The organism is Pseudomonas sp. BS-2016, assembly GCF_001806145.1.
Lineage (GTDB): Bacteria > Pseudomonadota > Gammaproteobacteria > Pseudomonadales > Pseudomonadaceae > Aquipseudomonas > Aquipseudomonas lundensis.
The window spans coordinates 1-55,773 of record NZ_MLCT01000014.1; the positions used below are offsets into that span (position 1 = coordinate 1).

The 55,773-nt window shown below is 59.0% G+C and carries 58 protein-coding genes (1 of these 58 only partly in view); 32 read left to right on the forward strand and 26 right to left on the reverse strand.

Features of this window, described 5'->3' with window-relative positions:
- The 5 genes from BKD70_RS05195 to BKD70_RS05215 form a co-directional block, all read right to left on the reverse strand.
- On the reverse strand, window positions 1-393 hold a 393-nt coding region (locus tag BKD70_RS05195), incomplete at its 3' end, for an SDR family oxidoreductase (RefSeq protein WP_047299345.1).
- Entirely contained in the window at window positions 386-1,831 is a 1,446-nt protein-coding gene (gene phrB, locus BKD70_RS05200; RefSeq protein ID WP_047273332.1) for a deoxyribodipyrimidine photo-lyase, read from the reverse strand. The genes BKD70_RS05195 and phrB, both read right to left, overlap by 8 nt.
- A gap of 28 nt (window positions 1,832-1,859) precedes the next feature.
- A complete protein-coding gene (locus BKD70_RS05205) occupies window positions 1,860-2,795 on the reverse strand; it encodes a MerR family transcriptional regulator (protein ID WP_047273333.1) in 936 nt (311 codons plus the stop codon).
- Between the two features lie 2 nt (window positions 2,796-2,797).
- Window positions 2,798-3,766 carry a DUF523 and DUF1722 domain-containing protein gene (locus BKD70_RS05210; RefSeq protein ID WP_047273334.1) on the reverse strand — a complete coding sequence of 323 codons (969 nt, stop codon included), beginning with the start codon at window positions 3,764-3,766 and terminating at the stop codon, window positions 2,798-2,800.
- Window positions 3,767-3,972: 206 nt separating this feature from the next.
- Entirely contained in the window at window positions 3,973-4,959 is a 987-nt protein-coding gene (locus tag BKD70_RS05215; RefSeq protein WP_047273335.1) for an NAD(P)/FAD-dependent oxidoreductase, read from the reverse strand.
- Between the two features lie 194 nt (window positions 4,960-5,153).
- Between BKD70_RS05215 and BKD70_RS05220 the strand changes: the two genes are divergently transcribed.
- Together BKD70_RS05220 and hemH are read left to right on the forward strand one after the other, a co-directional pair.
- Window positions 5,154-6,056: a TIGR01777 family oxidoreductase gene (locus tag BKD70_RS05220; protein WP_047273336.1), complete on the forward strand. Its 903-nt coding sequence runs from the start codon at window positions 5,154-5,156 to the stop codon at window positions 6,054-6,056.
- A 13-nt stretch (window positions 6,057-6,069) separates the two neighbouring features.
- Complete coding sequence (gene hemH, locus BKD70_RS05225) at window positions 6,070-7,095, forward strand: ferrochelatase (protein WP_047273337.1); 1,026 nt, start codon at window positions 6,070-6,072, stop codon at window positions 7,093-7,095.
- 51 nt (window positions 7,096-7,146) lie between these two features.
- Here hemH and BKD70_RS05230 read toward each other — a convergent pair whose 3' ends face one another.
- Both BKD70_RS05230 and upp read right to left on the reverse strand, forming a co-directional pair.
- Window positions 7,147-8,421, reverse strand: coding sequence for a uracil-xanthine permease family protein (locus tag BKD70_RS05230; protein ID WP_047273338.1), 1,275 nt, complete (start codon window positions 8,419-8,421; stop codon window positions 7,147-7,149).
- Between the two features lies 1 nt (window position 8,422).
- Window positions 8,423-9,061 (reverse strand): uracil phosphoribosyltransferase, encoded by a 639-nt coding sequence (upp, locus tag BKD70_RS05235; protein WP_047273339.1) that lies wholly within the window; start codon window positions 9,059-9,061, stop codon window positions 8,423-8,425.
- A gap of 163 nt (window positions 9,062-9,224) precedes the next feature.
- Between upp and BKD70_RS05240 the strand changes: the two genes are divergently transcribed.
- The 3 genes from BKD70_RS05240 to BKD70_RS05250 all read left to right on the forward strand — a co-directional run bounded on the left by BKD70_RS05240 (window position 9,225) and on the right by BKD70_RS05250 (window position 11,306).
- Complete coding sequence (locus BKD70_RS05240) at window positions 9,225-9,782, forward strand: hypoxanthine-guanine phosphoribosyltransferase (protein WP_047273340.1); 558 nt, start codon at window positions 9,225-9,227, stop codon at window positions 9,780-9,782.
- Between the two features lie 17 nt (window positions 9,783-9,799).
- On the forward strand, window positions 9,800-10,273 hold the full coding sequence (locus BKD70_RS05245) for a WbuC family cupin fold metalloprotein (RefSeq protein WP_047273341.1): 474 nt from the start codon (window positions 9,800-9,802) through the stop codon (window positions 10,271-10,273).
- Between the two features lie 91 nt (window positions 10,274-10,364).
- Complete coding sequence (locus BKD70_RS05250) at window positions 10,365-11,306, forward strand: AEC family transporter (RefSeq protein WP_047273342.1); 942 nt, start codon at window positions 10,365-10,367, stop codon at window positions 11,304-11,306.
- Here the strand turns inward: BKD70_RS05250 and BKD70_RS05255 are convergent.
- From BKD70_RS05255 to gatC, 6 genes are all read right to left on the reverse strand, one after another.
- Window positions 11,303-11,647: a carboxymuconolactone decarboxylase family protein gene (locus BKD70_RS05255; protein WP_047280034.1), complete on the reverse strand. Its 345-nt coding sequence runs from the start codon at window positions 11,645-11,647 to the stop codon at window positions 11,303-11,305. The genes BKD70_RS05250 and BKD70_RS05255 overlap by 4 nt on opposite strands.
- 38 nt (window positions 11,648-11,685) lie before the next feature.
- Window positions 11,686-12,726 (reverse strand): calcium/sodium antiporter, encoded by a 1,041-nt coding sequence (locus BKD70_RS05260; RefSeq protein ID WP_047273458.1) that lies wholly within the window; start codon window positions 12,724-12,726, stop codon window positions 11,686-11,688.
- A gap of 48 nt (window positions 12,727-12,774) precedes the next feature.
- The gene (locus BKD70_RS05265; protein WP_047273344.1) at window positions 12,775-13,146 is read right to left on the reverse strand and encodes a septal ring lytic transglycosylase RlpA family protein; all 372 of its coding nucleotides are present in this window, start codon (window positions 13,144-13,146) and stop codon (window positions 12,775-12,777) included.
- Window positions 13,147-13,307: 161 nt separating this feature from the next.
- Window positions 13,308-14,753 (reverse strand): Asp-tRNA(Asn)/Glu-tRNA(Gln) amidotransferase subunit GatB, encoded by a 1,446-nt coding sequence (gatB, locus tag BKD70_RS05270; protein WP_047273345.1) that lies wholly within the window; start codon window positions 14,751-14,753, stop codon window positions 13,308-13,310.
- A gap of 10 nt (window positions 14,754-14,763) precedes the next feature.
- Complete coding sequence (gene gatA, locus BKD70_RS05275) at window positions 14,764-16,215, reverse strand: Asp-tRNA(Asn)/Glu-tRNA(Gln) amidotransferase subunit GatA (RefSeq protein ID WP_047273346.1); 1,452 nt, start codon at window positions 16,213-16,215, stop codon at window positions 14,764-14,766.
- Window positions 16,216-16,229: 14 nt separating this feature from the next.
- Complete coding sequence (gene gatC / locus BKD70_RS05280; RefSeq protein ID WP_047273347.1) at window positions 16,230-16,517, reverse strand: Asp-tRNA(Asn)/Glu-tRNA(Gln) amidotransferase subunit GatC; 288 nt, start codon at window positions 16,515-16,517, stop codon at window positions 16,230-16,232.
- Between the two features lie 210 nt (window positions 16,518-16,727).
- Here gatC and mreB point away from each other — a divergent pair, with 210 nt between their 5' ends.
- The 8 genes from mreB (at window position 16,728) to tldD (ending at window position 27,908) form a co-directional block, all read left to right on the forward strand.
- On the forward strand, window positions 16,728-17,765 hold the full coding sequence (gene mreB / locus BKD70_RS05285) for a rod shape-determining protein MreB (RefSeq protein WP_002555108.1): 1,038 nt from the start codon (window positions 16,728-16,730) through the stop codon (window positions 17,763-17,765).
- A gap of 143 nt (window positions 17,766-17,908) precedes the next feature.
- Window positions 17,909-18,988, forward strand: a complete 1,080-nt coding sequence (gene mreC, locus BKD70_RS05290) for a rod shape-determining protein MreC (protein ID WP_080960167.1) — start codon at window positions 17,909-17,911, stop codon at window positions 18,986-18,988.
- The gene (mreD, locus tag BKD70_RS05295) at window positions 18,988-19,476 is read left to right on the forward strand and encodes a rod shape-determining protein MreD (protein WP_047273349.1); all 489 of its coding nucleotides are present in this window, start codon (window positions 18,988-18,990) and stop codon (window positions 19,474-19,476) included. Before mreC ends, mreD begins: the two co-directional genes overlap by 1 nt.
- A gap of 52 nt (window positions 19,477-19,528) precedes the next feature.
- Window positions 19,529-20,134: a nucleoside triphosphate pyrophosphatase gene (locus tag BKD70_RS05300; RefSeq protein ID WP_047273350.1), complete on the forward strand. Its 606-nt coding sequence runs from the start codon at window positions 19,529-19,531 to the stop codon at window positions 20,132-20,134.
- Window positions 20,135-20,190: 56 nt separating this feature from the next.
- On the forward strand, window positions 20,191-21,648 hold the full coding sequence (rng, locus tag BKD70_RS05305; protein ID WP_047273351.1) for a ribonuclease G: 1,458 nt from the start codon (window positions 20,191-20,193) through the stop codon (window positions 21,646-21,648).
- A gap of 76 nt (window positions 21,649-21,724) precedes the next feature.
- On the forward strand, window positions 21,725-25,537 hold the full coding sequence (locus BKD70_RS05310; protein ID WP_047273352.1) for a YhdP family protein: 3,813 nt from the start codon (window positions 21,725-21,727) through the stop codon (window positions 25,535-25,537).
- A 20-nt stretch (window positions 25,538-25,557) separates the two neighbouring features.
- A complete protein-coding gene (locus BKD70_RS05315; RefSeq protein WP_047273353.1) occupies window positions 25,558-26,406 on the forward strand; it encodes a carbon-nitrogen hydrolase family protein in 849 nt (282 codons plus the stop codon).
- A gap of 59 nt (window positions 26,407-26,465) precedes the next feature.
- The gene (gene tldD, locus BKD70_RS05320) at window positions 26,466-27,908 is read left to right on the forward strand and encodes a metalloprotease TldD (protein WP_047273354.1); all 1,443 of its coding nucleotides are present in this window, start codon (window positions 26,466-26,468) and stop codon (window positions 27,906-27,908) included.
- Window positions 27,909-27,952: 44 nt separating this feature from the next.
- Here the strand turns inward: tldD and yjgA are convergent, their stop codons facing one another.
- Window positions 27,953-28,474, reverse strand: coding sequence for a ribosome biogenesis factor YjgA (yjgA, locus tag BKD70_RS05325; RefSeq protein ID WP_047273355.1), 522 nt, complete (start codon window positions 28,472-28,474; stop codon window positions 27,953-27,955).
- Window positions 28,475-28,581: 107 nt separating this feature from the next.
- On the opposite strand from yjgA, the gene pmbA reads away from it, so the two are divergent.
- From pmbA to BKD70_RS05355, 6 genes are all read left to right on the forward strand, one after another.
- Window positions 28,582-29,928 (forward strand): metalloprotease PmbA, encoded by a 1,347-nt coding sequence (gene pmbA / locus BKD70_RS05330; RefSeq protein ID WP_047273356.1) that lies wholly within the window; start codon window positions 28,582-28,584, stop codon window positions 29,926-29,928.
- 1,015 nt (window positions 29,929-30,943) lie between these two features.
- Window positions 30,944-31,339, forward strand: a complete 396-nt coding sequence (locus BKD70_RS05335; protein ID WP_047273459.1) for a hypothetical protein — start codon at window positions 30,944-30,946, stop codon at window positions 31,337-31,339.
- Entirely contained in the window at window positions 31,332-32,708 is a 1,377-nt protein-coding gene (locus BKD70_RS05340; RefSeq protein WP_047273357.1) for a lyase family protein, read from the forward strand. Before BKD70_RS05335 ends, BKD70_RS05340 begins: the two co-directional genes overlap by 8 nt.
- Window positions 32,709-32,735: 27 nt before the next feature.
- Complete coding sequence (locus BKD70_RS05345; protein ID WP_047273358.1) at window positions 32,736-33,185, forward strand: hypothetical protein; 450 nt, start codon at window positions 32,736-32,738, stop codon at window positions 33,183-33,185.
- A gap of 1 nt (window position 33,186) precedes the next feature.
- Window positions 33,187-33,798, forward strand: a complete 612-nt coding sequence (locus BKD70_RS05350; protein ID WP_047273359.1) for a superoxide dismutase — start codon at window positions 33,187-33,189, stop codon at window positions 33,796-33,798.
- Between the two features lie 26 nt (window positions 33,799-33,824).
- Window positions 33,825-34,718, forward strand: a complete 894-nt coding sequence (locus BKD70_RS05355; RefSeq protein WP_047273360.1) for a ZIP family metal transporter — start codon at window positions 33,825-33,827, stop codon at window positions 34,716-34,718.
- Between the two features lie 116 nt (window positions 34,719-34,834).
- Here BKD70_RS05355 and BKD70_RS05360 read toward each other — a convergent pair whose 3' ends face one another.
- The 10 genes from BKD70_RS05360 to BKD70_RS05405 all read right to left on the reverse strand — a co-directional run bounded on the left by BKD70_RS05360 (window position 34,835) and on the right by BKD70_RS05405 (window position 41,864).
- A complete protein-coding gene (locus tag BKD70_RS05360) occupies window positions 34,835-35,107 on the reverse strand; it encodes an HPr family phosphocarrier protein (RefSeq protein ID WP_047273361.1) in 273 nt (90 codons plus the stop codon).
- Between the two features lie 16 nt (window positions 35,108-35,123).
- A complete protein-coding gene (gene rapZ / locus BKD70_RS05365; protein ID WP_047273362.1) occupies window positions 35,124-35,981 on the reverse strand; it encodes an RNase adapter RapZ in 858 nt (285 codons plus the stop codon).
- Window positions 35,982-35,983: 2 nt separating this feature from the next.
- Window positions 35,984-36,448: a PTS IIA-like nitrogen regulatory protein PtsN gene (ptsN, locus tag BKD70_RS05370; RefSeq protein WP_047273363.1), complete on the reverse strand. Its 465-nt coding sequence runs from the start codon at window positions 36,446-36,448 to the stop codon at window positions 35,984-35,986.
- Window positions 36,449-36,460: 12 nt separating this feature from the next.
- Entirely contained in the window at window positions 36,461-36,775 is a 315-nt protein-coding gene (gene hpf, locus BKD70_RS05375; protein WP_047273364.1) for a ribosome hibernation-promoting factor, HPF/YfiA family, read from the reverse strand.
- A gap of 75 nt (window positions 36,776-36,850) precedes the next feature.
- A complete protein-coding gene (locus tag BKD70_RS05380; RefSeq protein ID WP_047273365.1) occupies window positions 36,851-38,347 on the reverse strand; it encodes an RNA polymerase factor sigma-54 in 1,497 nt (498 codons plus the stop codon).
- A 183-nt stretch (window positions 38,348-38,530) separates the two neighbouring features.
- Window positions 38,531-39,256 (reverse strand): LPS export ABC transporter ATP-binding protein, encoded by a 726-nt coding sequence (gene lptB, locus BKD70_RS05385; protein WP_047273366.1) that lies wholly within the window; start codon window positions 39,254-39,256, stop codon window positions 38,531-38,533.
- Entirely contained in the window at window positions 39,256-39,798 is a 543-nt protein-coding gene (lptA, locus tag BKD70_RS05390) for a lipopolysaccharide transport periplasmic protein LptA (protein WP_047273367.1), read from the reverse strand. Before lptA ends, lptB begins: the two co-directional genes overlap by 1 nt.
- Window positions 39,785-40,357, reverse strand: a complete 573-nt coding sequence (lptC, locus tag BKD70_RS05395) for an LPS export ABC transporter periplasmic protein LptC (RefSeq protein WP_047273368.1) — start codon at window positions 40,355-40,357, stop codon at window positions 39,785-39,787. Before lptC ends, lptA begins: the two co-directional genes overlap by 14 nt.
- A gap of 8 nt (window positions 40,358-40,365) precedes the next feature.
- A complete protein-coding gene (locus tag BKD70_RS05400; protein ID WP_047273369.1) occupies window positions 40,366-40,890 on the reverse strand; it encodes an HAD family hydrolase in 525 nt (174 codons plus the stop codon).
- Window positions 40,890-41,864 carry a KpsF/GutQ family sugar-phosphate isomerase gene (locus BKD70_RS05405; RefSeq protein ID WP_047273370.1) on the reverse strand — a complete coding sequence of 325 codons (975 nt, stop codon included), beginning with the start codon at window positions 41,862-41,864 and terminating at the stop codon, window positions 40,890-40,892. Before BKD70_RS05405 ends, BKD70_RS05400 begins: the two co-directional genes overlap by 1 nt.
- A gap of 292 nt (window positions 41,865-42,156) precedes the next feature.
- Between BKD70_RS05405 and BKD70_RS05410 the strand changes: the two genes are divergently transcribed.
- From BKD70_RS05410 to hisC, 10 genes are all read left to right on the forward strand, one after another.
- Entirely contained in the window at window positions 42,157-42,966 is an 810-nt protein-coding gene (locus BKD70_RS05410) for an ATP-binding cassette domain-containing protein (protein ID WP_047273371.1), read from the forward strand.
- Complete coding sequence (gene mlaE / locus BKD70_RS05415) at window positions 42,966-43,763, forward strand: lipid asymmetry maintenance ABC transporter permease subunit MlaE (RefSeq protein WP_047273372.1); 798 nt, start codon at window positions 42,966-42,968, stop codon at window positions 43,761-43,763. Before BKD70_RS05410 ends, mlaE begins: the two co-directional genes overlap by 1 nt.
- The gene (mlaD, locus tag BKD70_RS05420; protein ID WP_047273373.1) at window positions 43,763-44,230 is read left to right on the forward strand and encodes an outer membrane lipid asymmetry maintenance protein MlaD; all 468 of its coding nucleotides are present in this window, start codon (window positions 43,763-43,765) and stop codon (window positions 44,228-44,230) included. The genes mlaE and mlaD overlap by 1 nt, the downstream gene beginning before the upstream one ends.
- An 11-nt stretch (window positions 44,231-44,241) precedes the next feature.
- Window positions 44,242-44,913, forward strand: a complete 672-nt coding sequence (locus tag BKD70_RS05425; protein WP_047273374.1) for a phospholipid-binding protein MlaC — start codon at window positions 44,242-44,244, stop codon at window positions 44,911-44,913.
- Window positions 44,910-45,215, forward strand: coding sequence for a lipid asymmetry maintenance protein MlaB (locus BKD70_RS05430; RefSeq protein ID WP_047273375.1), 306 nt, complete (start codon window positions 44,910-44,912; stop codon window positions 45,213-45,215). The genes BKD70_RS05425 and BKD70_RS05430 overlap by 4 nt, the downstream gene beginning before the upstream one ends.
- Window positions 45,216-45,329: 114 nt before the next feature.
- Window positions 45,330-45,569, forward strand: coding sequence for a BolA family protein (locus tag BKD70_RS05435; protein WP_003439919.1), 240 nt, complete (start codon window positions 45,330-45,332; stop codon window positions 45,567-45,569).
- 31 nt (window positions 45,570-45,600) lie between these two features.
- Entirely contained in the window at window positions 45,601-46,866 is a 1,266-nt protein-coding gene (murA, locus tag BKD70_RS05440) for a UDP-N-acetylglucosamine 1-carboxyvinyltransferase (RefSeq protein ID WP_047273376.1), read from the forward strand.
- A gap of 181 nt (window positions 46,867-47,047) precedes the next feature.
- Window positions 47,048-47,683: an ATP phosphoribosyltransferase gene (gene hisG, locus BKD70_RS05445; RefSeq protein WP_047273377.1), complete on the forward strand. Its 636-nt coding sequence runs from the start codon at window positions 47,048-47,050 to the stop codon at window positions 47,681-47,683.
- A gap of 148 nt (window positions 47,684-47,831) precedes the next feature.
- Window positions 47,832-49,157: a histidinol dehydrogenase gene (hisD, locus tag BKD70_RS05450; protein ID WP_047273378.1), complete on the forward strand. Its 1,326-nt coding sequence runs from the start codon at window positions 47,832-47,834 to the stop codon at window positions 49,155-49,157.
- Window positions 49,158-49,159: 2 nt separating this feature from the next.
- Entirely contained in the window at window positions 49,160-50,212 is a 1,053-nt protein-coding gene (hisC, locus tag BKD70_RS05455) for a histidinol-phosphate transaminase (RefSeq protein WP_047273379.1), read from the forward strand.
- Between the two features lie 64 nt (window positions 50,213-50,276).
- On the opposite strand, the gene algW is transcribed toward hisC, so the two are convergent.
- The gene (gene algW / locus BKD70_RS05460; protein ID WP_047273380.1) at window positions 50,277-51,431 is read right to left on the reverse strand and encodes a Do family serine endopeptidase AlgW; all 1,155 of its coding nucleotides are present in this window, start codon (window positions 51,429-51,431) and stop codon (window positions 50,277-50,279) included.
- A 101-nt stretch (window positions 51,432-51,532) separates the two neighbouring features.
- Here algW and BKD70_RS05465 point away from each other — a divergent pair, with 101 nt between their 5' ends.
- From BKD70_RS05465 to cysN, 3 genes are all read left to right on the forward strand, one after another.
- A complete protein-coding gene (locus BKD70_RS05465) occupies window positions 51,533-52,291 on the forward strand; it encodes a Nif3-like dinuclear metal center hexameric protein (RefSeq protein WP_047273381.1) in 759 nt (252 codons plus the stop codon).
- 200 nt (window positions 52,292-52,491) lie between these two features.
- A complete protein-coding gene (gene cysD, locus BKD70_RS05470) occupies window positions 52,492-53,409 on the forward strand; it encodes a sulfate adenylyltransferase subunit CysD (protein ID WP_047273382.1) in 918 nt (305 codons plus the stop codon).
- Window positions 53,410-53,418: 9 nt separating this feature from the next.
- Window positions 53,419-55,317, forward strand: a complete 1,899-nt coding sequence (gene cysN / locus BKD70_RS05475; protein ID WP_047273383.1) for a sulfate adenylyltransferase subunit CysN — start codon at window positions 53,419-53,421, stop codon at window positions 55,315-55,317.
- 63 nt (window positions 55,318-55,380) lie between these two features.
- Here the strand turns inward: cysN and BKD70_RS05480 are convergent, their stop codons facing one another.
- On the reverse strand, window positions 55,381-55,773 hold the final stretch of the coding sequence (locus tag BKD70_RS05480) for an acyltransferase (protein WP_047273384.1). Its footprint extends 513 nt past the window's final position; only the last 393 of its 906 coding nucleotides appear in the window; the start codon falls outside the window, past its right edge; it ends in the stop codon at window positions 55,381-55,383.

The following is a 55,773-nucleotide window of genomic DNA, read 5'->3' on the forward strand; positions in this document are numbered from 1 at the left end:
GGGGGGGGGGGAGCCGGCGCGCAGCAAGGGCAGCGCCGTCTCGATGCAATAACTGGTGGCCAATAAGTTGGTGCGTACGACGCGCTCGATCAGGGCGGCATCAAAGTGGTCGACGTCGATGTATTCACAGGTGCCCGCATTGAGAATTACGGTGTCCAGCGCTCCCCAGGTCTGGGCAATGTGCATGCCGATCTCACGCACCTGAGCGCAGTCGGTCAAATCGCCGGGGACAACCAGAACTTGTCCGGGATAGCGCTCAGACAGGGCTGTAAGCGGTTGCGGGTTTCGTGCGCTGACGGCGAGCCTAGCGCCTGTTTCAAGCAGCACCTGAGCCAGATGCGCACCGATACCGCTGCTGGCTCCTGTGAGCCAGATTCTGCGCCCGTCAGTCATGACTCATCTCCAACATGTGCCTGGTAGGAAGATTTTTGAAGGCGCTGAGCGCGCGGTCGCGGCTTTGGCTCAAGTTCACGATAGGAGCAGGGTAGTTGACTGCGCCGAACAGGCCGCCCACTGAGGCCGGGTTATGCACCTGTTTTTTATTCAAATCAGCCAATTCGGGGAGCCAGTGTTTGATGAAGGTGCCTTCGGGATCGAAGCGCTCAGACTGACTCAACGGGTTGAAAATTCTGAAGTACGGGACGGAATCGGTACCGGTGGAAGAACTCCATTGCCAGCCACCGTTGTTGGCAGCCAGATCGCCGTCAATCAAGTGCTGCATGAAAAAGCGTTCGCCTTCACGCCAGTCAATCAGCAGGTTTTTGGTCAGAAACATTGCCACCACCATGCGCAGACGGTTGTGCATCCAGCCGGTTTCCAGCAGTTGGCGTATGGCGGCATCAATAATCGGGAAGCCGGTGCGGCCCTGTTTCCAGGCCGCCAACTCCTGAGGGGCCTCTCGCCACGGCAGAAATTCGGTCTCGGGGCGGAAGGCGCGATGCCGTGAGACGCGGGGGTAACCGACCAGAATGTGTTTATAAAACTCGCGCCACAGCAACTCGGTGATCCAGGTGGACGCGCCGGGGCTACCGCTTTCGAACTCGCCGTTGTTGCTCATGAGTGCTGCGTGCAGGCATTGACGCGGGGAAATTACGCCCGCTGCCAGGTAGGCGGAAAGCTGGCTGGTCCCCGGCTTGGCCGGCAGGTCGCGCTCATCCTTGTAATAGTGGATGTGTTCATCAGCGAAGCGCGCCAGGCGTGTTTGGGCTTCTTGCTCTCCGGCGGGCCACAGCGCACGGAGCGCGTCATCGGGCGTGGCAAACCCGTCGACTGCAGCAGGCACCGGGTCGCTTTGGATATTCAAGGGCGCTTGAACCGCAGGGGCGGCGAGTGTCTGCGGCAGGGCCATGTGCAAACGGTTGTAACAGACTCGGCGGAATTGGCTGAACACCTGAAAGTACGAGCCCGACTGGGTGAGGACGCTGCCCGGTTGAAACAGCAGTTGGTCGAGGTAGCTGTGGAAGGCGATGCCGTGGGCTTCGAGGGTTTGAGCCACCGCCGTATCGCGGCGGGTTTCATTGATGCCGTATTCCTGATTGGTGTGCAACGCTTGAATGCCTTGCTCTTGGCACAGCGTGAGGAGCACTGAAGGGACGTCTTCCCACGTGGCGGCGGTGCGAATCAAAAGAGGAATATTGAGCTGGCGCAAACGCTCGCTCAAGGTATGCACGTTGCGCAACCAGAAGTCGACTTTGCAGGCCGCGTCATCGTGCATCAGCCATTGTTGCGGGCTGATCACATAGACCGCCAGTGTGGGGCCACGCTCTGCGGCGGCGCTCAGGGCGGTGTTGTCCATGTGACGCAGGTCGCTTCGTAGCCAAAAAAGTTGCATGTCAGTTCCTTGAGCCCATTGCAGAGCGTTACAAAAGCCCGAGTTGGTTGAGACGTAGATGCGCTTCGACGGGGTCGTTGGCCAGGCACAGCCCTGCGATCTCGGTTGTGCTAACGGACAACACGTCGTAATGAATGCGTACCGCCGGACCGGCAATCAACGTCGGGCACTCGATGCCGTTGAGTAATTTGTTCAATGCCTGGGTGTTAATGGTCTTGCTGGAGTACAGCACCACCGCACGCGGCTCCAGCCGCTCAACCGCCAGGCCCAGCTCGCCCACCGGCAAAGGCGCATCGAACATTTCAACCGGGCAATGACTGCTGCTGATCAGCAAGGCGGTGAGCCACAGCTGGGGTTCGAAGGGCAGGTCCGAGTGGTTAACCAGCAGCACCGGCTCGCCTTTGAGCGAACGGTTGTTGTGATAAATGCGCGCGCCCAGCTTGCTGCGCAGCCAGGTGTGAAAGAACACCCGCTCCAGTTGGGCGCCGAACTGCCCTTGCCAGCGCTGTTCCAGTTCATCGAGCAGCGGCATCAACAGTCGCTCGCACAAGGGGCGTGTGGGGTAGAGCGACATGACTTGGTTGAAGCAATCATCGAGGCGGCGCTCGGCCAATTCACTGATGGCTTCAATCAGGGTATGACGCCAAACCTGCCAGTCGCTGCCGGGTGCTTCGTCAGACGGACCGGGAGCATCAAGCAATGGCTTGATTTGGCTGACAGCCACGCCGCGGTTGAGCCACAGCACAATCTGCTGGATCCGCTGAATATGCTCTGTGGAAAACAGCCGATGCCCCTTGGCGGTGCGATGGGGGACGATCAATCCGTAGCGACGCTCCCAGGCGCGCAAGGTCACTGCGTTGACCCCCGTAATACGCGAAACATCACGTATGGGCAGCCAACCTTGTGCCAGTGCCTGGCTGTAGTCCGTATCAGGTGTGTTGGACATAATCAGGTCGTCGTTCATGGTCAGATGGCATTGCGCAGGCTGAGGTTTTCCGGGTGCGGCTGCAGGTACACCTGACGCGAGATGTAGGGGTCCGGGTGCTGACGGAAGTGGTGCTTGAGCAGGGTCAGCGGCACCACTAACGGCACGATGCCCTGCAAGTATTGGCCAATGATCTGCTGGATCTCTTGCTTGTCGGCACTGCTGATGGATTGTTTGAGGTAGCCGCTCAGGTGTTGCAGCACATTGGTGTGCGTGCGGCGGGTGGCACATCGTTTGAGGGCTTTCATCAGCTCGCTGAAGTACTGCGGTGCAATAGCGCGCGGGTCTTGTTTGCCAAGGCTGCCCAGTAAATTGCCCAGGGTTTTGTACTGGACCGGATGGTTTGCCATCAGTTGATATTTATACCGGGCATGGAACTCAGTCAGGCTGCGCCGTGTGATGCCTTGTTTGAGCAGCGCTTGCCAGTCCCGGTAGGCGTAGACCCGGGTCATGAAGTTCTCGCGCAATACCGGGTCATTTAAACGACCGTCTTCTTCCACCGGCAGGTTGGGGTGCGCGTCACAGAAGGCGCGGGCGTATATGCCGCGGCCACTGAGTTCGGCCGGGCGGCCACCGTCCTGATAGACCTTGACCCGCTCCAGCCCGCAGGACGGGGACTTCTGCATAAAAATGTAGCCACAGATGTCGGTGTGTTCGGCCGCCATGTCCACCCCGTAGTCATGCAGGGGGCCGGTGACGTCCAGCGCGCTGTCGACACTGCCGACGGCCAGGGGCTGTTGCGGGTTGCCAATCAGACGGATGGGTTGACGGGGAATGCCAAGACCGATGGCGACCTCGGGGCACAGCGGCACAAATTCGAAATGTTCACTCAGGGCCTGGCTGCATAGGCGCGACTCTTTATGGCCGCCGTTAAAGCGAACTTCAGCTCCCAGCAGGCAGGCGCTGATGGCGATTTTCGGTTTGTCATGAGCTGAGACGGCGCTGGCCATGTGATGAACCTCCAAGAATTACTTGTACATCTTTTGTTTGATGTACAACTTAAGGTCATCATAGGCTTGATCTTGTACAAGTCAAATAGCTTGTACAGGTATTGGGTGTTTATGGGGGTATCGCATCCCGAGTAGGCTGCCCACGCCAAGGCCGTGTAGGCAGACGCCGCACGAGGCGGCGTCCGGGGAGCGTGTCCTGCGGGGCGTTATTCCAAATGCTCAAGCAACTTGCGGGCGGCGTCCTGGCCGCTGAGCCAGGCACCTTCGACCCGGCCAGACAAACACCAGTCGCCGCAGGCATATAAGCCCAGGTCTGAGTCTGCCAAAGCGCCCCATTCATGGGCCGTGGCGGGTCGTGCATAGAGCCAGCGGTGGGCCAGCGTAAAAATCGGGGCCGGTGTGGGGAAGTGCATCAGCTCGGCAAAGGCGCCGTGCAGTTGCTCAATGACCGCTTCTTTGGGCAGGTCGAGGTTTTGTCGGCTCCAGGCGCTGGTGGCATGCAGCACCCAGGTGTCGGGCTGGTTGTCACGGCCCGGTTTGCTGCTGTTGCGTGCCAGCCAGTCCAGCGGGCTGTCTTGTACAAAACAGCCATCCATTTTGGTCGCCAGAGGGGTTTCAAAGGCCAGCGCCAAGGCCCACGTGGGGTCCATCTTCACGCTGGCCACCATGCTGGCCAATTTAGGGGCCACGGCCAGTAACGCCGTGGCCTGTGGCGCGGGAGTCGCGATGATCACATGGCTGAAGGGGCCATGATCCTGACCGTCTGCGTCTTGCAGGTGCCAGTGTGCCTCACCCTTGATCAGGTCGGTGATCCGGCAGGAAAAGGTCACGTGGGATTTGCCCAGCAGGCCGCGGGTGATCGCACTCATGCGCGGGCTGCCTACCCAGCGCGTTTGCTCGTCGGGGGAGGGAGTCAGCTGGCCATGTTTGTGGTTGTATAGATGCGGTTCCCATTCACTGGCCCAGCCTTTGGCTTGCCAGCGTTGCACTTCTTCGACGAAACGTCGATCGCGGGCAGTGAAGTACTGCGCGCCCATGTCCAGGTTGCCTGCTTCACTGCGTTTGCTGGACATACGGCCACCGCTGCCCCTGCTTTTATCGAACAGGTGCACCGTATGACCTGCTGTTTGAAGGGCGTGCGCTGCTGAAAGACCGGCAATGCCGGTGCCGATGATTGCGATGGGTACAGTCATAGTGGCCTCGATTCCTGTTTGCACAGACTACGCCGACGGTAATACCTGTACAAATCTATTTATTGGTATAAGTTTTAGCGTGCTCGCTGGGTCCATCTGGCCTATTCTTATACACAGCCGACGGCGCGACGAATTGGGGCTTTCTCTAAAAATAGACCAGTGCTTGCGATAAAACTTCCTGCGAGGTTGAACAGATGCACATATTGCTGACAGGCGGTACAGGCTTGATAGGGCGCCAGCTTTGTCGTCACTGGTTGGCCCAAGGTCATCGTTTGACGGTGTGGAGCAGACGCCCCGCGCAGGTGAGTGAACTCTGTGGAACAGGCGTCAGGGGCATCGCCACGCTCGAAGAGCTGGGGCAGGACCCCGTGGATGCCGTGATCAATTTGGCGGGGGCACCGATTGCGGATCGGCCCTGGACGCGCAAGCGCAAGATGTTGCTTTGGAGCAGTCGGATCACCCTGACCGAAACCCTGCTGGCATGGCTCGAAAGCCGCGAGCAGAAGCCTTCAGTGCTGGTCTCGGGGTCGGCAGTGGGGTGGTATGGGGATGGCGGTGAGCGCGAGTTGACCGAAGACGCCGCGCCGGTCAGTGAAGATTTTGCCAGTCACCTGTGCATCGCCTGGGAAGAGACCGCGCTGCGTGCGCAGGCATTGGGGATACGTGTGGTGTTGGTGCGCACCGGGCTGGTGTTGTCAGCCGAGGGCGGCTTTTTGTCACGCCTGTTGCTGCCCTTCAAGCTGGCGCTCGGCGGGCCGATAGGCAATGGTCGGCAATGGATGCCCTGGATTCATATCCAGGACCAAATCGCCCTGATTGATTTTCTTGTGCATGAGAATGCGGCAACCGGTCCTTATAATGCCTGCGCCCCGCACCCGGTGCGTAACGCCGAGTTCGCCAAAACCCTTGGCCGCGTGCTGCATCGCCCGGCCGTGATGCCCATGCCCGCGTTTGTATTGCGCGTATTGCTGGGCGAAATGTCGCAGTTGTTATTGGGCGGGCAGCGGGCGACCCCCGCACGCTTGCTCGAAGCCGGTTTCACTTTTCAGTTCACCGATTTGCGAGCGGCACTCGATGATGTGTCCGCCCGCCTCTGAAATAGGATGTTGCATGACCGACCACGCGCTGTTGCTGGTAAACCTGGGTTCACCGGCGTCTACGTCGGTAGCGGATGTTCGCAGCTACTTGAACCAGTTTTTGATGGACCCGTACGTGATCGACTTGCCATGGCCGGTTCGACGCTTGCTGGTGTCGCTGATCCTGATCAAACGCCCCGAGCAGTCGGCGCATGCCTACGCGTCAATCTGGTGGGATGAAGGTTCACCGTTGGTGGTGCTCAGCCGTCGTTTGCAGCAGGCCATGACCCGCGAGTGGAAGCAGGGGCCGGTGGAATTGGCGATGCGCTATGGCGAGCCGTCCATTGAAACCGTGCTGACCCGGCTGGCCGCTCAGGGCATCAAGAAGGTCACCCTTGCGCCGCTCTACCCGCAATTTGCGGACAGCACCGTGACCACGGTGATTGAAGAAGCCAAGCGGGTGGTCAAGGCTAAAAAGCTGCCGATTCAGTTCTCAATCCTGCAGCCGTTTTATGACCAGCCCGAGTATCTGGAAGCGATGGTGGCCAGTGCCAAACCGCATCTGGCGCAGGAATACGACCACCTGCTGCTGAGCTTCCACGGTTTGCCCGAGCGGCACCTGCACAAGCTCGACCCGACCGGTAATCACTGTTTCAAAAATGAAGACTGCTGCCAAAACGCGTCCCCTGCGGTGATGGCTACCTGCTATCGCGCGCAATGCCTGCGTACCGCTGAGTTGTTTGCGCAGCGAATGGGCTTGCCGGATGGTAAGTGGTCGGTGGCTTTTCAGTCCCGTTTGGGGCGCGCGAAGTGGATCGAACCCTATACCGAAGCGCGACTGGATGCGCTGGCCAAAGAGGGCGTGAAGAAAATTCTGGTGATGTGCCCAGCCTTTGTCGCCGACTGCATCGAGACGCTGGAAGAGATTGGCGATCGCGGTCGCGAGCAGTTTATCGAGGCGGGGGGCGAGGAGTTGGTGCTGGTGCCGTGCCTCAACGACAACCCTGAATGGGCGGCTGCGTTGAATACGTTATGCGAAAGGGCGCCGCTGGCGCTGTGAAATAAAAAACCCTCTCCCGAGGGGAGAGGGTTGCAGGTGACGCAGGCCGGTTTAGATAATCGGCTCGTCACCTTTTTTCTTTTTCCAACTGTCGTTACCCGGCAGGAGCAGGTTCAGCGCTATCGCCACAATGGCGCACAGCGCGATGCCCTTGAGACCGAAGTCTTCAGGGCCCATCCCGGTGCCGATAAGCACACCGCCAATACCGAACACCAACGTGACCGAAACAATCACCAGGTTGCGTGCCTCGCTCAGGTCGACCTGATGACGGATCAGGGTGTTCATCCCCACCGCCGCGATCGAGCCGAACAGCAGGCACAAAATCCCGCCCATGACCGGCACTGGAATGCTTTGCAGCAGTGCGCCGAACTTGCCGATAAATGCCAGGCTGATGGCAAAGATGGCCGCCCAGGTCATGATTTTCGGGTTGTAGTTCTTGGTCAGCATCACGGCGCCTGTCACTTCGGCGTAGGTGGTGTTGGGTGGGCCGCCCAGCAGACCAGCAGCCGTGGTGGCAATACCGTCACCGAACAGGGTGCGGTGCAGGCCGGGCTTTTTCAGGTAGTCGCGACCGGTCACGCTGCCCACGGCAATCACGCCGCCAATGTGCTCAATGGCCGGGGCCAATGCCACCGGGACGATAAACAGAATCGCCTGCCAGTTGAACTCCGGCGCCGTGAACTGCGGCAAGGCAAACCAGGGGGCTGCGGCAATTTTGGCCGTGTCGACCACGCCAAAATAGAAGGCCAGGGCAAACCCCACCAACACACCGGCAATGATCGGAACCAGACGGAAAATCCCTTTACCGAACACCGCCACGATCAGGGTGGTCAGCAAGGCTGGCATCGAGATCATCATGGCGGTCTGGTAGTGGATCAGCTCGGTGCCGTCTTCAGCGCGGCCCATGGCCATGTGCGCGGCAATCGGTGCCATCGCCAGACCGATGGAGATAATCACCGGGCCAATGACCACGGGCGGGAGCAGGCGATCAATGAAACCGGTGCCCTTGAGCTTTACCGCGAAACCGAGAAAGGTGTACACGAAACCGGCTGCCATCACGCCGCCCATGGTCGCCGCCAGGCCGAATTGACCCTTGGCGAGAATGATCGGGGTAATGAAAGCGAAACTCGAAGCCAGAAAGACCGGCACCTGGCGCCGGGTCACGATCTGGAACAGCAGAGTCCCGAGACCCGCCGTGAACAGCGCAACGTTAGGGTCCAGGCCTGTAATCAAAGGCATCAACACCAACGCGCCAAAGGCCACGAAGAGCATCTGCGCGCCAGAGAGGATCTGGCGCCAGAGCGGGTCGTTGAACTCGTCCTGCATGTTATGCGTCCTTTTGCTTGGTGCCGAAGATCTTGTCGCCGGCATCGCCCAAGCCCGGAATGATGTAGCCGTGTTCGTCCAGACGGTTATCGATGGACGCTGTGTAGATGGTGACGTCCGGGTGAGCGGCTTCTACCGCAGCGATCCCTTCGGGGGCGGCAACCAGCACCATGGCGCGGATCTCTTTGCAGCCGGCTTTTTTCAGCAGGTCAATGGTTGCAACCATCGAAGAACCGGTGGCCAGCATCGGGTCGATGATCATCGCCAGACGCTCGTCGATTTCCGGTACGAGTTTTTCCAGATAAGTGTGGGCCTGCAGGGTTTCTTCGTTACGGGCAACGCCGACGGCGCTGACTTTGGCGCCCGGGATCAGGCTCAGCACACCTTCGAGCATGCCGATGCCGGCGCGCAGGATAGGCACGACAGTAATTTTCTTACCGGCGATTTTCTCAACGTGAACAGGGCCGCTCCAGCCTTCAATCTCGTAGGTTTCGAGCGTCAGGTCGCTGGTGGCTTCATAGGTCAGCAACGCGCCGACTTCCTGAGCGAGCTCGCGGAAGTTCTTCGTGCTAATGTCGGCACGGCGCATAAGGCCGAGCTTGTGACGGATCAGCGGATGGCGGATCTCACGGATAGGCATAGGGAAAAGCTCCGGGGCAGGCAAAAAAACCGGCCTAGATTAATCTAATCCGGGGTGATGTCCTATAGACATAACAGCACGTTAGTCCATAAATGCTTGATCTGAGCCATGCGGATGCGTACCTTTGCCCGCTTTTCTTGAGCAACCCCCCCTGGAGAGCGTCATGTCTGCTGATCTCGAGCATATCCGTCAAGTCATGCGAGAGGCTGACTGCCTGTACACCGAAGCTGAAGTCGAGGCTGCCATTGCCCGTGTTGGCGCGCAAATCACGGCCGACATGGCCGAGATGAATCCAGTGGTTTTTTGTGTGATGAACGGCGGGCTGATTTTTGCCGGCAAGCTGCTCACGCATTTGAAATTTCCGCTTGAGTCGTCTTACCTGCACGCCACGCGCTACCGTAATCAGACCAGCGGCGGCGATCTGTTCTGGAAGGCCAAGCCGGAAGTGTCGTTCATGGACCGCCATGTGCTGATCATCGACGACATTCTGGATGAAGGTCACACCCTGAGCGCCATTGTGGATTTCTGCAATCACGCTGGCGCACGTCAGGTGCACACGGCGGTGTTGATCGACAAAGAGCACGACCGCAAGGCAAGTGCTGGCCTCAAGGCCACTTACGAAGGCCTGCCGTGCATCGACCGCTACGTATTCGGTTATGGCATGGACTACAAAGGCTACTGGCGTAACGCCGCCGGCATTTATGCCGTTAAAGGTTTGTAAACAAGGACGTTGAAACCATGACTACCCCCAGCTTTCTCGATCAGACACTGTTTAACGAACTGGCCGAGAAGGCTGCCGGTAACCCTCGTGGTCGCCAGCACCACAACCTGCATCAGATGCAGGAACCTTGTCATCGCATGGTGGTGGGCCTGCAACCCGCCACGTACATCCCGCCCCACTGTCACCTGAGCAGCGACAAGGCTGAAACCCTGTTGGTGCTCAGGGGCAAGCTGGGGGTGCTGATTTTTGACCGCAACGGTCAGTTGCTCGAAACGCGCGTGTTGATGGCCGGGGGCGAAAGCCTCGGCGTAGACCTGCCGCCGGGAGTATTTCATGGCCTTGTGGTGCTTGAGCCTGACAGCGTGATGTTCGAGTGCAAAGCCGGACCCTACCGGCCTGTCGGGGATGGCGAACTGGCACCTTGGGCGCCTCGCGAAGGTGAGCCTGAAGTGGCCCAGTACCAGGCCTGGATGCGCGCGCAGTTCGATTAATCCGGGCAATAATGGCTTTTCAATATTAGGTGTTGCTCCTGTCCCTGGCATAAGATTCGCGGTCTGACGATTGCAATCGGAATTGCTTGGCATGCTGGCTATCTTCCTTCAGACCCTGACCATCACTGCGCCCGTGTTTGCCATGCTGTTTGTGGGGGTAGTGCTCAAGCGTGTCGGCTGGATCAATGACAGCTTCATCCATACCGCGTCGGCTCTGGTGTTTAACGTCACCATGCCGGCGTTGTTGTTTCTGGGCATTGTGCACGCGGACCTTAATGCCGCCTTGCAGCCTAAAGTCTTGGGCTACTTCACGGTGGCGACCCTGGTGAGCTTCGCGTTGGCCTGGGGCTGGTCGATCTGGCGGTGCCCACGCGAAGACCGTGGCATCTACACGCAGGGCGCCTTTCGCGGCAATAACGCGGTGATCGGGCTGGCGCTGGCCGCCAGTATGTACGGCGCCTACGGCATCTCGTTGGGGGCTGTGCTCGCGGCGCTGGTGATCCTGCTGTACAACACGTTGTCGACCATCGTGCTGGCCGTGTACAGCCCGGTGATCAAATCCGACCCGTGGAGCATCTGCAAAAGCGTGTTTCGCAACCCGCTGATTATCAGTGTGCTGGCAGCCGTGCCGTTTGCTGCATTCAAGATAGTGTTGCCCGGCTGGTTGCAGGCATCCGGGGAATATCTGGCGGCGATGACCTTGCCGTTGGCGCTGATCTGTATCGGCGGCACGTTGTCACTCGCGGCCCTGCGCAAAAGTGGCGATCTGGCCTTCAGCGCCAGCTTGCTGAAGATGATTGGCCTGCCGCTCATCACCACGTGGGGCGCATGGTTGTACGGTTTTCGCGGGCCGGAGCTGGGCACGCTGTTTCTGTATTTCGCCAGCCCGACTGCCGCGGCCAGTTTTGTCATGGCGCGCGCCGCCAATGGCAATCATGAACTCGCGGCTGCCATCATCGTGATCACCACGGTGATGGCGGCGGTCACGACCAATATCGGGATTTTTGTCTTGCAGTGGGGCGGCTGGATTTAAACGTCGTAGCTGTCGATGACTTCCTGCGCTGCCCGAAATGCATCAATGGCCGCCGGAACCCCCGCGTACACCGCGCAATGCAGCAGGGCTTCGCGGATCTCCTCTACGCTGCAGCCGTTGTTCAGCGCGCCGCGCACGTGGCCTTTGAGTTCCTGAGGGCACTTGAGCGCGGTCAGGGTGGCCAGGGTGATCAGGCTGCGGGTCTTGAGGGGCAAGCCCTCTCGGTTCCACACACCGCCCCATGCGTGCTCGTTGACGAAGTCTTGCAACGGCTGCGTGAAGTCAGTGGCGTTGCCCAGGGCGCGGTCCACAAATTCATCGCCCATCACCTGGCGGCGCATTTCAAGTCCGGTCTTTTTATTATTCAAGGGAAGACTCCTCAGTGTTGTCGACGCCATGCGCGCAGGGTACTGAACAGCACATACACCAGCAGCGCCGGCAGGATAAAAAACAGCATCAGGTGTTCGAGTTTTCCGGCCAGCGGCATGCCGGTGGTGAAGGACACGACATGCAGCCCGTAGACGAGATACAACCCCAGAAGCAACACGCCTTCTGCCCGCGTAACGCGGTAGCCGCTGTAGAAAATGGGCAGGCACAAGGCCGCGACCCCGAGCATGACGGGCAAGTCAAAGGCCAGGGCGTTCGGTGAAACGGACAGCGGCGCGGGGGACACCAGTGCGGTGATGCCCAGCACGCCCAGCAGGTTGAAGACGTTGCTGCCGATCACGTTGCCCACGGCAATTTCACGTTGCCCGCGAAAGGCGGCAATCAGCGAGGTGGCCAGCTCCGGCAGCGACGTGCACACGGCAACGATGGTCAGGCCGATGATGCGCTCCGACAGCCCGAGCTGCGTCGCGACATCAACCGCCGCGCCTAGCAATAGCCGACCGGCAAGCCCGAGCAGGAGCAGGGCGCAGAGCATCATCAGCACATTGCGCAGCCAGGAATGCTGGGGTTGGTCGTGACTGACATGATGATGGCTGCCATGGCGCGACTGGCGCAGCAACAGGCCCAGGTAGCCTGTCAGGCCGCACAGCAAGATTACGCCGTCCAGCCGGTCGAGTTCCGTGTTGAGGGCCAGGGCGAGCACCAGTGCGCTGGCAATCACCATCAGCGGGATGTCCAGGCGTACCAGCTGGCGAGAGACGCGCAACGGGATAATCAGTGCGGAAAGCCCCAGGGTGACCAGCACGTTGAAGATGTTGCTGCCGATCACGCTGCCGACGGCAATGTCCGGGGTGTCATTGAAGGCGGCTTGCAGGCTGACGGTCATTTGCGGGGCGCTGCTGCCCAGTGCGACCACGGTCAGGCCGATCAGCAACGGGCGGACTTTGAGCGTGGCTGCCATGCTGACGGCGCAGCGCACCAGCAGTTCTGCACCGGCGACCAGCAGGCCGAGACCGCAGAGCAATTGCAGCAGGTTCCATGTCGATAACGCGTTCAAGCCCAAATCGCAGCCACTCCCTGATTAATCGCTCAAGCCCTGGATTCGGACATTGGCGGTGCCGCTGCGCAGCATACCCAACTGCCGGGCGGCCTGGCGCGAAAGATCAATCAATCGGCCACGGGTGTGAGGGCCGCGATCATTGATGCGCACCACAACCGATTTGTTATTGCTCAGATTGGTGACCAGAACGCGACTGCCGAACGCCAGTTGGCGATGGGCGGCGCTGAGGGCGTGCTGATCGAAAGGTTCGCCGCTGGCAGTACGTTTGCCATGGTGGCGGGCGCCGTAATAAGAGGCAACGCCGGTTTTGTCATAGCCGCGCGGGTCTATGTCGTGACTGGCACAACCCGCGAGCAGGCTCAGCAGGGCGCAGGCGCCGAGTAGCTGCTTCATGGGGGAGAATCCTCGTAAGCGTGTTAACCGGTGTAGCCGCTGACGAGGTGCCAGGCTGCGACAAGGCCGGGTGAGGCCTTCCCGATAAAGGGGGCTGCTTCGCAACCCCTCGCAGCCTGAGGCCTCGTCCGTGACCACAGGTATCGTGTGTAGCCGGTGCGTCAGCCTTCGAGCTTGCTCTTGAGCAGTTCGTTGACTTGTTGCGGGTTGGCTTTGCCTTTGGAGGCTTTCATGGCCTGGCCGACAAAGAAGCCGAACATTTTGCCGCGCTTGGCTTCGTCTGCGGCACGGTATTGCTCAACTTGCTCGGCGTTGGCTGCCAGCACTTCATCCAGCACTTTTTCAATCGCGCCGCTGTCGGTCACTTGCTTGAGGCCGCGTTTTTCGATGACCTCGTCTGCGCTGCCTTCGCCGTTGGCCATGGCTTCAAGCACCACTTTGGCGATCTTGCCGGAGATGGTGTTGTCCTTGATGCGCTGCAACATGCCGCCCAGTTGTTCGGCCGTAACCGGCGACTGGTCGATGTCCAGGCCTTGTTTGTTGAGCAGGCTGCCCAGCTCGACCATGACCCAGTTGGCGGCCAGTTTGGCGTCACCGCTGATGCTCACCACTTTTTCGAAGTAGTCCGCTTGCTCACGGCTGGAAGCCAAGACGCTGGCGTCATAGGCCGACAGGCCGAACTGCGACTGGAAACGCTCGCGCTTTTGCGGCGGCAGTTCCGGCAGGGTGGCGCGTACGTCTTCGATGAACGAGTCTTCGATGACGACCGGCAGCAAGTCCGGGTCCGGGAAGTAACGGTAGTCGTTGGCTTCCTCTTTGCTGCGCATGGCGCGGGTCTCGTCTTTGTTCGGGTCGTACAGGCGGGTTTGCTGAACCACCTTGCCGCCGTCTTCGATCAGTTCGATCTGGCGTTGTACTTCGCTGTTGATCGCCTTTTCGATAAAGCGGAACGAGTTGACGTTCTTGATCTCGCAGCGGGTGCCGAACTCGGCCTGACCCACCGGGCGAATCGACACGTTGCAGTCGCAACGCAACGAGCCTTCGGCCATGTTGCCATCGCAGATGCCCAGGTAGCGCACCAGGGCGTGCATGGCCTTGACGTAAGCGACTGCTTCTTTGGCGCTGCGCATGTCCGGCTCGGAAACGATTTCCAGCAGCGGGGTGCCAGCGCGGTTCAGGTCGATACCGGTCGAGCCGCTGAAGTCTTCGTGCAGGCTCTTGCCGGCATCTTCTTCAAGGTGCGCACGGGTAATGCCCACCCGTTTGACCGTGCCGTCTTCCAGTGTGATGTCCAAATGACCCTTGCCGACGATCGGCAATTCCATCTGGCTGATCTGGTAGCCCTTGGGCAGGTCCGGGTAGAAATAGTTTTTACGGGCGAAGACGTTGTGCTGACCGATCTCAGCGTCCACCGCCAGGCCAAACATCACGGCCATGCGCACGGCTTCTTCGTTGAGCACCGGCAATACGCCCGGCATGCCCAGGTCAACCAGGCTGGCCTGGGTGTTCGGCTCCGAGCCAAAAGTGGTGGCGCTACCGGAGAAAATCTTCGATTGGGTGGCGAGCTGGGAGTGAATTTCCAGCCCGATCACAACTTCCCATTGCATATGTTTCTCCTCAGAAGCCGGCAGGTGAGCGCGTGTGCCAGTCAGTGTTCAACTGGTACTGGTGAGCGACGTTGAGCAGGCGACCTTCCTGGAAATAAGGTGCCAGCAACTGCACGCCCACTGGCAAACCGTCGACAAAACCGGCTGGCATCGACAGGCCCGGCAGGCCCGCGAGGTTGGCGGTGATGGTGTAGACGTCTTCCAGGTAGGCCGAGACCGGGTCGCTGTTTTTAGCGCCGATTTTCCAGGCCGGGTTAGGCGTGGTTGGGCCGAGGATGATGTCGACTTCATTAAAGGCAGCCATGAAGTCGTTTTTGATCAGGCGGCGGATTTTTTGCGCTTGCAGGTAGTACGCATCGTAGTAACCGGCCGACAGCGCATAGGCGCCCACCAGAATCCGGCGCTGCACTTCAGGGCCGAAGCCTTCTGCGCGCGAGCGCTTGTACAGGTCGGTGAGGTCTTTCGGGTCTTCGCAGCGATGGCCGAAGCGCACGCCATCAAAACGCGACAGGTTGGAAGACGCTTCTGCCGGCGCGATCACGTAGTACGCAGGGATCGCGTGCTGCATGTTGGGCAGGCTGATGGGCTTGATCACGGCGCCGAGTTTTTCGAGTTCTTTGATGCTGGTGTGCACCAGCTCCGCGATGCGCGGGTCGAGGCCCTCGCTGAAGAACTCTTTCGGTACGCCAATGCGCAGGCCTTGCAGCGAAGTGTTCAGGTTGGCGCTGAAGTCCGGCACGGGCTCATCGATGCTGGTGGAATCTTGCGGGTCGAAACCGGCCATGCCTTGCAGCAGGATGGCGCAGTCTTCAGCCGTGCGCGCCAACGGGCCGCCTTGGTCGAGGCTGGAGGCGTAGGCAATCATGCCCCAGCGCGAGACGCGACCGTAGGTCGGTTTCAGGCCGGTGAGGTTGGTCAACGCGGCGGGCTGACGGATCGAACCGCCAGTGTCGGTGCCGGTAGCGGCTGGCAACAGGCGGGCGGCTACTGCGGCGGCCGACCCTCCGGACGAACCGCCGGGCACGTGCTCGAGGTTCCACGGGTTTTTGACGGCGCCGTAGTAGCTCGATTCGTTGGCCGAGCCCATCGCGAACTCGTCCATGTTGGTCTTGCCCAGGCTCACCGCGCCGGCAGCGGCCAGCTTGGACACTACCGTGGCGTCGTACGGGGCCTTGAAGTTGTCGAGCATCTTCGAGCCGCAGCTGGTGCGCACGCCGAGGGTGCAGAACAAGTCCTTGTGACCGATTGGCGCACCCAGCAGGGCGCCGGTTTCACCGTTGGCGCGACGTGCGTCGGCGGCCTTGGCCTGCTCCAGGGCGAGGTCTTCGGTGAGGGTAATGAAGCTGTTGAGCTGCGGGTCCAGTTGGGCGATTCGCGCCAGCAGGGTTTTGGTCAGCTCTTCAGACGAAAACTTTTTATCGGCGAGTCCGCGGGCGATCTCGGCCAGAGTCATTTGATGCATGCAGGCTCTTCCTTTTACTCGATGACCTTGGGAACCAGATAGAGGCCGTTTTCGACCGCTGGCGCGATGGACTGGTAAGCCTCGCGATGATTGGTTTCAGTCACGACGTCTGCACGCAGGCGCTGGCTGGCTTCCAGGGGGTGGGCCAGCGGCTCGATACCGGTGGTGTCGACAGCCTGCATCTGGTCAATCAGCCCCAAAATGCTGTTAAGGGCTTCGGTGGTGCGTGGCAGATCGGCATCATTCAGACCCAGGCGGGCCAAATGAGCGATTTTTTCCACGTCGGAGCGTTCAAGCGCCATGGGATTCTCCAGTGGAAAACAAGACGGATGCTATCCGTGTGTTAGATTGTCGGAACACTACCGCATTTCTACGGTCATATGGCCGCGATTGTGGGGGCTGGTGCTCGGAAAAGCGGCCAATTTAACATATTGGCGCCTTGCCCAAAATCCCTGTCGTTGTTAGAGTTTGCCGCACTTTTTTACCCACGCGTTGCCTAGGGTCCCTTTCCCATGTTCAAGAAACTGCGTGGCATGTTTTCCAGCGATCTTTCCATCGACCTGGGCACTGCCAACACCCTTATTTACGTGCGCGAGCGCGGTATTGTCCTGAATGAGCCATCGGTTGTGGCTATTCGGACACACGGTAACCAGAAAAGTGTCGTTGCCGTCGGCACCGAGGCCAAGCGCATGCTGGGCCGTACACCGGGCAACATTGCAGCCATTCGTCCGATGAAGGACGGCGTGATCGCTGACTTCAGCGTGTGCGAAAAAATGCTGCAGTACTTTATCAACAAGGTTCACGAGAACAGCTTCCTGCAGCCAAGCCCTCGGGTTCTGATTTGCGTGCCGTGCAAATCGACTCAGGTTGAGCGTCGCGCCATTCGTGAGTCGGCACTGGGTGCCGGCGCCCGTGAAGTCTTCCTGATTGAAGAACCGATGGCCGCTGCCATCGGCGCCGGCTTGCCGGTTGAGGAAGCCCGCGGCTCGATGGTGGTCGATATCGGTGGCGGTACCACTGAAATCGCGCTGATCTCCCTGAACGGTGTGGTTTACGCCGAATCCGTACGGGTTGGCGGCGACCGTTTCGACGAAGCGATCATCACCTATGTGCGCCGTAACTACGGCAGCCTGATCGGTGAATCGACCGCCGAGCGCATCAAGCAGGAAATCGGCACGGCCTATCCGGGCGGTGAAGTGCGTGAAGTAGACGTGCGCGGCCGTAACCTGGCTGAAGGCGTTCCACGTGCCTTCACACTGAACTCCAATGAAGTGCTTGAAGCCCTGCAAGAGTCGCTGGCGACCATCGTTCAGGCGGTTAAAAGCGCGCTGGAACAATCCCCGCCAGAGCTGGCGTCGGACATCGCTGAGCGTGGTCTGGTGCTGACCGGTGGTGGCGCATTGTTGCGTGACCTCGACAAGTTGCTGGCCCAGGAAACCGGTTTGCCGGTCATCGTTGCCGAAGACCCGCTGACCTGCGTTGCGCGTGGTGGTGGCCGTGCGCTGGAAATGATGGATAAGCACACCATGGATCTGCTCTCCAGCGAATAATATCGGTGGTTGCAGTTCGAGGGTTATCACCAAAAGGTAGCACTTTGCTGTGCTGCCTTTTGGCGTTTATCTTTTGTCAATCTTCATCCAGGCCGCTTGAAGCCGTATGAATACATTGAATCCTTGCCCCGGAGGAGCGGCTTATTAAACCGCTCTTTTCCAAAGGCCCCTCTTTGGGCGTGCGCCTGTTGGTGCTGGTCGTGCTATCGGTCGCGCTGATGGTGGTCGATGCCCGTTTCACGTTGCTCAAGCCGGTGCGCAGTCAAATGTCGCTGGTGCTGATGCAGACCTACTGGATTACCGATCTGCCGCAACGTCTGTTCCAGGGCGTCGCCAGTCAGTTTGGTAGCCGGACGGAGCTGGTCGCCGAGAACGAGAAGCTCAAGACTGAAAACCTTCTGCTGCAAGGGCGCATGCAAAAACTCGCCGCCCTGACCGAGCAAAACGTTCGCCTGCGCGAGTTGCTTAACTCCTCTGCGCTGGTCAACGAAAAGGTTGAAGTGGCCGAGCTGATCGGCATGGACCCCAATCCGTTTACTCATCGCATCATCATCAACAAGGGTGAGCGCGACGGCGTGGTGCTCGGTCAACCGGTGCTCGATGCCCGCGGGCTGATGGGGCAAGTGGTCGAGTTGATGCCCTACACCTCGCGGGTTTTGCTGCTGACCGACACCACCCACAGCATTCCGGTACAGGTCAACCGCAACGGGCTACGTGCAATTGCCAGTGGCACGGGCAACCCCGAACGCCTGGAATTGCGCCATGTGGCCGACACGGCGGATATCAAAGAGGGCGACCTGCTGGTCAGCTCGGGTCTGGGGCAACGCTTCCCGGCGGGCTATCCGGTCGCAACGGTCAAGGAAGTGATTCACGACTCGGGCCAGCCATTCGCTATTGTGCGGGCCGTGCCGACAGCCGCTCTGAACCGCAGCCGTTACTTGCTGTTGGTCTTCAGCGACAGCCGCACCCCTGAAGAGCGCGCCAACGACGCGGCTCAAGCCCAGGAAGCCGAAAACAACGGCGAGCCGCAGCCCATTATTCCGGCGACTGTGCCCAAGCCCGTGCCTGCATCCGTGCCCGCCGTGGCCCCGGCGCCCGCTGTCACCACGCCAGCAACGCCTGCGCCCGCCGCCGGAGCGGTCAAAAAACCTGCGCCCGTTGCAACACCCGCCGCAGCCAAGCCGCCAGCCGCTGCGCCGGCCACCACCCGGGAGAGGCAATAATGGCGGGTATTCGTTCACGTAATGGCTGGATCATCTGGCTGACGTTTGCCATTGGCGTCTTGCTCAGCGTTTCGCCAATGCCGCAGTTCATGGAAGTGTTCCGTCCGCTGTGGCTGGCGTTGTTGCTGGCTTTCTGGGCGCTGTACATGCCGCACAAGGTGGGCATGGTCACCGCGTGGTGCCTGGGCCTGGTTGAAGATGTGGTTTACGGCACGCTGCTGGGGCAGAACGCCTTGATCCTGACCCTGATCACCTTCCTCGTGCTGTCCCTGCAACAGCGCCTGCGCATGTTCCCGATGTGGCAGCAAAGCCTGGTGTTGCTGGTCATCTTTGGCCTGGCCCAGTTGGCGCAATTGTGGCTCAGCGCCTTGACCGGGAACCGTCAGCCAACCCTGGCGCTGGTGCTGCCTGCACTGGTCAGCGCCTTGTTGTGGCCTTGGGTCAGCTACGGGCTGCGCGGGCTGGTTCGACGTTTCAAAATCAATTGATGGAAGCGTGAGCCATTTCCTGGTTTGCGCATACTGACAGGGAGATGTCTCGATGACTTCGCTTTATCTGGCCTCAGGCTCACCCCGCCGACGCGAGTTACTGACTCAAATCGGCGTGCCCTTCAGCACCGTCAGTGCTGCCATCGACGAAACCCCTTTGGTCAATGAGGCCGCCACGGCGTATGTCGAGCGGCTGGCGCGCGAAAAAGCGCGTGCAGGTTATAAGCACGTCACGGCGTCGCCTCCGGGCGATGATTTTTGCGTGTTGGGCGCTGACACTGCCGTGGTGCTGGACGGACAGATTCTTGGCAAACCCGTCGACGAAGCCGATGCCTTGGCTATGCTCATGGCGTTATCTGGCCGCGAGCATGAAGTCTTGACCGCCATTGCCCTGATTGATGCAACCCGCTGCGAAACCCGTGTGGTGCGCAGCGCGGTGCGTTTCAGAAACATCAGCACACAAGAAGCTGCGCGTTACTGGGCCAGCGGCGAACCGCTGGATAAAGCCGGTGGCTACGCGATTCAGGGGCTGGGCGCGGTATTTGTGTCCGGGCTTGAGGGCAGCTATTCCGCTGTCGTGGGCTTGCCCGTGTGCGAAACCGCAGAACTGCTGGGACATTTCGGCATACCCTGTTGGCAAACCCTTTCCGTGCGCTAACTATTGCACCCATGAAACGTGGCACTACTGTGATGACGCCTGAACGAGACCCAGCCATGAGTGAAGAGATCCTGATCAACATCACGCCGATGGAATCGCGCGTGGCGGTGGTAGAAAACGGTGTTTTGCAAGAGGTGCATGTCGAGCGCACCCAGCGCCGAGGCATTGTCGGCAACATTTATAAAGGCAAGGTCGTTCGTGTATTGCCCGGCATGCAAGCGGCATTCGTGGACATCGGCCTGGACCGTGCGGCATTCATCCATGCCTCCGAAATCTCCCTGCGTGAAGGTCAGGCGGTCGAAAGCATCAGCTCGCTGGTTCATGAAGGCCAAAGCCTGGTGGTGCAGGTCACCAAAGACCCGATCGGCTCCAAAGGCGCACGGTTGACGACCCAATTGTCGATTCCTTCGCGTTATCTGGTGTACATGCCGCGCACGGCCCATGTCGGCATTTCCCTGAAGATCGAAGACGAAGCCGAACGGGACCGCCTCAAACAGGTGGTCAGTGATTGCGTGGCGCAGGAAGGTATCAAGGAAGCGGGCGGATTCATCCTGCGGACAGCGGCCGAAGGCGCTGGCGCGGATGAAATCCTGATGGACATTCGCTACTTGCGTCGCCTGTGGGACCAAATCGGTGCCCAGATCAAAACCGTCGGCGCTCCGACGGTCATTTATGAAGACCTGGGCCTGGCCCTGCGTACCCTGCGCGACCTGGTCAGCCCGAAGATTGAAAAAATCCGCATCGACTCCCGCGAAACCTTCCAGAAAACCACGCAGTTCGTGGCTGAGCTGATGCCAGAAATTGCGGACCGTCTGGAGCATTACCCCGGCGAACGGCCGATCTTTGATTTGTACGGCGTTGAAAGCGAAATCCAGAAAGCCCTCGACCGCAAAGTGCCACTCAAGTCGGGCGGCTATCTGGTGGTGGACCCGGCTGAAGCCATGACCACCATTGACGTCAACACCGGCGCGTTCGTGGGGCATCGCAATCTTGAAGAAACCATCTTCAAGACCAACCTCGAAGCGGCAACGGCCATTGCGCGTCAACTGCGTCTGCGCAACCTGGGCGGGATCATCATCATCGACTTCATCGACATGGAAGACGAAGAGCACCAGCGGCAGGTGCTGCGCACGCTCGAAAAGCAACTCGAACGCGATCACGCCAAAACCAACATCATCGGCATTACCGAGTTGGGGTTGGTGCAAATGACCCGCAAGCGGACCCGTGAGAGCCTCGAACAGGTGCTCTGTGAACCCTGCGTGTGCTGCCAAGGGCGGGGCAAGTTGAAAACCCCGGAAACCATCTGCTACGAAATATTCCGTGAAATCCTGCGCGAAGCCCGTGCGTATCAAGCCGAGGGGTATCGCGTGCTGGCCAGTCAGCGCGTGGTTGACCGGTTGCTGGATGAAGAATCGGGCAATGTGGCGGAGCTGGAAGGGTTTATCGGGCGTACGATCCGCTTTCAAGTGGAAACCATGTACTCCCAGGAACAATACGACGTGGTGCTGCTCTGAAGTTGCACGGGATGTCCGGATTTAAAAAGGGGGCTGCATTCAGCCCCTTCGATCATTACTGAAGGGGCCACCTGACATGGAGCGTCTGACACGCTTTTTTGCCGCGCTGACCCGCTGGGGATTAAGTCTTTGTGCGTTATTGCTGGTGCTGACGGCGCTCTACGTCAGCCTCGGGCGAGAACTCACGCCCCTGATTGCCGAATACCGCGCCGACGTGCAAACCAAGGCCCGCGATGCCTTGGGCATGCCATTGACCATCGGCAGCCTCGAAGGGCGCTGGCGCGGCATGGCGCCGGTGCTGCTGGCACATGACGTGATGGTGGGCGAAGGTCGCAGCGCCTTGCGCCTGGATGAAGTGCAAGTGGTGCCTGATGTCTGGGGCAGCGTGCTGGCCCGCGAAGTACGTATCGCCCACGTGCAGCTCAATGGCTTGCAACTGAGTGCGCGCCAGGACAAGGACGGGCACTGGACCCTCGAAGGTTTGCCAGTCCAGGACGACAAGCCTCTGGACCCCGAGCAGTTACTCAATCAGCTGCAAAAGGTTGCGCGTCTCTCCGTGCTCGACAGCCAGTTGACTCTGGAACCGTATAAAGAAGCGCCGATGACCCTGACGTATGTCGGCCTGACCCTCGACGTGGGGTCTTCCGATCAACGCCTGGATGCGCGGTTGACCTTACCCGATGGCCAGCCGGTTGCGCTGAGTGTCAAAAGCCAGATTCGCGCCAGCCAGTGGCGTGACGGCGCGGCGCAAGCGTATGTCAGCCTGCCGCAAAGTAATTGGGCCAAATGGCTGCCGTCCAGCATGACCCAAGGCTGGACCCTCAAGACACTCAAGGCCGGTGGTGAGTTCTGGTTCAATTGGGGCAACGGTACGGTGCAAAGCGCCACCGCCCGACTTAACGCCCCCACGTTCACCGGTGCCTACGCAGACCGCAAGCCAGCCACTATCGACAACCTGGCCTTGCATGCCTGGCTGGAACGCGGCGAGCAGGGTTACAACCTGGTGCTGGATTCCCTGGCCATGAGCCTGGGCGATACGCGCTGGGAAACCCGCGCGCAAGTGCAGCAGTTCAAGGGCACAGACACAGCGCAGGAGCGCTGGCACCTGCAAGCCGATCATGTGAACCTGAGCCCGATCACCCCCTTGCTGGACGCGCTGGCGCCGTGGCCGGAGGGCGTGGCCAAAGTGGTCGATCAACTCAAGGCGACTGGCACGCTGCGCAATGTGCTGGCTGATTTTCGCCCTCACGTGAGCGGCGATCAAAAGCTCAGTTTCGCGGCCAATCTGCAGCAAGTCGGTTTCAACGCTACCCACGGTGCACCTGCGGCGCGCAATGTCAGCGGCCTGATCAGCGGCGACCTGGGCAAGGGCGAGCTGCGGCTGGACAGCAAGGATTTCATGCTGCACCTGGACCCGATCTTCGCCAAACCCTGGCAGTACCAGCAGGCCAACGCCTTGCTGACCTGGACCCTGAGCAAAGACACCTTCACCCTCATCGCGCCCTACATCAAGGTGCTGGGCGAAGAGGGCAAGATCGCTGCCGACTTCCTGATCCGCATTCATCTGGACCATTCGCAGGAAGACTACATGGACCTGCGCGTCGGGCTGACCGACGGCGACGGCCGTTTCACCCCTAAATACCTGCCTGAAGTCTTGAGCCCGGCCCTGACTGAATGGCTCAGCACCGCCATCATCAAGGGTGATGTGGAGGAGGGCTTCTTCCAGTACCAGGGCTCGTTAAGCCATGATGCAGTCGCGGCCGCGCGCACCCTCAGCCTGTTTTTCAAGGTGCATGGCGCCGAGTTGGCCTTCCAGCCGGGCTGGCCCCATGTACGGAATGTATCGGGTGACGTCTTCATCGAGGACAGCGGCGTGCGGATCATGGCCAGCAAAGGCCAGTTGCTCGACACCGAGGTGCGTGATGTCGCAGTCAATATTCCCCACGTTCCCAGCGGCAAGGTCAGCCACTTGCTGTTGCAAGGGGACTTTGCAGGCGGTTTGGGCGACGGCCTGAAAATCCTTCAAGAAGCCCCCATCGGCACCGCTGACACCTTTGCCGGTTGGCAGGGTGATGGCCCGCTCACCGGGCGGGTCGACTTGGATATACCGCTTGAGCACAGCGTCGAACCGAACATCGTGGTGGATTTCAAAACCGACAAGGCGCGGCTCAAAATCAGCGAACCGGAGCTTGAACTGACGCAGCTCAAGGGTGATTTCCGCTTTGACAGTGCCAAAGGCCTGAGCGGCAAAGGCATCACCGCCCGCGCATTCGACCGGCCGGTCAACGCGCAGATTTTTGCCGACGGCAAACCGGGCCGCATCAGCACTCGCGTGGTTGCCAATGGCCAAATCGCCGTAAAAACCCTGACCAACTGGCTGAAGTTCAACCAGCCGATTCCGGTTTCCGGCAACCTGCCCTATCAATTGCAACTGACGCTCGACGGCGCGGACAGCCAGTTGCGTGTCAATTCCAGCCTCAAAGGCGCGGCGATTGATTTGCCCGCACCGTTTGGCCTGGCAACCAATGAAAGCCGTGACAGCGTATTTCGCATGACCCTGCAGGGGGCCGAGAAGCGGTACTGGTTTGACTACGGCAACCTGGCGAGCCTGACGTTCGCCGCGCCGGACGGCAAGCTTGAGGCAGGCCGCGGCGAGTTGTACCTCGGCGCCGGAGCGGCCTCGTTGCCGACCAGCAAGGGCTTGCGTGTTCGCGGCGTACTCTCGGAACTGGACGTGGCGCCGTGGCAGGCAGTGGTGGAGCGTTATGCGGGCAAGGATGTGGGGGGCAGCGCACAGCAATTGCTCAGCAGTGCGGATTTCAAAATTGGCAAACTGATTGCCATGGGCACCCAGCTCGACCAGGTCCGCTTGCAGATGAACCGCTACCCGGCGTCGTGGGGGATGAAAATCGACAGCAAACAGGCAGTCGGCTCGGTCACGCTGCCTGATGCGAAACATGCCCCGATTGCCATCACCATGCAGATCGTTCGGCTGCCGGCGACCGACCCTAAAGCTGTGGCTGATGAGAATGCCCCTGACCCTTTGGCATCGGTTGACCCGCGTAAAATTCCGGCGATGGACATCATCATTCGCCAGCTCTACCAAGGCCCAGACCTGATCGGCGCCTGGTCGCTCAATGTGCGGCCCACCAATCGTGGCGTGTTGCTCAACAACCTCAACCTGGGGCTCAAAGGCCTGCTGCTTGAAGGTTCGGGCGGCTGGGAGGGTTTTGCTGGCGCCAGCAACAGTTGGTACAAGGGCCGCCTGGGCGGGCGGAATCTGGCGGACGTGCTGAAAAACTGGGGCTTCGCACCGAGCGTCACCAGTGACAACTTCCGACTGGACGTTGATGGCAACTGGCCAGGTTCACCGGCGTGGATTGGCCTCAAGCGCTTCAGCGGCACACTGGACGCGTCCTTGAACAAAGGCCAGTTTGTGGAGGTCGATGGCAGCGCGCAGGTGCTGCGCATTTTTGGGCTGCTGAACTTCAACTCCATCGGTCGACGCTTGCGCCTGGACTTCTCCGACCTGTTCGGCAAAGGATTGAGTTACGACCGCGTCAAAGGTCTGCTGCAAGCCAATCGCGGGGTGTACCGCGCGAACAAGCCCATCACCATGACCGGCCCTTCAAGCAACCTTGAGCTGAGCGGCACGCTGAACATGGTGACCGACCAAGTGGATGCGAATTTGCTGGTGACCTTGCCCGTGACCAATAACTTGCCGATCGCGGCTTTGCTGGTGGGCGCCCCGGCCGTCGGCGGTGCGTTGTTCCTGATCAACAAGTTGATCGGTGATCAGGTGTCGCGCTTTGCGAGTGTGCAATACAGCATCAAAGGGCCATGGCAGGATCCGAAGATCACCTTCGACAAGCCATTCGAGAAGAAGTAAGCGCGACCGAGGAGCAGGGCATGTCGTTAGCAGTGATTCAAATGGTCAGTCAAAGCGATGTGCTGGCCAACTTGGCTCAAGCCCGGCGTTTACTTGAAGACGCGGCAGCCGGTGGCGCACAACTGGTCGTGCTGCCGGAGAACTTCGCGGCCATGGGGCGCCGGGACATGGCCGCCGTGGGGCGAGCCGAGGCGTTGGGCGAAGGTCCAATCCTGCCCTGGTTGAAACAGACCGCTTGCGACCTCAAGTTATGGGTGGTGGCGGGCACGTTGCCATTGCCGCCTGCCGGTCAGCCCGATGCCAAATCCCGTGCCTGTTCGTTGTTGATCAACGCAGACGGTGAACAGGTGGCGCGCTACGACAAGCTGCACTTGTTTGACGTAGACGTGTCTGACAATCGTGGCCGGTACCGTGAGTCTGACGACTATGCTCAAGGTGAGCAGGTGGTCGTGGCAGACACGCCGGTCGGCAAGTTGGGGATGACGGTGTGTTATGACCTGCGCTTCCCCGAGCTGTACAGCGAGCTGCGTGCAGCCGGTGCCGAACTGATCAGCGCGCCGTCGGCTTTTACCGCTGTGACCGGAGCGGCGCATTGGGACATCCTGATCCGTGCCCGGGCCATTGAAACTCAATGTTACGTGTTGGCGGCGGCACAAGGTGGCGTACATCCGGGGCCACGTGAGACTTTCGGCCACGCGGCCATCATTGACCCCTGGGGCCGAGTGCTGGCTGAGCAGGCGCAAGGTGAGGGCGTATTGTTCGCCCCACGCGATGCAGCAGAACAAGCGGCCATCAGGGCACGCATGCCGGTGGTCAGCCACCGACGATTTTTTTCGCAGGGCGCACAGCGACCTGCCACGCAAGGCTAATTCAGGCCCATGGGTTCGGCACTCAAAGATGCTGAAGCACGGGCCAAGACGGAGTGAATATGAGCGAGTTGTTGACCTCAGTCAGCGAACACCTGTTGGCACCGGGCGGTGTCACCCTTGAGAGCCTGCAGACCGTGCTGGGTGACCTGGCCGGGCCGGGGATCGATGCGGCGGATTTGTACTTTCAGGGCCAGATTTCCGAATCCTGGGCACTGGAAGACGGCATCGTAAAAGAAGGCAGCTTCAATTTGGATCAAGGCGTAGGTGTACGCGCCCAGTCCGGCGAGAAAACCGGATTTGCCTACAGCAACGCCATCACCCTTGAGGCATTGGGGCTGGCCGCCCGTGCAGCGCGCTCGATCTCTCGGGCCGGTCAGCACGGCACCGTTCAAGCCTTCACCACGCAGGATGTAGCGCAGTTGTATGCGCCGGACAACCCGCTGGAAGTCATCAGCCGTGCGCAAAAGGTCGAACTGCTCAAGCGCGTCGACGCCGCCACCCGCGCCCTCGACCCGCGCATTCAACAAGTCACCGTGAGCATGGCCGGGGTGTGGGAACGCATTCTGGTGGCTTCCACCGACGGCGGCCTGGCGGCCGATGTGCGGCCTTTGGTGCGCTTCAACGTGAGTGTCATCGTTGAGCAAAACGGTCGTCGTGAGCGGGGCGGACATGGCGGCGGCGGGCGTACGGATTACCGTTATTTCCTGACTGACGACCGCGCCATGGGCTATGCCCGCGAAGCCTTGCGTCAGGCGCTGGTCAACCTCGAAGCCGTACCGGCACCGGCCGGTACCCTGCCTGTCGTACTGGGTTCCGGTTGGTCGGGCGTGTTGCTGCACGAAGCCGTGGGCCATGGTCTGGAGGGGGATTTCAATCGCAAGGGCAGTTCAGCCTACAGCGGCCGCATGGGCGAGCGTGTGGCTTCGAGCTTGTGCACCATCGTCGATGACGGCACCTTGCCAGGGCGTCGCGGCTCGTTGAGCGTGGACGACGAAGGCACCCCGACCGAGTGCACGACGTTGATCGAAAACGGCGTACTCAAGGGTTACATGCAAGACAAACTGAATGCGCGCTTGATGGGCGTGGCCCGTACCGGTAACGGTCGTCGCGAATCCTATGCACATTTACCCATGCCACGCATGACCAACACCTACATGTTGGGCGGCGAAAGCGATCCGGCTGAGATCATTGCCTCGGTGAAAAAGGGCATCTACTGCGCCAATCTGGGCGGTGGTCAGGTCGACATCACCAGCGGCAAGTTCGTGTTTTCTACCAGCGAAGCGTATTTGATCGAAGACGGCAAAATCACCCGTCCGGTCAAGGGCGCGACCCTGATTGGCAACGGACCCGAAGCGATGAGCAAAGTGTCGATGGTCGGTAATGACCTGTCGCTGGACAGCGGTGTAGGGACATGTGGCAAGGACGGGCAGTCGGTGCCGGTGGGCGTCGGTCAGCCAACCTTGAAGATTGATGCAATTACAGTCGGCGGTACGGGCAGTTGACGGGCTGCGGGCGGGTTGCAGGGCAACCCGCCCGCGTACGGGACTTAACGCAAGCCGCGTTGAGTCTCGTCCAACCCACGAATGTACTTGAACAATTTGCGGCTGGAAGCCGGGGCCTTGTTATGAGCCAGTTCGTGTTTGGCCTGACGCACGATCGAACGCAATTGCTGACGATCGGCTTCGGGGAACTCGATGACAAATTTTTCCAGTACATCGTCATCGCCTTCGATCAGGCGATCACGCCAGCGCTCGAGGCCGTGGAAACGTTCGTTGTATTGGCGCGAAGAGGCATCCACTTGATCGAGCATCGCCAGAATTTCGTCGATCGGTTGATCGCGCATCAGCTTGCCGATGAACTGGATGTGCCGCTTACGGGCAATATGAGCCGTATGTTTTGAAGCATCTACCAGTGCCCGGCGCAAAGCGTCGGTCAAAGGCATTTTGTTCAGCAAGTCAGGCTTGAGCGTCGTCAGACGTTCGCCCAGATCAACCAGAGCATGAAGCTCGCGTTTGACCTGTGATTTGCTTTTTTCGCCGTCGAAGGCGTCGTCGTAAGAATCAACCATGGTGGCAGTCCGCAAAGAAACGCCGCCATGATAACCAGTCGGGGGCCGCTTGTCCGGCCCGGTCGCTCGGCGGCCCTTCCGAAAACAGAATTTGAGTGGAGAAAACCATGAGTGCAGTAGAAAGCGTCGGCCCGCAGGCCTTGCCGGCACTGCAAGAGCAAGTTGAGCACATTATTGCCGAAGCCAAGCGTCAGGGCGCCAGTGCCTGCGAAGTGGCCGTGTCGCTGGAGCAGGGCTTGTCGACTTCGGTGCGTCAGCGTGAGGTTGAGACCGTTGAGTTCAATCGCGATCAGGGCTTCGGTATCACCCTTTACGTGGGGCAACGCAAAGGTTCGGCGAGCACTTCGGCCACCGGTCCTGATGCGATTCGCGAAACGGTTGCTGCTGCGCTGGCGATTGCCAGCCATACGTCCGAGGACGAAAGTTCCGGCTTGGCCGACCCGCAGTTAATGGCCCGGGACCTGAAGGATTTCGATCTGTTCCACACGTGGGACATCACCCCCGAGCAAGCCATCGAAAAGGCACTGGCTTGCGAAGCGGCTGCTTTTGACGCCGACAGCCGCATTAAAAACGCTGACGGCACCACACTCAGCACCCATCAAGGCTGCCGCGTGTATGGCAACAGCAACGGGTTTATTGGAGGCTCGGCCTCTACACGCCACAGCCTGAGCTGCGTGATGATCGCCGAAGGCGACGGCCAGATGCAGCGCGATTACTGGTATGACGTGAACTGTCAGGGTGAGTTGCTGGCCGACGCTGCCGTCATCGGCCGACGGGCCGCGGAGCGCGCAGCTCGTCGTCTGGGCTCGCGCCCGGTGCCGACCTGCGAAGTGCCGGTGCTGTTTAGCGCCGAGCTGGCCGGAGGGCTGTTCGGCAGCTTTTTGGGCGCCATTTCGGGCGGCAACCTGTACCGCAAATCGTCGTTCCTGCTCGATGCCATGGGCCAGCAGATTTTCCCTGAATGGCTGACCCTGGACGAACGTCCGCACTTGATGCGTGCCATGGGCAGTTCGTCTTTCGACAACGATGGCCTGGCCACTTACGCCAAACCGTTCATCAAGGACGGCGAACTGGTGTCCTACATCCTCAGCACGTATTCCGGCCGCAAATTGGGCATGCCCAGCACGGCGAACGCGGGCGGCGTGCACAACGTGTTCGTGACCCATGGCGATGAAGACCAGGCTGCCTTGATTCGCCGCATGGGCCGCGGTTTGTTTGTGACGGAATTGATGGGCAGCGGCCTGAACATGGTCACAGGCGACTACTCACGGGGCGCGGCGGGTTTCTGGGTCGAAAACGGCGAAATCCAGTTCCCGGTGCAAGAGGTGACCATTGCCGGCAACATGCGCGATATGTTCAAACAGATCGTTGCCGTGGGCAATGACCTTGAGCTGCGCAGCAATATTCGCACCGGTTCTGTGTTGATTGAGCGGATGAAAATCGGCGGCAGCTGATTTCTCAACTGTTTTAAAAAGGCGTATCACGGTTCAAGTGATGCGCCTTTTTTTATGCAGGTGAGCCATTGCGTCAGTCACTAGGCCATCCCGCCGGCATACGTCCGCAGAGCGCATTTCCCTTATAGTGTGCTCCTAACTTGGCGAAGTGCATCAAGGGCCCACAGCTATAAAAATCGGATGTTAGTTCAGTATCAATTTTGCAAACCGGTAACATCAACGGGACGGGGAAAAAGACGAGCCACAGGCTTATCCCGCACCATTTGTGCCCCTCTCGTGGTTCGCGAGCCTGTTCAACCTGGCGAGGATCGCTTTTTGGCACAATGACCGAAGCGCCTATGCATCCGGTCAATACACTTGTCATTGCAATGCATGCAATAAATCGCTTCATGTTCAATGGCTTACTTCAATTGGTTCAATGTCGTTTTCAGCGTTCTGATCGTGACCCAATGCCCTTGGAATCAGGTTCTTGGGCAAGATGAAGGCTTGGCGTTATTCGAGCAGCTCCCTCTTCTAATCATCCGAAAAGCAATCATTGATGCGTCGCTTATCAGGAAGTGAGAAGGGTGGTTTACGCCAAGAGTTAGCAGGTTTGAGTCGGGTTGTTTGACCTGCGAGAACATGAGCTTATCCTTAAGCAAATATGAAGTTTAAATAAAATATCCTGCGTATCCGATAGGGCGTAGAGCCTGTTTGTTGGCGCAACTTAACATGTATTTGCATCTAAGTAAGTGGGTTTATTATTTAAAGAGAAATATCCACAAAGTGCGCAAGAAGTTGCGCACTACTATTCAGGGATTCAACTGACTCATTGCAGTCCGGTTTTTCGTGTTTAACCTGTGCTCGCGTTTTTGAACCTCATGGGGCCGAGTTTTGCGTGCAAACTGAGCGCCTGCGCTTCCCCGCCTTGAAAGCGTGACGGACGTTTTTGTCCGGGAGGTACCTCCTTTCGCAGGCTTGTTTTGATAATCAATATCGCTTAATAATGAATCTCATTATCGAGCGAGCCTGGATCATGAGTTCTGTGTTGCACGAAAGCCCTTATCAGGAAAGCTGGCGCTGGATGAGTCGCCAGATCCGCTGCGGGCTGGCGCCCGATGAGCCGCGCCTGATTGAGCATTATCTGGCCGAAGGCCGTTACCTGGCCTGTTGCACGTCAACGTCGTCCTGGACGATTGCCCTCACGTCGTTCCGGCTTTTGCTGGACACCGCCACCGATACGGCGCTGCCTTGGCACTGGCGCAGTATGTGCCTTGACCATGCGTGGCGACCGCTGCGTGACCTCGAAACCCAAGCCTTGTGCGGATGTCGACTCAAACGCTGGCAACGCTGTGCCTGGCAATTGGCGACCTGTGAACTTGAACCGTCCATTTCTTTAATCGAACTGATGCAAGGATTTCACGATGAGTAATACCCGTATCGAACGCGATAGCATGGGCGAACTGCACGTGCCTGAGGCCGCGTTGTATGGCGCGCAGACCCAGCGTGCGGTGGATAACTTTCCCGTCAGTCATCAGCGCATGCCGGCGCAATTCATTCGCGCCTTGATTCTGGCCAAAGCGGCAGCCGCCAAAGCCAACGTGGCGTTGGGGCAAATCTCGGACGCTCAGGGCAATGCCATTGTCGAAGCGACGCAGATCCTGCTGGCAGGCGATTTCATGGAGCACTTCCCGGTGGACATCTTCCAGACCGGTTCAGGCACCAGTTCCAACATGAACGCCAACGAAGTGATCGCCACCCTGGCCACCCGCGTGCTGGGCGAAACAATCAACCCGAACGATCACGTCAACTGCGGCCAAAGCAGCAACGACATCATCCCGACCTGCATTCACGTCAGCGCCGCCTTGGGCTTGCATGAGCGTCTTTTGCCAGCGCTGACGCATCTGGTGGAGACCATTGAACGCAAGGCTTTACAGGTCCACAGCCATGTCAAAACCGGACGCACCCACTTGATGGACGCGATGCCGGTGCGCATGAGTCAGGTGCTCAACGGCTGGGCGCAGCAGCTCAAGGCCAATATCGGGCATTTGCAGGACCTGCAACCTGCGCTGCAATCCCTGGCGCAGGGCGGCACGGCAGTCGGTACCGGGATCAACGCGCACCCGCAATTTGCCGCGCTGTTCAGTCAGCAACTGAGTGCCTTGACGCACGTGCAGTTCACGCCGGGTGAAGACCTGTTTGCCCTGATCGGCTCGCAGGACACTGCCGTCTCGGTATCGGGCCAGCTCAAGGCCACAGCCGTATCGCTGATGAAAATCGCCAACGACCTGCGCTGGATGAACTCCGGGCCGCTGGCGGGTTTGGGTGAAATTGAGCTGGAGGCGTTGCAGCCGGGTTCTTCGATCATGCCGGGCAAGGTCAATCCGGTGATCCCGGAAGCCACTGCCATGGTCGCTGCGCAAGTCATCGGCAATGACTCGGTGATTACGGTCGCGGGCCAGTCCGGCAACTTTGAGCTGAACGTGATGCTGCCGGTCATTGCCCAGAACCTGCTCAGTAGCATCGAGCTGTTGGCCAATGTCAGCCGTTTGCTGGCCGACAAGGCAATCGCCACGTTCAAGGTCAACGAAGTCAAGCTCAAGGAAGCGTTGTCGCGTAACCCCATTCTGGTGACGGCCCTGAACCCGATCATTGGCTATCAACAGGCCGCTGAAATCGCCAAGACCGCCTACAAACAAGGGCGCCCGGTGATTGACGTGGCGCTTGAGTTCACCGACCTGCCACGCAGCCAGCTTGAGGTTCTGCTGGACCCCGAGAAGCTGACCGCAGGCGGCGTCTAACCCCCCGACACTGCTTTGGAGGTGCACATGGAACACTGGAAACGCACGATCGAAAGAGCCAATCGCTGTTTCGCTGAAGGCGAGCTGGTGGATGCGCGCGAGCACTACTTGCAAGCGCTGGCGCTGGCTCAAGTGTTGTTTGAGCGCTGGAGTGATGCTGACGAAGCAGTGGCGGCCTGCGTGATTTCGCATCACAACCTGGCGGACGTGCATTTACGCCTTAATCAGCCGGAAGAGAGCGTTGAGTACTTATGCTCAATTCATCAGCGGTTGCTGCAAACCGTCCAGAACCCACGACTCAAGCCTGAGCTGCGAGAAGCCGCGCTGCGTCAGAGCAGTAAAACCTATGTCGAGTTATTGAATTTCATCAGTGAGCATGGCGAGTACCCGCGCTCAGACCTGTTGCTCAAGCGCAACGTTACTCAATCCAGCCACGCATTCTCAACGGTCAGCGGCCAACCTTCAGGAGTCCATTGATATGACGTACACCTTGCCTGCACTGCCTTACGCCTATGACGCACTTGAGCCACACATCGATGCGCAGACCATGGAGATCCATTACACCAAGCATCATCAGACGTACATCAACAACCTCAATGCTGCCGTAGAAGGCACGGAGTGGGCGCAATGGCCTGTGGAAAAGCTGGTGGCCAGTGTGCACCAGCTCCCTCAAAACCTGCGCGCAGCGGTTATCAATCAGGGCGGCGGCCACGCTAACCACTCGTTGTTCTGGGAGGTCATGAGCCCCAGCGGGGGTGGTAAACCCGATGGCGCGTTGGCAAAGGCCATGGATGAACAGTTGGGTGGGCTGCAAGCATTTAAGGACGCGTTTACCAAGGCTGCGCTGACCCGGTTTGGCAGTGGCTGGGCGTGGTTGAGCGTGACGCCGCACAAAACTCTGGTGATTGAAAGCAGTGGCAATCAGGACAGCCCGCTGATGAGCGGCAACACCCCGATTCTGGGACTGGATGTGTGGGAGCACGCGTATTACCTGCGTTACCAGAATCGACGGCCTGAATACATCAATGCGTTTTATAACGTGATTAATTGGCCAGAAGTAGCACGCCGCTACCAAGCAGCTATGGTCTAAGGCTACTCACAAGGATTCAGGCGGATATGGGCACGCAAATTCTGGCGGTCGGCGGCGTGCGAATGTTTCGCTATGCCCTCGGTACGCTGTTGCTGTTGGCGGGCACTGCGCTGTTGGTGGCCAAAGGATTGGTCTGGCTGGACCTCGAGCCCAAAATGCTCAGAGCCCTGCAAGGCGGGGCATTGTGTGCGCTGGGTACGGCGCTGGGTGCTGTGCCGGTACTGGTGATTCGCAACATGCCGGTGGCGGTCAGCGATACGTTGTTGGGCTTTGGTGCCGGGGTCATGTTGGCGGCCACGGCGTTTTCGCTGGTTGTGCCGGGCATTGCGGCGGCTGAAAGTCTGGGGTTGTCTGCGTGGGCATCCAGCGGGCTGGTGTGTGCGGGCATTCTGTTGGGCGCCCTGTGTTTGTTTCTGGTGGACCTGAAAGTGTCGGGTGCCGGGCCGGACGTTATTGTCAGCCGTCCGGGTGAGCCCGTCATAGCACCGCGCATTTGGCTGTTCGTCATTGCGATCGTGGCGCATAACATTCCGGAAGGTATGGCGGTGGGCGTTTCGGCGGGCGGCGGTATGCCGGACGCCGACAGCCTGGCGATGGGGATTGCGTTGCAGGATGTGCCGGAGGGGTTGGTCATTGCCTTGGTGCTGGCGGGTGCGGGCATGTCGCGGATCAGGGCGTTCTTGATTGGTGCCGCGTCCGGGCTGGTGGAGCCGGTATTCGCGATGTTGTGTGCCTGGCTGGTGAATTTGGCCGAGCTTCTATTGCCGCTGGGGCTGGCGCTGGCCGCGGGAGCGATGCTGCTTGTGGTGACGCAAGAGGTGATTCCGGAATCGCGGCGTAACGGTCACGAAAAACTGGCGAGCGTTGGGCTCTGCATCGGGTTCTGCGTGATGATGGTCATGGACACTGCGCTGGGGTAGAGCCATGCGGCGCAGTCAGGTTCGCTGTCTCGGTAGGTACGAGGCGGCGAAGGATTGCGCAGCAAGCCTGGGTCTGTGAGCTCTCAATCACGCCCTCGGCAACCTCGCGGTAGCCGTTATTCACCTTCATCAAAGAAGTTATTGATCAGGGCCACCAGTGCATCCATGGCTTCCTGCTCCTGTTCGCCTTCGGTCTTTAAATGAATGGTCGTACCTTTGCCCGCGGCAAGCATCATCATGGCCATGATGCTTTTGCCATCGACCATGGACTCCGGCGTACGGCCTGCTCGCACCTGACAAGGAAACCGACCTGCTACCCCGACGAACTTGGCAGATGCCCGAGCGTGCAAGCCCAATTTGTTGATGATTTCGATTTCCAGAGCAGGCATCGCGGGGTAGATCCTTTCAAGTAAGGTCGCGGTGGCGAACCTGGACGTTTTTCAGGGTTTCTTGCAGGCACTTGCCCAGTCGTTCGGTGAGGTACACAGAGCGGTGATGCCCGCCGGTGCAACCGATACCGATGGTCACATAAGCACGATTGCTCGCGGCAAAACGCGGCAGCCATTTAAGCAGGTAGCTGGAAATGTCCTGGAACATCTCTTCAACATCTGGCTGGGCAGCCAAATAATCGGCCACCGGTTGATCAAGCCCCGATTGCTCACGCAACTCGGGTTTCCAGTACGGGTTTGGCAGGCAGCGCACATCAAAGACCAGATCGGCATCCACCGGCATCCCGCGCTTGAAGCCAAACGACTCCACCAGAAAGGCCGTACCGGGTTCGGGTTTGTTCAGCAGGCGCAACTTGATGGTGTCGCGCAGTTGGTAGAGGTTCAGGTTGGTCGTGTTGATCGTGAGGTCTGCCAGATCAACGATGGGGCCAAGCAGTTTTGTTTCATCGCGGATGGCTTCTGCCAGCGAGCGACTGGCGCTGCTCAGCGGGTGCCTGCGGCGGGTCTCGGAGAAGCGCTTGAGCAGGGTTTCTTCGTCTGCGTCCAGGTACAACACGTCACACTGAATATGACGGTTGCGCACTTCTTCGAGCAATTGTGGAAAGCGCGATAAATGGCTGGGCAAGTTACGCGCATCAATCGAGACCGCCACCAGCGGCTGTGCGAGTTCAGTGTGAATCAACGCACGCTCGGCCAGCTCGGGAAGCAAGCCTGCGGGCAGGTTGTCGATGCAATAGAAACCGTTGTCTTCGAGGACGGCGAGGGCGGTGCTTTTACCGGAGCCGGAGCGTCCGCTGACAATGACTAAGCGCATGATTAATGACCGTTCTGTACGTCCAGAACAACCTGATACAGCGCTTCGTTGCTTTGTGCACTGCGCAGTTTTTCCCGCACGTCTTTGCGATCGAGCATGCTGGCGATCTGCCTGAGCAGCTCCAGGTGTGCATCGGTGGCCGCTTCTGGCACCAGCAATACGAACAACAGGTCGACCGGCGCGCCATCGATGGCGTCGAAATCTATAGGGGCGTCAAGGTGGAGCAGGGCGCTCACAGGCGCCTCGCAGCCTTTGAGGCGACAGTGGGGGATAGCAATGCCGTTACCAAAACCGGTTGAACCCAGTTTTTCACGGGCAATCAGACTTTCATAAACATCCTGCATGTCGAGACCAGGCACTTCTCGGCTGATCAGGTTGGCAATGTATTCAAGGGCTTTCTTTTTGCTGCCGCCCGGCACGTTCACGTGGGAACGGCCGGGGGTCAGGATGTTTTCAAGTCGAATCATGGGTATGGGGTTTTAACGACCGGTCGCGCCTTGCAGCTGGCTGAGGGTCTTTTCCTTTTGCTTTTTCAGTTGGCGATCAAGCTTGTCGGCGAGCAGGTCGATAGCGGCATACATGTCGGTATGCTCAGCATTTGCGACAACTTCCCCTGGCCCTACGGGTATGTGCAGGGTCGCTTCGATTTTGTGGAGCAGCTTTTCTACGGTAAGAATCACACTCACGTTAGTGATTTTGTCGAAGTGACGCTCCAGCCGGTCCAGTTTTTCGCCGATGTAAGTGCGCAGCGGTTCGGTCACTTCCAGATGCTGTCCACTGATGTTGACTTGCATATAGTTTCTCCTTCGATGCCATTACATAAAGCGGCAGGCTGGCAAGCCTGCCACTGAAACGCAGTGGCCCGTTGCTTACATCAAACGCTTACGCTCGCTAGACGGCGCAATCCCAAGGGATTCGCGGTACTTGGCGACCGTGCGACGGGCTACCTGAATACCTTGTGCCTCCAGTAAACCAGCGATCTTACTGTCACTCAACGGCTTTTTCTGATTTTCAGCCGCGACCAGTTTTTTGATGATCGCGCGGATCGCCGTGGACGAGCATTCACCGCCTTCGGAGGTGCTTACATGGCTGGAGAAAAAGTACTTGAGTTCATAGATACCGCGCGGGGTATGCATGAATTTCTGGGTGGTTACCCGTGAAATGGTCGATTCGTGCATGCCGACGGCTTCTGCAATGTCATGCAACACAAGCGGCTTCATGGCTTCATCGCCGTATTCCAGAAACCCGCGCTGATGTTCGACAATTTGTGTCGCCACTTTCATCAGGGTTTCGTTGCGGCTTTGCAGGCTTTTGATGAACCAGCGCGCTTCTTGCAGCTGGTTGCGCATGAAGGTGTTATCGGCACTGGTGTCGGCGCGTCGCACGAAACCCGCGTATTGGGCATTGACCCGCAGGCGCGGTACCGATTCCTGATTGAGTTCTACCAGCCAGCGTTCGTTGTCCTTGCGTACGATGACGTCCGGTACAACGTATTCAGGCTCAGTGGACTCGATTTGCGAACCTGGACGCGGATTAAGGCTTTGTACCAGCTCGATGACCTGGCGCAGCTCGTCTTCCTTGAGCTTCATGCGGCGCATCAGCTGGCTGTAGTCGCGGGCGCCCAGCAGATCGATGTGGTCCGTTACCAACCGCTTGGCGTCGTCGAGCCAAGGCGTAGTTGCAGGCAATTGGCGCAGCTGCAACAACAGGCATTCGCCCAGATTGCGTGCGCCGATGCCGGCCGGTTCGAATTGCTGGATACGGTGCAGGACGGCTTCGATTTCATCGAGCTCAATGTCCAGTTCCGGGTCAAAGGCTTCGAGAATTTCTTCGAGGGTTTCGTCGAGGTAGCCCTGCGTGTTAATGCAGTCGATGAGGGTCACGCCAATGAGCCGGTCGGTGTCCGACATGGGCGCCAGATTCAACTGCCAGAGTAAATGGCTTTGCAGGCTTTCACCGGCCGACGTGCGTGTAGTGAAATCCCACTCGTCATCGTCGTTGCTGGGCAGGCTGCTGGCACTGGTCTGGTAAACGTCTTCCCAGGCCGTATCGACGGGCAGCTCGTTGGGAATGCGATCGTTCCATTCACCTTCCTCCAGGTTATCCACAGTGGTTGCGGACTCCTGTTGATAGGAGGGTTCTTGAATTTCGCTGGCGGGTTTTTGCTCAATGTTGTCGGCCAAGGGGTCCGAATTGTCGAAGTCTTCGCCTTCTTCCTGGCGTTCGAGCATCGGGTTGGATTCCAGGGCCTCCTGGATTTCCTGTTGCAGGTCCAGGGTCGACAATTGGAGCAGGCGTATGGCTTGTTGCAGCTGAGGTGTCATTGTCAGCTGCTGGCCCATTCTCAGGACTAGCGATGGTTTCATGGCAGGGGCTTAACACCTTATTCGCCGGCGCGCATGGCGCCATCCACTACAAGGGCGCGTGAGCGCCAAACATAAGCAAATTATATGCCTGAAACCGTAGCGTTTGCCTAGAGGCGTTTACAATTCGTCAGGCTGGCCGGAGCAAATTGAAAACACCTTCAAGGCATGTACAAGCGTAAGGGCTTACAAGCGGAACTCATTGCCCAGATACACTTCTCTCACCAATTTGTTGGCCAGAATCGTTTCAGCGTCGCCTTCAGCAATCAGTTGTCCGTCATTTACGATGTAGGCAGTTTCGCAAATATCGAGTGTTTCACGAACGTTGTGATCGGTGATCAGCACGCCAATGCCTTTGGCCTTGAGGTGGTGAATGATCTGCTTGATGTCGCCCACGGAGATGGGGTCAACACCGGCAAAGGGTTCATCGAGCAGAATGAACTTGGGGGCGGTAGCCAGTGCGCGGGCGATTTCCACCCGGCGGCGCTCGCCACCCGACAGGCTCATGCCCAGGTTGTCGCGGATATGGTTGATGTGGAATTCCTGTAATAGGCTTTCCAGCTCCTTGCGACGACCTGCTTTGTCGAGCTCCTTGCGTGTCTCGAGAATCGCCATGATGTTATCGGCGACCGAGAGCTTGCGGAAAATCGAGGCTTCCTGCGGCAGATAACCGATACCGGCGCGTGCGCGGCCGTGCATGGGTTGGTGGCTGACATCCAGGTCGTCGATCAGCACGCGACCCTGGTCAGCCTGCACCAGGCCCACAATCATGTAAAAGCAGGTGGTCTTGCCGGCGCCGTTAGGGCCGAGCAGGCCCACGATCTGCCCGCTGTCGATCGACAGGCTGACATCGCGCACCACCTGACGGCTCTTGTAGCTTTTAGCCAAATGCTGGGCTTTAAGAGTTGCCATTACTTGGCCTTCGCGTCAGTTTTTTTCTTCGGCTGGATCACCATGTCGATGCGCGGACGAGGAGCAGTCACGCTGCTACCGTTGGCGCGACCGGCGTTGGCCACTTGCTTGACCGTGTCGTAGACGATTTTCTCGCCTTCAGTGGTATTGCCGTCGTTGATCACTTTGGCCTTGTCGATCAGGACGATGCGGTTTTGCGGTGCATGGTACTGAATGGTCACTGCGTAGGCTTTGACCGGAACCGGGTCAGTGGCTTTTTGCAGTTGTTCGAAGTAGGCCAGATTGCCGATCGAGGTCACGACGTCAATTTCGCCAGCCGCGTTGCGGGTGATCGTGACGGTATTGCCGGTAATTTTCATCGAGCCTTGCGTGATGATGACGTCGCCCTTGTAGGTTGCGACGCCTTTCTTGTCATCCAGCTGCGCTTCGTTGGCCTGAATACGGATAGGCTGTTCGGTGTCGTTCGGCAGAGCCCAGGCGCTCACGCTTCCCAGTGCTGCGCTCAAGCTGAGCAATAAAGGGAGGGTTTTAACGAGACTCATACTGTCCTCTTACGTTGGACAGCAGGTCCATCCTGCCGTCTTTCAAATATGCTTTCATTCCCTTGGCAGTGGTCACACCGCCAGCGCCGTCGATTCTAACGGCTTGCTCGGTCTGCGCATATTGCTTCTGTGGGAATACTGTCATGCGTGAGCTGGTGATAATCAGCTCACGGTTGCGTTCGTCGGTGCGGGCGACACGTACCGAGTCGATCAGCTCGACCTCCGTGCCGTCCGGGTTGACCTCGCCGCGCTCACTTTGAACATGCCACGGGAACGTGGTTCCGCGGTACATCTGCAGGTCCGGGTTGGTCAGCAGCGTCACTTCGGAAGCCTTGAGGTGTTCAACCTTGTCGGACGTCATTTCATATTGCAGCTTGCCGTCCGGCAAATACTGAAGGCTGTGGGCGTTGATGGCGTAATAGTCGATCGCGTGCTCATCCACCGCCACGGCAGGTTTGTCGAGGAAGCGTTCCGGGCTGATATTCCAGTAGCCCACGGCTGCAAACAGCGCCGCAATGACACCGAATAACAGGAAGTTGCGAATTTTTTTACTCAGCATAGAAAGCTCTATAAGTAGGCCGCGTGAGCGGCATCCAGACGGCCTTGGGCGCGCAGGATCAGTTCGCAGAATTCACGTGCGGCGCCTTCACCGCCGCGTGCCTGGGTAATACCGTGGGCGTGCTCGCGTACGAAACTGGCGGCATTGGCCACAGCCATGCCCAGGCCTACGCGACGGATAACCGGTAAATCCGGCAGGTCGTCGCCCAGATAGGCAACCTGTTCATAGCTTAGGTTGAGTTGGCCGAGAAGCTCGTCCAATACCACCAATTTATCTTCTCGACCCTGATACAGGTGCGCGATACCCAGGTTTTGCGCGCGACGCTCAACGACCGGAGTCTTGCGACCACTGATGATTGCCGTCTGAACGCCGGCTGCCATCAGCATCTTGATGCCCTGGCCGTCGAGGGTATTGAAGGTCTTGAACTCGCTGCCGTCTTCAAGGAAGTACAGCCGGCCATCAGTCAGTACACCGTCAACGTCGAAAACGGCGAGCTTGATGGCTTTGCCGCGTTTGAGCAAATCGTTGGTCATTACATCACTCCTGCGCGCAACAAATCGTGCATGTTCAAGGCACCGACTGGGCGGTCGTCCTTGTCGACGACAACCAGCGCGCTGATTTTATGGTCTTCCATGATTTTAAGGGCCTCGGCGGCGAGCATGTCGGCGCGGGCTGTTTTGCCGTGAGGTGTCATCACCGTATCGATAGTCGCGTTGCGGATATCGATTTCGCGATCCAGCGTGCGGCGCAAGTCGCCGTCGGTGAAGATCCCGGCCAGTGTGCCGTCCGCTTCAGTGACAACGGTCATGCCCAGCCCTTTATGGGTCATCTCCATCAGGGCGTCCCTGAGCAGCGTGCCGCGTACCACTTGAGGCAGTTCATCACCCGAGTGCATGACATTTTCAACTTTAAGCAGCAAGCGGCGACCCAGTGCACCGCCAGGGTGCGAGAAGGCGAAATCCTCAGCCGTGAACCCGCGGGCTTCGAGCAAGGCAATGGCCAGCGCATCGCCCAGTACCAGCGTGGCCGTGGTCGATGACGTAGGCGCCAGGTTCAATGGGCAGGCTTCTTGGGCCACGCGGGCATCCAGGCTAACGTCGGCAGCCTTGGCCAGCGGGGACTCGGGATTGCCAGTCATGCTGATGAGCTGGATGCCGAGGCGTTTGATAAGAGGGAGCAATGTGACGATCTCGGCGGTGGAGCCCGAGTTCGACAGCGCGAGGATGATGTCGTCGCGGGTAATCATGCCCATGTCGCCGTGGCTGGCTTCGGCCGGGTGAACAAAGAAAGCCGTGGTGCCGGTGCTGGCCAGGGTGGCGGCGATTTTATTGCCGATATGCCCGGACTTGCCCATGCCGACTACGACGACTCGACCCTTGCTCGCTAGAATCATCTCGCAAGCGCGTACGAAATCAGCGTCGATCCGGGGCAGTAAATCTTCTACGGCTTCCAGTTCGAGGCGGATGGTGCGTTGTGCAGATTGAATCAGGTCGCTGGATTGGCTCATGTTTGAAGTCGGGTAGCCTGAGAAAAGGCGGCGATTATAGCGGTTCTGAGCAATTCCCTCACGTGTGTTCGTCATGCTTTGTTGTCTCATGCAACAAAGCTCTACTGGACTTTAGGATGATTTACTCATTTTTCACTGTCCTTAACCTGAATGGGCACTCCTTCGGCCTTTGGCGGTCAGTAACAGCAGTGATATAGTTCGCCGCCAGTTCGGCCCGCTCAAGGAACGCGCGCTTCCTGAAAAGAAGCTTGATGTCCGGTTAGAGGCAGAGGCTGCATCGCAAGGAGTTTAGATGAGTGCCGATAACGCCTACGCGGTCGAGCTGAAGGGAGTTTCCTTCAAGCGCGGTTCGCGCAGCATTTTCAATAACGTCGATATTCGTATCCCGCGTGGCAAAGTCACGGGGATCATGGGTCCGTCCGGCTGCGGCAAGACCACCCTGTTGCGCTTGATGGGCATGCAACTGCGTCCCAGCAACGGCGAAGTGTGGGTCAACGGCCAGAACCTGCCGACCCTGTCGCGCAGCGATCTGTTCGACGCGCGCAAGCATATGGGCGTGCTGTTTCAGAGCGGCGCCCTGTTTACCGATCTGGATGTATTCGAAAACGTTGCCTTCCCGCTGCGCGTGCATACCGAGCTGCCGGAAGAAATGATCCGCGACATCGTGCTGCTCAAGTTGCAGGCGGTCGGGTTGCGCGGAGCCATTGACCTGATGCCGGACGAGCTGTCTGGCGGTATGAAACGCCGTGTGGCGCTGGCTCGCGCCATCGCGCTGGATCCGCAAATCCTGATGTACGACGAACCGTTTGTCGGCCAGGACCCCATTGCCATGGGGGTGCTGGTGCGCCTTATCCGTCTGCTGAATGACGCATTGGGCATCACCAGTATTGTGGTTTCTCACGATTTGGCCGAAACAGCGAGCATTGCCGACTATTTATACGTAGTGGGCGATGGTCAGGTGCTGGGGCAGGGTACGCCGCAAGAGTTGATGAATGCCGATAACCCGCGCATCCGTCAGTTCATGACTGGCGATCCCGACGGTCCGGTTCCGTTTCACTTTCCGGCGTCGGACTACCGAACCGATCTTCTGGGGAAGCGCTGATGCGCAAACAATCAATGTTGGACCGCGTCGGATTGTTCGGCCGGGCCGGGATCGACATGGTCTCGGTACTGGGGCGTTCGACGATTTTCCTGTTTCACGCATTGCTGGGGCGCGGCGGAATCGGCGGCGGGTTTGGGCTGTTGCTCAAGCAACTGCATTCCGTGGGTGTCATGTCTCTGGTCATCATCGTGGTTTCCGGCGTCTTCATCGGCATGGTGCTGGCGCTGCAAGGCTTCAGCATCCTGTCCAGCTATGGCTCGGAGCAGGCGGTGGGGCAGATGGTGGCCCTGACCCTGTTGCGTGAGCTGGGGCCGGTGGTGACCGCGCTGTTGTTCGCCGGTCGGGCCGGGTCTGCACTGACCGCTGAAATCGGCAACATGAAATCGACCGAGCAACTGTCCAGCCTGGAAATGATTGGTGTCGATCCGCTGAAATACATCATTGCGCCGCGGATGTGGGCCGGGTTCATTTCTCTGCCTGTGCTGGCCATGATTTTCAGCGTGGTCGGGATTTGGGGCGGTTCGTGGGTGGCGGTGGACTGGCTGGGGGTCTATGACGGCTCCTACTGGGCCAATATGCAGAACAGCGTGACCTTCACCGGTGACGTGCTTAACGGGATCATCAAAAGCATCGTTTTTGCCTTTGTAGTGACCTGGATTGCCGTGTTTCAAGGTTATGACTGCGAGCCCACTTCAGAGGGGATCAGCCGTGCCACTACCAAGACCGTGGTGTATGCCTCATTGGCTGTACTCGGGCTGGACTTTATTTTGACCGCCTTGATGTTTGGAGATTTCTGATGCAAAACCGCACCATGGAAATCGGTGTCGGCCTGTTCCTGCTGGCTGGCATCCTGGCTTTGCTGTTGCTCGCCCTACGGGTCAGTGGACTGTCCCCGACCGCCAGCAGTGACACCTACAAGCTGTATGCCTACTTCGACAATATTGCCGGCCTGACCGTGCGCGCCAAGGTGTCCATGGCGGGCGTCACCATCGGCAAGGTGACCGCGATCGACCTGGACCGTGACAACTTCACGGCCCGCGTCACGCTGCAGATCGAAAAAGACGTGGATAACCTGCCGGTGGATTCGACAGCGTCTATTCTCACGGCAGGCCTGCTGGGTGAGAAATACATCGGTATTAGCGTGGGCGGGGAGGATGAGCTGCTCAAGAACGGCGGAACTATTCACGACACCCAGTCGTCACTGGTTCTGGAAGACCTGATCGGCAAGTTCCTGCTCAATACCGTTAGCAAAGACGCCAAATAAGGAGTGTTTCGATGATTTCTCTCTTGCGCCGTGGCCTGCTGGTTGTTTTGGCGGCCGCACTTCCTCTGATGGCGAATGCAGCACCGGGGCAATCGGCCCACGACATCGTTCAAGACACCACCACACGTTTGCTGGCTGACCTGACGGCCAACAAAGAGCAATACAAACAAAACCCGAGCAAGTTTTACGATGCCCTGAACACTATTGTCGGGCCCGCGGTGGATGTGGAAGGCATCTCCAAAAGCATCATGACCGTCAAGTACTCGCGCAAGGCAACGCCAGCACAAATGCAGCGGTTCCAAGAGAACTTCAAGCGCAGCCTCATGCAGTTCTACGGCAATGCCTTGCTGGAGTTCAAAAACCAGGGCATCACTGTTAGCCCGCCCAAGAATGAATGCAACGATTCCACCGGTGATAAGAAGTGCGATCGCACTAGCGTTGACATGATCGTTAAAGGCGATAACGGCGCGACTTACCCGTTGTCCTACACCCTTAACAAGGTGAACGGCGAGTGGAAAGTACGTAACGTGATCGTCAATGGCATCAACATCGGCAAGTTGTTCCGTGATCAATTCGCCGATGCCATGCAGAAAAACGGCAACGATCTGGATAAGACCATTGATAACTGGGCTGGCGAAGTGGCCAAGGTCAAGCAAGAGACTGACAAGGCCATCGACAAATGAGTGAGGGTGCCGTGACCCTGGCCGGTGAAAGCGAGCTGCGCCTCAGTGGCGTGCTTGACTACCAGACCGGCCCCCGCTTACGTAAGGAAGGCCAGGCGCTGATCAAAAAAGCGCTGGCCAAATCCCTTGTGGTGGATTGCTCGGCCGTCACCAAATCCAGCAGCGTCGGTTTGTCGTTGCTGCTGTGTTTTATCCGTGACGCACAAGCCCTGAACAAGCCATTGAGCATTCGTGCCATGCCTGAAGACATGCGCGAAATCGCTCAGGTTTCGGGCCTGACCGAGCTATTGGCACATCATTAATCGCCATTTATAGAGAAGCCCCCCGTCAGAGTCCTGTTCAGCGGGGTTCGCAGGCGCGGGGCTTTTTTGTATGATGGCCGACCCGCGCGCGTTGGGCGCCGATTGAGGTTGAGCATGCAGGCCGTAGAAGTGAAGAGCTTTCTTGAGGGAAAGCTGCCTGGAACCCAGGTAGAAGTTGAGGGCGAAGGCTGCAACTTTCAGCTGAACGTGATTAGTGACGAACTGGTGGCCTTGAGCCCGGTGAAACGTCAACAAAGCATCTATGCCCATTTGAACCCGTGGATCGCTGATGGCAGCATCCATGCGGTCACTATGAAATTCTTCAGCAGCGCGGCCTGGGCCGAGCGCACCTGAGCCCCCTGAGCCCATTGGCGTCGAGATTGTTATGGATAAATTGATTATTACCGGCGGTGCCCGTCTAGATGGCGAGATCCGCATTTCCGGGGCGAAAAACTCTGCCCTGCCGATTCTGGCTGCGACCCTGCTGTGCGATGGCCCGGTGACCGTGGCCAACCTGCCGCACCTGCATGACATCACCACCATGATCGAGCTCTTCGGCCGCATGGGCATTGAGCCGGTGATCGATGAGAAGCTGTCGGTCGAAATCGACCCGAATACCATCAAAACCCTGATCGCCCCGTACGAACTGGTTAAGACCATGCGTGCTTCGATCCTGGTACTGGGCCCGATGGTTGCCCGTTTCGGTGAAGCTGAAGTGGCGTTGCCTGGCGGTTGCGCCATCGGTTCGCGTCCGGTTGACCTGCACATCCGCGGCCTTGAAGCCATGGGCGCGGTGATCGACGTTGAAGGCGGCTACATCAAGGCCAAGGCGCCCGAAGGCGGCTTGCGTGGCGCCAACTTCTTCTTCGATACCGTCAGCGTGACCGGTACTGAAAACATCATGATGGCCGCAGCACTGGCCAAAGGCCGCAGCGTTCTGCAAAACGCGGCCCGTGAACCTGAAGTGGTTGACCTGGCCAACTTCCTGAACGCCATGGGCGCCAAGGTCAGCGGTGCGGGTACCGACACCATCACCATCGATGGTGTTGAGCGTTTGCACTCTGCCACTTACCGCGTGATGCCGGACCGTATCGAAACCGGTACTTACCTGGTGGCTGCTGCCGTGACCGGCGGCCGCGTGAAGGTCAAGGACACCGATCCGACCATCCTCGAAGCCGTGCTTGAGAAACTCAAGGAAGCGGGCGCCGAGATCACCACCGGCGAAGACTGGATCGAGCTGAACATGCACGGCAAGCGTCCAAAGGCCGTCAATGTGCGTACCGCTCCTTACCCGGCATTCCCGACCGACATGCAGGCACAGTTCATCTCGTTGAACGCCATTGCTGAAGGCACCGGCGCCGTGATCGAGACCATCTTCGAAAACCGCTTCATGCACGTGTACGAACTGCACCGCATGGGCGCCAAGATCCAGGTCGAAGGCAACACGGCCATCGTGACCGGCACTGAAACACTCAAGGGCGCGCCTGTGATGGCCACCGACCTGCGTGCGTCGGCCAGCCTGGTGATTTCGGCACTGGTGGCCGAAGGCGATACCTTGATCGACCGCATTTACCACATAGACCGTGGTTACGAGTGCATCGAAGAAAAACTGCAAATGCTGGGTGCCAAAATCCGCCGCGTTCCGGGCTAGTTTTTGGTAACAGGCATCAGGGCACACGGACTGTGTCCAGCCGCCAGGTGACGTAACGGTGTTGACGCGTTACCTTACCTGGCCTCGAATCGTTCAAGTCGAGCCTGATTATCAGGCTCGACGTTTGTCCGGCGCCGATTGCGCCCGGGCATAAGTACCCTGATAAGGACTTACGTTTCCCATGCTGACCATTGCATTGTCCAAGGGCCGTATCCTTGACGACACCCTGCCGCTTCTGGCTGAAGCGGGCATCGTGCCGACCGAGAATCCGGACAAAAGCCGCAAGCTGATCATTCCGACCTCCCAGCCAGACGTACGTTTGCTGATCGTGCGCGCCACTGACGTACCCACTTACGTTGAGCATGGCGCCGCCGACCTGGGCGTTGCCGGTAAAGACGTACTGATGGAGTACGGCGGTCAGGGCCTGTATGAGCCACTGGACCTGCGCATTGCCCAGTGCAAGCTGATGACAGCCGGTGCCGTGGGTGCCGTCGAGCCTAAAGGCCGCCTGCGCGTGGCGACCAAGTTCGTCAACGTGGCCAAGCGTTATTACGCTGAACAGGGCCGTCAGGTCGACATCATCAAGCTGTATGGCTCGATGGAGCTGGCACCGCTGATCGGTCTGGCCGACAAAATCATCGACGTGGTCGATACCGGTAACACCTTGCGCGCCAATGGCCTGGAACCCCAGGACTTCATTGCCGCCATCAGCTCTCGCCTGGTGGTTAACAAGGCTTCCATGAAAATGCAGCACGCCCGCATTCAAGCCCTGATCGATACCCTGCGCAAAGCAGTGGAATCCCGACACCGCGGCTGACTCACCCGCGCGTCTCCGGGCGCGCCCATCTATCCGTGTAAAAGCCAGAAATCTCAGGTACCCGCGCGGATGGCTTGGTAGTCTTGCGGTGCCTGAGCTGTGCAATATCCTGAATTCTAAGCATTCGCCAATTACCGAGGCCCTCGCTATGACCGCTCCCACTGCAATTCGCCGTCTCAACGCTGCTGATCCGGATTTCGCGCAGCATCTGGATCATCTGCTGAGCTGGGAAAGTGTGTCTGACGACTCGGTCAACCAGCGCGTGCTCGACATCATCAAGGCAGTGCGTGAGCGTGGCGATGCGGCGCTGGTGGAATTCACCCAGCGCTTCGACGGCCTGGAAGTGGCTTCGATGGCGGATCTGATCCTGCCTCGTGAGCGCCTGGAACTGGCCTTGACCCGCATCACCGCCGAGCAGCGCGAGGCGCTGGAAAAAGCCGCCCAGCGAGTGCGCAGCTACCACGAAAAGCAAAAGCAGGACTCCTGGACCTACACCGAAGCCGACGGCACGGTGCTCGGGCAAAAAGTCACGCCGCTGGACCGTGCCGGTTTGTATGTGCCGGGCGGCAAGGCGTCGTACCCGTCGTCGGTGCTGATGAACGCGATCCCGGCCAAGGTGGCCGGTGTAACCGAAGTGGTCATGGTCGTGCCGACCCCGCGGGGTGAACTCAACGAACTGGTGCTGGCTGCCGCCTGCATTGCGGGCGTGGACCGGGTATTTACCATCGGCGGCGCGCAGGCGGTTGCCGCACTGGCTTATGGCACCGAAAGCGTACCGAAAGTCGACAAAGTCGTCGGGCCGGGCAACATTTATGTCGCCACTGCCAAGCGCCACGTGTTTGGTCAGGTCGGTATCGACATGATCGCCGGGCCGTCGGAGATTCTGGTGGTGTGTGATGGCCAGACCGACCCTGACTGGATTGCCATGGACCTGTTTTCCCAGGCCGAGCACGACGAAGACGCTCAGGCGATTCTGGTCAGCCCCGATGCCGCGTTCCTCGACAAGGTCGCCGCCAGCATTGCCAAACTGTTGCCGACCATGGAGCGCGCCGAGATCATCAACACCTCAATCAATGGCCGTGGCGCGCTGATTCTGGTGGACGACATGCAGCAGGCCATCGACGTGGCCAACCGTATCGCCCCGGAACACCTGGAGTTGTCGGTTGCCGATCCCCAGGCGTGGTTGCCGCAGATTCGCCACGCCGGTGCAATCTTCATGGGTCGTCACACCTCAGAAGCGCTGGGTGATTATTGCGCGGGCCCTAACCATGTGTTGCCGACCTCGGGCACGGCGCGTTTCTCCTCGCCGTTGGGGGTCTATGACTTCCAGAAGCGTTCATCGATCATTTTTTGCTCCGAACAAGGCGCTTCCGAGTTGGGCAAGACGGCTTCGGTCCTGGCCCGTGGCGAGTCGTTGACCGGCCACGCCCGCAGTGCCGAGTACCGGATTATTGCTGACAAAAAGGGGCAATAAGCATGAGCAAATTCTGGAGTTCTTTTGTTAAAGACCTGGTGCCTTACGTGCCGGGCGAGCAGCCGAAACTGACCCGACTGGTCAAGCTCAACACCAACGAAAACCCTTACGGCCCTTCGCCCAAAGCCCTTGCGGCCATGCAGGCCGAGCTCAATGACAACCTGCGGTTGTACCCGGACCCGAACAGCGACTTGCTCAAGCAGGCGGTGGCCAGCTATTACGGCGTGCAGCCGCGTCAGGTGTTTTTGGGCAATGGCTCGGACGAAGTGCTGGCCCATGTCTTCAATGGCTTGTTTCAGCACGACCAGCCGTTGTTGTTTCCGGACATAAGCTACAGCTTTTATCCGGTGTATTGCGGGCTGTACGGCATCGAGTTCGAGTCCGTAGCGCTGGATGCACAGTTCCAGATCCAGCCGACCGATTACGCCAGACCCAATGGCGGCATCATCTTCCCGAACCCGAATGCGCCGACCGGTTGCCTGCTGGCGCTGGAAGCGATCGAGCAGATACTCAACGCCAACCCGGACTCGGTGGTGGTGGTCGACGAAGCCTACATCGACTTTGGCGGGCAGACGGCAATCAGCCTGGTGGATCGTTACCCGAACCTGCTGGTGACCCAAACCCTGTCCAAATCCCGCTCGCTGGCAGGTCTGCGGGTAGGGCTCGCGGTAGGGCATCCCGACCTGATCGAGGCGCTGGAGCGCATCAAAAACAGCTTCAACTCCTATCCGCTGGACCGCCTGGCGATAGTCGGTGCAGCTGCGGCGTTCGAGGACCGTGACTATTTCGAGCAGACCTGCAAGGCCGTCATCGACAGCCGTGAACAGCTGGTCGGGCAACTTGAGGGGCTGGGGTTTGAGGTGCTGCCGTCAGCGGCCAACTTCATCTTCGCCCGCCACCCGGAGCACGATGCCGCGGCGCTGGCCGCCAAGTTGCGTGCACAAGGTGTGATCGTGCGCCACTTCAAGCAACTACGAATCGACCAGTTCCTGCGCATCACCATCGGCACGCCGGAGCAGAACGCAGCGCTGATTGAAGGGTTGTCAGGCGTTTAATCAGACAGTATTGCCGCTGCCCATGACGTGAGTGTCACCAGGGCAGCGGCCGTACGAAGTGCGTTTATTCCTGCTGCGGCGGCTGTTCCTGTGGTGGACGCAAGCCCACTTCGGCCGTCAGTTTCAGCTCTTTGCCATTACGCATCACTTGAATGCTGATTTTCTCCGACGGCTTGATTCGCGCCACCTGGTTCATTGAGCGACGACCGTCGCTGGCGGGGGCGCCATCGATGCTCAGAATCACATCACCCAGCTGCAGACCCGCTTTTTGCGCCGGGCCATCACGGAAAATCCCCGCCACGACAATCCCCGGACGACCGCTCAGGCCGAACGATTCGGCCAGGTCCGGGGTTAACGGTTGCACTTCAATCCCCAACCAGCCACGAATCACCTGGCCGTGTTCGATGATCGATTTCATGACCTCCATCGCCAGATTGATCGGGATGGCAAAGCCGATACCTTGAGAGCCGCCGGATTTGGTGAAAATAGCCGTGTTGATGCCGGTCAGGTTGCCATTGGCGTCCACCAGTGCGCCGCCGGAGTTACCCGGATTGATCGCTGCATCGGTCTGGATGAAGTCTTCGTAGTTGTTCAGCCCCAGCTGGTTACGGCCGGTGGCACTGATGATGCCCATGGTCGTGGTCTGGCCGACCCCGAACGGGTTGCCGATTGCCAGTGCAATGTCACCGATGCGCAGGCTGTCGGAGCGACCAATGGTAATGGCCGGCAGGTTTTTCAGATCAATCTTGAGCACCGCCAGGTCGGTTTCCGGGTCGCTGCCGATCACTCGGGCCAGGGTTTCACGCCCGTCCTTGAGGGCCACGACGATCTGGTCGGCGTTCAGCACCACGTGGTTATTGGTGAGCAAATACCCTTCGGGGCTCATCAATACCGCCGAGCCGAGGCTCGATTCCATGCGTTTTTGCTTGGGGGCGTTGTTGCCGAAAAAGTGACGGAACTGCGGGTCTTCAAACAAGGGGCGGGCGTTGCGGTTCACCACCTTGGTGGTGTACAGGTTGGCCACGGCTGGCGCGGCGCGCACCACCGCATCGGCGTAGGTGACCGGCCCTTGCTGCGCATAATTGGTTTGCGGCGCCTGTTGCAGATTAACGTCCAGACTCGGCAGCCCGACCCATTGCGGGTAGCGCTGAATAATCAGCAAAGCGATAAGAACGCCGGCCAGCAGTGGCCAGCCAAAGAAACGCAAAGCCTTGAGCATTGAACTAAGTCCTGAAGGTTGCAGAGCCACCATGACGGCCCATAATGGCGGCCATTATACGAGGGCTGCGCGCCTCTGAACGCTATATTTAGGAGTCTTTTATGGCCGTCGCCTTGAGCACGCTGGTCGAAGAAGCAAATCGATACCTCAATTGCGCTGCAATCAGTGATTACTGCCCCAACGGCTTGCAGGTTGAGGGGCGGCCGCAAGTGCTGCGCATCGTCAGCGGCGTGACGGCCAGTCAAGCCTTGCTGGATGCGGCTGTGGAGGCCGGGGCCGATCTGGTGCTGGTGCATCACGGTTACTTCTGGAAAGGTGAAGACCCGTGCGTCACCGGCATGAAGCAGCGTCGCCTTAAAACCCTGCTCAAGCACGACATCAGCTTGTTGGCCTACCACTTGCCGCTCGACCTGCACCCGGACGTGGGCAACAACGTTCAACTGGCGCGGCAACTGGACATCACCGTTGAAGGGCCGCTGGATCCCGACAATGCCAAAGTGGTAGGGCTGGTGGGCTCGTTGGCTGAGCCCATGACGGCGCGGGACTTTGCCAGACGGGTGCAAGACGTACTGGGGCGCGAACCACTGGTGATAGAAGGCAGCCCAATGATACGGCGTGTCGGCTGGTGCACCGGAGGCGGGCAGGGTTACATCGATCAAGCCGTCCAGGCCGGCGTTGACCTGTACCTCAGCGGCGAAGCGTCCGAGCAGACCTTTCACAGCGCCCGTGAAAACGACATCAGCTTCATTGCTGCCGGGCATCACGCGACCGAGCGGTATGGCGTGCAAGCGCTGGGTGATTACCTCGCCCGACGTTTTGCCCTGGAGCACCTGTTCATCGATTGCCCCAACCCGATCTAGCCGCTCACTGACAGGCGCGGTCGCTGCAGGTTTCTGACAGCCTGCAGCGCTTTTTCAGTGGCGCTCAGCCCAAACCCCGCGATCTATTCTTAGACTTTTTCGATCTAGTTGGCGCCCTCAATATAAGAAGGTGCTGTGCTAGCATTCTCCGCTCGAACACGGCCCGCAGGCCGTTCATAAGATAGCTTTCGTGAGTAGCCATGGTCGACAAACTGACGCACCTGAAACAGCTGGAGGCGGAAAGCATCCACATCATCCGCGAGGTGGCTGCCGAGTTCGATAACCCGGTAATGCTGTACTCGATCGGTAAAGATTCCGCCGTGATGCTGCACCTTGCTCGCAAGGCTTTTTTCCCTGGCAAGCTGCCGTTTCCGGTGATGCATGTCGACACGCAGTGGAAATTCCAGGAGATGTACCGCTTCCGCGACAAGATGGTCGCCGAGCTGGGCCTGGACTTGATCACTCACGTCAACCCGGACGGTGTGGCGCAGGGCATCAACCCGTTTACCCATGGCAGTGCCAAGCACACGGACATCATGAAAACCGAGGGCCTGAAACAGGCGCTCGATAAGTACGGCTTTGATGCGGCCTTCGGTGGCGCACGCCGCGACGAAGAAAAATCCCGCGCCAAAGAGCGCGTGTACTCGTTCCGTGACAGCAAACACCGCTGGGACCCGAAGAACCAGCGGCCTGAACTGTGGAACGTCTACAACGGCAACGTTAACAAGGGCGAATCGATCCGCGTCTTCCCGTTGTCGAATTGGACCGAACTCGATATCTGGCAGTACATCTACCTCGAAGGCATTCCGATTGTGCCGCTGTATTTCGCCGCTGAGCGTGAAGTCATCGAGAAAAACGGCACCCTGATCATGATCGATGACGAGCGCATCCTTGAGCACCTGTCTGACGAAGACAAGGCGCGCATCGTCAAGAAGAAAGTCCGTTTCCGTACGCTGGGTTGCTACCCGCTGACCGGCGCGGTGGAATCGGAGGCTGAAAGCCTGACCGACATCATCCAGGAAATGCTCCTGACGCGAACTTCCGAGCGCCAGGGCCGAGTCATCGATCACGATGGCGCAGGCTCCATGGAAGATAAAAAACGTCAAGGTTATTTCTAAGGGGTTGTCATGTCGCACGTATCTGATTTGATCAGCGAGGACATCCTCGCCTACCTGGGCCAGCACGAACGCAAAGAGATGTTGCGCTTCCTGACCTGCGGCAACGTCGATGACGGCAAAAGCACCCTGATCGGGCGCTTGCTGCACGACTCCAAGATGATCTACGAAGATCACCTGGAAGCCATTACCCGCGATTCGAAAAAAAGCGGTACCACGGGCGATGACATCGACCTGGCGCTGCTGGTGGATGGCCTGCAAGCCGAGCGCGAACAGGGCATTACCATTGACGTGGCCTACCGCTACTTCTCCACGGCCAAGCGCAAATTCATCATTGCCGACACCCCGGGCCATGAGCAGTACACCCGCAACATGGCCACGGGCGCATCGACCTGTGATCTGGCCATTATCTTGGTGGATGCCCGTTACGGCGTGCAAACCCAGACGCGCCGCCACAGCTTTATCGCGTCGTTGCTGGGCATCAAACACATCGTGGTCGCCATCAACAAGATGGACCTCAAAGGGTTTGACGAAGGCGTCTTCGAGTCGATCAAGGCGGACTACTTGAAGTTTGCCGAAGGCTTGAAGATGAAGCCGAGCAGCCTGCATTTTGTTCCGATGTCGGCGCTCAAGGGCGACAACGTGGTGAACAGAAGCGAGCGTTCGCCGTGGTACACCGGCCAATCGTTGATGGAAATTCTTGAAACCGTCGAGGTGGCGGCCGACCGCAACCTGACCGACCTGCGTTTCCCCGTGCAATACGTCAACCGTCCCAACCTGAACTTCCGGGGATTTGCCGGCACGCTGGCCAGCGGCATCGTGCGCAAGGGCGATGAAGTGATGGTATTGCCATCGGGCAAGAGCAGCCGGGTCAAATCCATCGTCACGTTTGAAGGTGAGTTGGAGCACGCCGGGCCGGGTCAGGCGATCACCCTGACCATGGAAGACGAGATCGATATTTCGCGTGGTGACTTGCTGGTACACGCCGACAGCGTACCGCCGGTGACTGATACCTTCGACGCCATGCTGGTGTGGATGGCCGAAGAACCCATGCTGCCGGGCAAAAAGTACGACATCAAGCGCGCGACCAGCTACGTGCCGGGCTCCATCGCGAGCATCATCAACAAGGTCGATGTCAACACACTGGAAGAAGGCCCGGCCAGCGCGTTGCAACTGAACGAAATCGGCAAGGTCAAGATCAGCCTCGACGCACCCATTGCGCTGGACGGTTACGACAGCAACCGCACCACGGGCTCGTTCATCATCATTGATCGCCTGACCAATGGCACCGTGGGCGCAGGCATGATCGTTGCCCAGCCGGTCAGCCATGGCAGCACTGGCCATCATGGCGAGCTGGCTCACGTGACGACTCAAGAGCGTGCGCAACGCTTCGGTCAGCAACCGGCGACCGTGTTGTTCAGCGGCCTGTCGGGCGCGGGTAAAAGCACGCTGGCCTATGCCGTTGAGCGCAAGTTGTTCGACATGGGGCGTGCGGTGTTTGTGCTGGATGGCCAGAACCTGCGTCATGACTTGAACAAGGGGTTGGCACAAGACCGCGCCGGACGCACAGAAAACTGGCGTCGTGCGGCCCATGTCGCGCGCCAGTTCAATGAGGCGGGTCTGCTGACGCTGGCCGCCTTTGTGGCGCCGGACGCACAAGGCCGTGATCAGGCCAAAGCGTTGATTGGCGATGATCGCCTGATCACCGTGTATGTGCAGGCGTCACCTGCCGTATGCGCCGAACGTGATCCACAAGGGTTGTACGCAGCGGGTGGTGACAATATTCCGGGTGAGTCCTTCCCGTATGACGTTCCGCTCGATGCAGACCTGGTGGTGAACACGCAGGCGCTGACGGTTGATGAAGGCGTCAAGTTGGTGCTGGACCTGTTGCGTCAACGCGGCGCGATTTAAGCCGCACTGAAAAAGCCCGCTGCCGAGAGATCGGTGGCGGGCTTTTGTCTATCTGCATGCGAATCAGCTTTTGGGGTATTCGCGATGCAACTCGCCCAGCAGGCGGTCTTTGTCTTCCCACAATTGATTGATCCAGCTCTGAAATGCCAATTTGTACTCGGCATCCTGATCGTAGTTGCGCCCCAGAAACTCAGCCGGAATGCTCAACTCTTCAAACACCACCACGACCTCGCGCACGTTGCCGCACAGCAAATCCCAGTACCCGGGGCGCCCGCCGGGGTAGTGAATGGTCACGTTGACGATGGATTTCAGTTGCTCGCCCATGGCGTCCAGCACAAAGGCAATACCACCCGCCTTGGGTTTGAGCAGGTAGCGAAACGGTGATTGTTGCTGCCCATGCTTGGCTTCGGTGAAACGCGTGCCTTCCACGAAGTTGAAAATGCCGACCGGCTGGTT

Bases quoted from the DNA above. Each gene is read 5' to 3' on its own strand.
- phrB (WP_047273332.1), bottom strand. From the start codon at position 1,831: ATGCAACTTTTTTGGCTACGAAGCGACCTGCGTCACATGGACAACACC.
- BKD70_RS05205 (WP_047273333.1), bottom strand. From the start codon at position 2,795: ATGAACGACGACCTGATTATGTCCAACACACCTGATACGGACTACAGC.
- BKD70_RS05210 (WP_047273334.1), bottom strand. From the start codon at position 3,766: ATGGCCAGCGCCGTCTCAGCTCATGACAAACCGAAAATCGCCATCAGC.
- BKD70_RS05215 (WP_047273335.1), bottom strand. From the start codon at position 4,959: ATGACTGTACCCATCGCAATCATCGGCACCGGCATTGCCGGTCTTTCA.
- BKD70_RS05220 (WP_047273336.1), top strand. From the start codon at position 5,154: ATGCACATATTGCTGACAGGCGGTACAGGCTTGATAGGGCGCCAGCTT.
- hemH (WP_047273337.1), top strand. From the start codon at position 6,070: ATGACCGACCACGCGCTGTTGCTGGTAAACCTGGGTTCACCGGCGTCT.
- BKD70_RS05230 (WP_047273338.1), bottom strand. From the start codon at position 8,421: ATGCAGGACGAGTTCAACGACCCGCTCTGGCGCCAGATCCTCTCTGGC.
- upp (WP_047273339.1), bottom strand. From the start codon at position 9,061: ATGCCTATCCGTGAGATCCGCCATCCGCTGATCCGTCACAAGCTCGGC.
- BKD70_RS05240 (WP_047273340.1), top strand. From the start codon at position 9,225: ATGTCTGCTGATCTCGAGCATATCCGTCAAGTCATGCGAGAGGCTGAC.
- BKD70_RS05245 (WP_047273341.1), top strand. From the start codon at position 9,800: ATGACTACCCCCAGCTTTCTCGATCAGACACTGTTTAACGAACTGGCC.
- BKD70_RS05250 (WP_047273342.1), top strand. From the start codon at position 10,365: ATGCTGGCTATCTTCCTTCAGACCCTGACCATCACTGCGCCCGTGTTT.
- BKD70_RS05255 (WP_047280034.1), bottom strand. From the start codon at position 11,647: ATGCGCCGCCAGGTGATGGGCGATGAATTTGTGGACCGCGCCCTGGGC.
- BKD70_RS05265 (WP_047273344.1), bottom strand. From the start codon at position 13,146: ATGAAGCAGCTACTCGGCGCCTGCGCCCTGCTGAGCCTGCTCGCGGGT.
- gatB (WP_047273345.1), bottom strand. From the start codon at position 14,753: ATGCAATGGGAAGTTGTGATCGGGCTGGAAATTCACTCCCAGCTCGCC.
- gatA (WP_047273346.1), bottom strand. From the start codon at position 16,215: ATGCATCAAATGACTCTGGCCGAGATCGCCCGCGGACTCGCCGATAAA.
- gatC (WP_047273347.1), bottom strand. From the start codon at position 16,517: ATGGCGCTTGAACGCTCCGACGTGGAAAAAATCGCTCATTTGGCCCGC.
- mreB (WP_002555108.1), top strand. From the start codon at position 16,728: ATGTTCAAGAAACTGCGTGGCATGTTTTCCAGCGATCTTTCCATCGAC.
- mreD (WP_047273349.1), top strand. From the start codon at position 18,988: ATGGCGGGTATTCGTTCACGTAATGGCTGGATCATCTGGCTGACGTTT.
- BKD70_RS05300 (WP_047273350.1), top strand. From the start codon at position 19,529: ATGACTTCGCTTTATCTGGCCTCAGGCTCACCCCGCCGACGCGAGTTA.
- rng (WP_047273351.1), top strand. From the start codon at position 20,191: ATGAGTGAAGAGATCCTGATCAACATCACGCCGATGGAATCGCGCGTG.
- BKD70_RS05310 (WP_047273352.1), top strand. From the start codon at position 21,725: ATGGAGCGTCTGACACGCTTTTTTGCCGCGCTGACCCGCTGGGGATTA.
- BKD70_RS05315 (WP_047273353.1), top strand. From the start codon at position 25,558: ATGTCGTTAGCAGTGATTCAAATGGTCAGTCAAAGCGATGTGCTGGCC.
- tldD (WP_047273354.1), top strand. From the start codon at position 26,466: ATGAGCGAGTTGTTGACCTCAGTCAGCGAACACCTGTTGGCACCGGGC.
- yjgA (WP_047273355.1), bottom strand. From the start codon at position 28,474: ATGGTTGATTCTTACGACGACGCCTTCGACGGCGAAAAAAGCAAATCA.
- pmbA (WP_047273356.1), top strand. From the start codon at position 28,582: ATGAGTGCAGTAGAAAGCGTCGGCCCGCAGGCCTTGCCGGCACTGCAA.
- BKD70_RS05335 (WP_047273459.1), top strand. From the start codon at position 30,944: ATGAGTTCTGTGTTGCACGAAAGCCCTTATCAGGAAAGCTGGCGCTGG.
- BKD70_RS05340 (WP_047273357.1), top strand. From the start codon at position 31,332: ATGAGTAATACCCGTATCGAACGCGATAGCATGGGCGAACTGCACGTG.
- BKD70_RS05345 (WP_047273358.1), top strand. From the start codon at position 32,736: ATGGAACACTGGAAACGCACGATCGAAAGAGCCAATCGCTGTTTCGCT.
- BKD70_RS05350 (WP_047273359.1), top strand. From the start codon at position 33,187: ATGACGTACACCTTGCCTGCACTGCCTTACGCCTATGACGCACTTGAG.
- BKD70_RS05355 (WP_047273360.1), top strand. From the start codon at position 33,825: ATGGGCACGCAAATTCTGGCGGTCGGCGGCGTGCGAATGTTTCGCTAT.
- BKD70_RS05360 (WP_047273361.1), bottom strand. From the start codon at position 35,107: ATGCCTGCTCTGGAAATCGAAATCATCAACAAATTGGGCTTGCACGCT.
- rapZ (WP_047273362.1), bottom strand. From the start codon at position 35,981: ATGCGCTTAGTCATTGTCAGCGGACGCTCCGGCTCCGGTAAAAGCACC.
- ptsN (WP_047273363.1), bottom strand. From the start codon at position 36,448: ATGATTCGACTTGAAAACATCCTGACCCCCGGCCGTTCCCACGTGAAC.
- hpf (WP_047273364.1), bottom strand. From the start codon at position 36,775: ATGCAAGTCAACATCAGTGGACAGCATCTGGAAGTGACCGAACCGCTG.
- BKD70_RS05380 (WP_047273365.1), bottom strand. From the start codon at position 38,347: ATGAAACCATCGCTAGTCCTGAGAATGGGCCAGCAGCTGACAATGACA.
- lptB (WP_047273366.1), bottom strand. From the start codon at position 39,256: ATGGCAACTCTTAAAGCCCAGCATTTGGCTAAAAGCTACAAGAGCCGT.
- lptA (WP_047273367.1), bottom strand. From the start codon at position 39,798: ATGAGTCTCGTTAAAACCCTCCCTTTATTGCTCAGCTTGAGCGCAGCA.
- lptC (WP_047273368.1), bottom strand. From the start codon at position 40,357: ATGCTGAGTAAAAAAATTCGCAACTTCCTGTTATTCGGTGTCATTGCG.
- BKD70_RS05400 (WP_047273369.1), bottom strand. From the start codon at position 40,890: ATGACCAACGATTTGCTCAAACGCGGCAAAGCCATCAAGCTCGCCGTT.
- BKD70_RS05405 (WP_047273370.1), bottom strand. From the start codon at position 41,864: ATGAGCCAATCCAGCGACCTGATTCAATCTGCACAACGCACCATCCGC.
- BKD70_RS05410 (WP_047273371.1), top strand. From the start codon at position 42,157: ATGAGTGCCGATAACGCCTACGCGGTCGAGCTGAAGGGAGTTTCCTTC.
- mlaE (WP_047273372.1), top strand. From the start codon at position 42,966: ATGCGCAAACAATCAATGTTGGACCGCGTCGGATTGTTCGGCCGGGCC.
- mlaD (WP_047273373.1), top strand. From the start codon at position 43,763: ATGCAAAACCGCACCATGGAAATCGGTGTCGGCCTGTTCCTGCTGGCT.
- BKD70_RS05425 (WP_047273374.1), top strand. From the start codon at position 44,242: ATGATTTCTCTCTTGCGCCGTGGCCTGCTGGTTGTTTTGGCGGCCGCA.
- BKD70_RS05430 (WP_047273375.1), top strand. From the start codon at position 44,910: ATGAGTGAGGGTGCCGTGACCCTGGCCGGTGAAAGCGAGCTGCGCCTC.
- BKD70_RS05435 (WP_003439919.1), top strand. From the start codon at position 45,330: ATGCAGGCCGTAGAAGTGAAGAGCTTTCTTGAGGGAAAGCTGCCTGGA.
- murA (WP_047273376.1), top strand. From the start codon at position 45,601: ATGGATAAATTGATTATTACCGGCGGTGCCCGTCTAGATGGCGAGATC.
- hisG (WP_047273377.1), top strand. From the start codon at position 47,048: ATGCTGACCATTGCATTGTCCAAGGGCCGTATCCTTGACGACACCCTG.
- hisD (WP_047273378.1), top strand. From the start codon at position 47,832: ATGACCGCTCCCACTGCAATTCGCCGTCTCAACGCTGCTGATCCGGAT.
- hisC (WP_047273379.1), top strand. From the start codon at position 49,160: ATGAGCAAATTCTGGAGTTCTTTTGTTAAAGACCTGGTGCCTTACGTG.
- algW (WP_047273380.1), bottom strand. From the start codon at position 51,431: ATGCTCAAGGCTTTGCGTTTCTTTGGCTGGCCACTGCTGGCCGGCGTT.
- BKD70_RS05465 (WP_047273381.1), top strand. From the start codon at position 51,533: ATGGCCGTCGCCTTGAGCACGCTGGTCGAAGAAGCAAATCGATACCTC.
- cysD (WP_047273382.1), top strand. From the start codon at position 52,492: ATGGTCGACAAACTGACGCACCTGAAACAGCTGGAGGCGGAAAGCATC.
- cysN (WP_047273383.1), top strand. From the start codon at position 53,419: ATGTCGCACGTATCTGATTTGATCAGCGAGGACATCCTCGCCTACCTG.